The following is a 57671-nucleotide window of genomic DNA, read 5'->3' as shown; positions in this document are numbered from 1 at the left end:
TTGCCGTATTCACGAGTCTCGTAGAAGTTAGCGATGATTTCTTGTTTGGCTAAGAAACTTGTCGTCAGGCTGGTATCGGCGATTTTAGCCAGCTTGCCACCAAAACGCTTACTAATAAAGCCAGCGGTACGTGATGCTAAGTTAACCAATTTGCCCACTAAGTCTGAGTTAACACGCTGGGCGAAATCTTCAAGATTTAAGTCTAAATCATCGATTCTGCTGCTGAGCTTAGCTGCATAGTAGTAACGTAGATATTCTGGATCTAGATTATCTAAGTAAGTACGGGCTTTAATGAAAGTACCTTTAGACTTTGACATCTTAGCGCCGTTTACCGTGACATAGCCGTGTGCATAAACACTGGTTGGCTTACGTAACCCTGCACCTTCAAGCATTGCTGGCCAGAATAGGCTGTGGAAGTAAACGATATCTTTACCGATGAAGTGATACACTTCAGCCGTTGAATCTTTGCTCCAGAACTCGTCAAAGTTTAGGTCGTCACGCTTATTACATAGGTTTTTAAATGAACCCATGTAGCCGATTGGTGCGTCTAACCAGACATAGAAAAACTTACCTGGTGCATCTGGGATCTCAAAGCCAAAATAAGGCGCATCACGAGAGATATCCCACTGTTGCAGACCTTGCTCAAACCATTCGCCAAGCTTGTTCGCCATCTCTTGTTGCAGTGAACCTGAATTGATCCACTCTTTTAACATACCTTCAAATGCAGGCAGGTCGAAGAAGAAATGCTCAGAGTCTTTCATCACTGGCGTTGCACCTGAAACGGCTGATCTTGGATCAATCAAATCGGTAGTGCTGTATGTCGCACCGCAATTATCACAGTTATCGCCATACTGATCTTCAGACTTACAGCGAGGGCAGGTGCCTTTTACAAAACGGTCAGGCAGGAACATTGACTTTTCAGGGTCAAACAGCTGAGAAATCGTTTTGGTTTTGATATAACCGGCGTCGCGTAACTTGATATAAACTTGGCTCGCTAACTCTCGGTTTTCATCACTGTGAGTGCTATGGAAGTTGTCAAATTGAATATTGAAGTCAGCAAAATCCTTTTCATGCTCTTTTTGAACTTGAGCAATCATCTCTTCTGGCGCAATACCCATCTGCTGTGCTTTTAGCATGATTGGCGTGCCGTGAGCATCGTCTGCGCAGATATAGTGACATTCGTGCCCACGTAGCTTTTGGAAACGTGACCAAATATCGGTTTGAATATACTCAAGCATGTGACCCAAATGGATTGGACCGTTAGCATACGGAAGTGCACTAGTGACGAGGATTTTACGTTGTGAATTTGCCATCTTTTCTCAAAATCGCTGGGAACCTAATTAGAATGGCATAGATACTAACCGATCCAATGCATAGTTTCATCAAAAGCTCGCACAAGTGCATTAAATCTAGACTAATGTTTGCCAGAATATCTGGTACAATTGCGCAAATCATATTTAGGGGGTCTGCATTTTGTCTTCAACTCATCCAAATTATCATCTTGATGATGCTCTTCTCAGCCAGGTGTTGGCGATTCTTGATACGTTCCAAGACACGTATTTGAACAAGAGTCTGCTAAGTGCAGGTATGGTCACTAAGCTTGCAATTGAAGGTAAGCGACTACAGTTAGGCTTGTGTTACTCGTATCCTTGTCAGACGCTGTACCGTGACACTGTGATGGCTGTGACTAAAGCGTTAGCAGTATTGGATGCGATTGAAGAAGTTGAATGTGAAATAGACTTCCAGCCAGAGACCGTTTCTGCGATTAGCGCGGTTGAGCCTCTGCCAAACATTAAGCAAGTGATTGCCGTTGCATCAGGTAAAGGTGGTGTGGGTAAATCGACAACTGCCGTTAACTTAGCTTTGGCATTAGCAGCAGAAGGCGCAAGTGTTGGTATCTTAGATGCCGATATCTACGGCCCATCGATTCCAATGATGCTTGGGGTTGAAGACTTCAAGCCTGTCTCACCTGATGGCAAGATCATGACATTTGCACCTGCTCATGGCATTGCTGCACAGTCAATCGGTTTTATGCTTGATGGCGACCAAGCTGCCGTGTGGCGCGGCCCTATGGCAGCGGGTGCATTGGTACAGTTACTCACAGAAACTGAGTGGCCAGAGCTGGATTACTTAGTCATTGATATGCCACCAGGAACCGGTGATATTCAGTTAACCTTGTCACAAAAAGTACCTGTAAGTGGCGCCGTGATTGTGACGACACCACAGGATATCGCCTTGGCTGACGCTAAAAAAGGCGTGAATATGTTCCAGAAAGTGAACATTCCTGTATTAGGTATTGTTGAAAACATGAGCTTCCACCTTTGCCCTGAGTGTGGTCATAAAGATCATCCATTTGGTGCAGAAGGCGGTCAAAAAATGGCGACGCGCTACAATGTGCCGCTATTAGGTCAGTTACCATTGCAACTGAATATACGTGAGGATGTGGATAAAGGCACACCTACAGTTGTGGCTGATGAATCGAGTCAAGTTGCTGGTATTTATCGTGAAATCGCAAGAAAGGTTGGGGCTCAGCTTGCGTTATGTCAAGCACAGCCTAAAGTATCAATTAGCATGTCTGATGACGAATAAGGTCTATTTAAATGAATTCTAAAGATTGTGTTGTAATTGGTATTGCGGGTGCGTCAGCATCAGGTAAGAGTCTTATCGCTAAAACGATTTATGAAGAACTTTGCCGTGATCTAGGTACAGATCAAATTGGTGTGATAGCTGAAGATGCTTATTACCGCGACCAAGGTCATCTGTCGATGGATCAACGTGTACTGACAAATTATGACCATCCAAAAGCATTAGATCATGAGCTACTGTGTACGCACCTACGTGCACTTAAACAGGGTCATGCTGTTGATATTCCTGTTTACAGCTATAACGATCATACTCGTACAGACGAGAAAGTGACGCTTACCCCTAAGAAAGTCATTATCCTTGAAGGCATCTTGTTATTGACCGATCCCGCTCTGCGAAAAGAGATGGACGCTTCTGTATTTATGGATACGCCTCTGGACATTTGCTTTATGCGTCGTCTATCTCGTGATGTCGCCGAGCGTGGTAGAACGATGGAGTCTGTAATGCAGCAATATACAGAGACTGTACGTCCAATGTTTTTGCAGTTTATTGAACCATCAAAACAGTATGCTGATATCATCGTACCGCGCGGTGGTAAAAACCGAATCGCAACAGATATTCTAAAGGCGCGTATACAGCACCTACTGGCGAAATAAGGCAACTTAAAACATAAGGGACTCTAGCGAACATGCGTTTAACAGTTCTAGAGATTGAAGCGTGCTTTGCTAATGCCTAAGGTTTGGGTAAATGGACAGCCCGACATGAATGTTAGTCCCCTTGATAGGGGATTAGCTTATGGTGATGGTTTATTTGCGACTATGCGAGTAGACCAAGGTGAGATCCTATTTTTTACCGCACATATGGAGCGTCTTACTCAAGGCGCTTATCGTTTAGGCTTTCACTGGTCAGTTTCAGCTGCGCTTAAGCAGCAGTTAATCACGTTAGCCAAAGCACATCCGCACTCTTGTATCAAACTTTTACTCACTAGAGGCGTCGGCGGACGGGGTTATAGTGCGCCTGTAAATAGACCTAATCTAGCGGCTGAATTAACGCCGGGTTCGATGCCCGAGTTAATAACGGACAAGCAGGATAATAAAACTACAGCAGCCAGTTCTATACCAAATCAAGCTCGCTCTTGTGCTGCTGATGCACTGCAAGTGACAGAAGTCGTTTCTGTCAGTGAGTTTCCTGCTCACTATAAAACGTGGCAACAGCAGGGGGTAGGCTTATCGCTTTCACCGGTGAAGTTGGGTAAACAGCCAAAACTTGCCGGGATCAAACATTGCAATCGTCTAGAGCAAGTACTTATTAAGTCTGTAGACTTACCAGAAGGAGTACATGACTGGTTAGTTGTTGACTTTGAAGATAATATTATTGAGTCGTCGATGGCTAACATTTTCTTCGTTTTAGATGAAAAGCTTGTTACACCGCGGATGAGTTATGCGGGAGTGGCTGGTATGATGCGAGAACAAATGATGCACCAGCTTTTACAAATGGGTCATAAGATTGAGATAACAGATATCCATTACAGCATGCTTAAACAGGTAAAGCATGCGTTTATCACTAATAGCCTTTTTGGGCTTGTCGATGTTATGACAATCGACGATTTTACATTTACCCCTGCAACTTGGACTTCAAGCTTAAGAGAACAACTCAGTCTGACACTATGAAAAAAATTATAATCAGCCTCTTCGCAACCGGATTTACTCTACTTACTATCGGCGCCGTAGCGGGTTACTGGACCTATCAAACACTGCTTGCCTATGGCGAACAACCGATAAAAGCCACCTCTGTACAAGAGTTAACGATTAAACGCGGTACTACGTTCAATCAATTTATCTCTATTTTAGAATCAGAGAAGCTGATTGACGAAGGCTGGAAACTCAAATGGTTAGTACGTTTAAAGCCAGAATTAGCCAACATTCGCTCAGGTCTTTATGAGGTTACGCCAAACGAGAGCCTCAATAGCCTGCTGGCTAAGATCGTTAGTGGCAAGGAGAAGTCTTTCGCTGTGACCCTATTAGAGGGACAAACAGTGAAAGAGTGGCAACTCGTACTTGAACAGCAAGCTAGGTTACAACAAGAGCAAGATGTGTTTAATCAGGTACTTGTTGCTAATGGTGATGACTCGGGCTTGCCTGAGGGCAAGTTTTTCCCGGATACTTATCATTATCGAGCGGAAAGTACTGAGCAGGCATTATTAAATAAAAGTTATTTAAAGATGAAACTCGAGCTTGAGAAAGCGTGGCAAGGACGTCAGCAAGGCTTGCCGTTAAAATCCGCTTATGAGCTACTCATCTTAGCCTCAATTATTGAGAAAGAAACGGGTAAAGCGAGTGAGCGACCTTGGATCGCTGCGGTATTTGTCAATCGTCTGCGTAAAGGGATGCGCTTGCAAACGGATCCAACGGTTATTTACGGCATGGGTGACAGATATAACGGTAATATTACCCGTAAAGATCTACGTGAAACGACCGCATTCAATACATACAGAATTAACGGCTTACCACCAACGCCTATTGCAGCTCCAAGTTTAGCGGCAATACAAGCGGCGGCGCATCCTGCTGACGTTGATTATTTTTATTTCGTATCACGAAATGATGGTAGCCATATTTTTTCGAAAACATTGACCGAACATAATCGTGCAGTGAATAAATATCAGAGAAATCGATGAATACACAAACTGAAAATTCCGCCAAGTTTATCGTAATTGAAGGGCTTGAAGGTGCGGGTAAATCAAGTGCAATCGCATTGGTTAGAGATTTTATTGAGAAGCATACCGGGCAAGCCCCTGTTTGTACTCGAGAGCCTGGTGGAACGCCACTCGCTGAGCAGATGCGTGACTTGGTGAAAATCGCCAATGACAGCGATCCCTTGTGTGATGAAGCTGAGTGTTTACTGTTTTACGCTGCAAGAGCACAGCTGGTAGCAAATGTGATAAAACCCGCTTTAGCAAACGGAGAGTGGGTGTTAGGTGATAGACACAACTTGTCTTCGCTTGCGTATCAAGGTGGTGGTAGAGGATTAATGCCATTGGTCTCAGCTATCAGTGATGCGACGCTTAAAGGCTTTAAACCCGACCTGACCCTTTATTTAGATATCGCCCCTAAACTTGGGCTTGAACGCGCTGCACGACGTGGTGAACTCGATCGTATTGAGCAGCAAGAGATTGAGTTTTTTGACCGCGCTCGTGCAACGTTCTTGTCGTTTGCGGATAGCGACGACACGATAAAAATTGTCGACGCCAGCCAAAGTATGGCGCAGGTACATAAAGACATTATTGCCATTCTTCAAGAGCAGAGTTGGTAATATGACGCTGCTCCCTTGGCTGCAACATACAATTGAAACCTTTTCAGAGCAACTGAAAACGGGGCGAGTCGGTCATGCTTACCTAATTGCGATGGATGTGGCTTACGGTGGTGAAGCCCTCACGCTTGAGCTCGCTAAGGCGGCATTATGTAAACAAGTTGGCGTTACAGGGAGCTGTGGATTTTGTAAGCCTTGCCAACTTGTTGAGGCAAATAACCACCCTGATCTGTACCGAGTTGAAGCCGATGGCGCACAGATTAAGGTGGATCAAATTCGTGCGCTGTGCCAAAAATTAACCACAACACCACAACAGGGCGGAAGACGCGTTGCGGTGATTTTAAACAGTGAACGTTTGAATCAGGCATCAGCGAATGCATTGCTTAAAACGCTAGAGGAGCCGGGTAAAGACACCATTTTGTTTTTACAAGCCAATTCACCAACTCGCTTACTGCCAACCATTAGTAGTCGTTGTCAAAGACTTCATTTAGAAATCCCAAGCAAAGCCGTTGTTAAGCAATGGCTGCAGCAAGAGTTGGCATCGAATGAAGATTTGACTTGGTGCTTACCTGTAGTCGGTGGGCCGTTAGCTATCCTTTCTGCGGTTGAGAGTGGGCGGGATAAGGCATTGGTAGCGTATAGAAAAGGCTGGATACAAAGTTTGTCGTCAGGGCACCTGTGTGATAGTTTATTAAATGTTAATGAAAAACAAGTTTCTGATGCGCTTAAAGTTTTATACCTAGTGGTGCATCGAATATTAGTGAAAAAGCAAGAGATGGATCCTATGCTTAGGGCTAAGCTGGCTAATTTTGCCGCAAAGGTGATGCTATTAGAAACACGCTTGTCGGTGATGCCAAACGTTAATTCGTTAGCATTATTTGAAGGATTAACTATTGAGTACAATCAGCTAATGAGCTAATAAAAATCTATGATGAATCTTGTTGTTAAATTTGAGTCTTTACAGCAGCTTTACCGCGCTTATATGCCGTTTATCAAACCGATAGGTATGTTTGTTGCTAGTGCTGAAAGCTTCACTCTTGGACAAGAGATCATGGTTCGCTACCAACTCCCGAGTGGCTCACAGCATCACGAATTCAAAGGCTCGGTGATCTGGATCAACCCATTAGGAGCATCTGGTGGCCGTCCTGCTGGAGTCGGCGTAAAAATATTATCCGAGCCAGATTTTCATAAGCATCATATCGAGCAACTCCTTTCTCGCGAACTGGCATCAGGAGATTTGACCTGCACTATGTAGCTGGTTAGACTTGCTGTCCTTTTTGTTGTTTGTTGGATTTTCACCGTGCTTATCGATTCACATTGTCATTTAGACCGTCTAAAAACCGCGCCTGATCAGGCTTCATTACAAGAGATCATTACCGCTGCAAAAGCACGTGATATTGCTTATTTTCTTTGTGTGAATGTTAGGCAGCAAGGTTTTATCGAGATGAAGCAAAAAATGGCGGCCTTTGATGAGGTCTTTCTGTCTGCTGGTGTACACCCACTAGATGTACAAGACGGCTTAAATATCGAAGAAGTTGAGCTGTTTGCGCATGATGAGAAAGTGATCGCTATTGGCGAAACTGGTCTCGATTACTTTTATGCTAATGAGACAAAAGCACTGCAACAAACCTGTTTTGAGCAACAGATTGATCTCGCTGTAAAGGTTAACAAGCCCCTTATTATTCATACCCGCGATGCACGTGAAGACACCATTAATTTTTTAAAGCGGGGCAATGCCGACTCGGTTGGCGGCGTCTTGCACTGTTTTACTGAAAGCTGGGAAATGGCGAAAGAAGCTTTAGATTTAGGCTTTTACATCTCTGTGTCCGGCATTGTTACTTTTAAAAATGCCGGTGAGCTTCGTAATGTGATCCGCAAGGTACCAAAAGATAGATTATTGGTAGAGACGGACTCTCCTTATTTAGCACCCGTTCCTCACCGTGGTAAAGAAAATCAACCTGCATTTGTACGTGATGTGGCGGAATTTGTCGCCGAGCTAAGAGGTGAGAAATATCCTGAATTGGCTCAGTATACAACGGACAATTTTTTTACTTTGTTTAAAGATGCAGCAAGGCTCGCTGGGCGCTAACTGTAATGCGGCGTAATTAACTGCTCAGGCAGAAGCTAAATTACAGGCAAAAAAAGACCCAAAACTATTCCAATTGTTCTGGGTCTAGGGGAATGGCTCACTAGGAGCCGTGCGCTACTGTTGATTACCAATATGGTTGTTCACCACAGTGGTAAAATCTGCTGAAAAGCATCTTTGCAATCGATGCTTTCCACTAAAAGCTAATGATATAGAGTGTAGACCAGCTTTGAGCATTGTGGGTGGTTATTTTTTGATGATAACCACCTAAATGTAACTATTTATGTATAGATAAGATTGGTATTACTGATATAACGCGATCTTATCTTTTACTAAGTCTCTGGGAAGATTATTTTTTAGTTTATTACCTAGGTGCTTTGCTACACCCAGTGGATTGCTGGCATAACTGACAATGACCTCACCTTGAGGTTTAACTTTTTCCACTAAACTGATATCACGCCCCATTAAGAACTCTTTCGCTTGTTCGTCGCTGAGTTCAAATCGTGTGGGTGACGATAGTGCCAAGATAGCTTCGTGGCGTACCTTATAGCCTTTCTTTAATGCATCCGCGAGCTTAATTCCTATTCGCTGAAAGCGCATTTTGCCTATAAGTGGCATAACCGCTTTTGGAAATAACCAAAACTCTAAATCGCGTACCATGATCTCGGCATCCGTAGGCAATGTAATGGCAAACGAATCTTCAAAATAAGCGGTTAACTCTTCGATTTGCTTTGTCTTTGCAGCAGTGAATGGAAAGTTCTTTTGCATTTTAGGTTCAGGTAAGGTGCGCTCGACAGCGGAGACTTTGCGGATCTTGGCGACAAAGAAGCCTTCACTATCATAAATTTGCGGCCATACGTGTAAAAATCCTTCTTCGGTACATGCTTTATCTGCATCCGGGAATAGCTCAGTTAGTGCGGCAAACTCAACAGCCTCGCCAAAGGCCGTTTTTAAATGATGGCAGACGTCTTGGTTTTCTTGACGACTCAATGCACAGGTCGAATAAACTAAGCAACCGCCCACCTTTAATGCGAGAAAGGCTGATTCAATTAAGGCTTTTTGAGTATCAACAATGCCCTTATTGTCATTGTTATCCCAGTTTTTTAACGCATCAGGATCTTTACGAATGGTGCCTTCGCCACTACAGGGGGCATCGAGTAATACTGAGTCGAATGTTTCAAATAGGTACTCACCAAATACTCTAGCGTCAAAGTGGGTGAGGGCACAGTTTGATACGCCCATTCTTGCAACGTTAGCATGCAACACTTTTACTCGGCTGGCAGAATACTCGTTAGCGACTAATAGGCCTTGATTGTTCATCAGTGCCGCTATTTGCGTTGTTTTTGAGCCTGGCGCTGAAGCCATGTCCAGTACTCGGGTTTGGGCAAACTGGCTAAGATCATTTTCATTGTCAGCATGTGAGTCAAACAGTGCGGTAGGAGGTAGCATTGAGCTGGCTTCTTGAATATAAAATAAGCCTTGTAAGTGCTCGATAGTATTACCTAACTGTAGATCACTGCTTATCGTTACCCAGAAACCTTGGTTACACCAGGGAATAGGGTCAAAGCTCCAGCCTTTTGCTGACATCAAGTCAATAAAGTTTTCGGTACTAATTTTGAGTGTATTGACCCGAATAGAAAGACGTAATGGTTTATTGCTGTAAGCAATAAAGTCTTCCATTGAAAGGTGAGAAGGGAGATCACGTTCAATACTGTCGAGAAAATTCTGATTAAAATGAGCCATATGTCGAAGATAATGCGGTAAAGTAGCGGGATTATAACAGATATACCAAATGATAAGAGGGAACTTGAGTGTTAAATAAGATCTGGTTTGGCTTTTTTGCAACCGCATTATTCGCTATTTTGGCGCAGGTGCTAACGGGCCATACTCAAGTGCTTTCAGAAAGTGTCAGCGCTATTTTTTCGAGTTCAAAACTGGCTGCTGAAATTGCGCTGGGCTTAATCGGTGTATTATCGCTGTGGATGGGCCTGATGCGTGTTGGCGAAAAAGCTGGAGTCGTTGGACTATTCTCAAAACTGTTCGAGCCGCTGCTTTCGAAACTCATGCCTGAAGTCCCTCGAGGACATCCTGCTTACGGTAGTGTCACCATGAATCTAACGGCGAATATGCTAGGTTTAGATAATGCAGCGACACCACTAGGCTTGAAAGCGATGCAGGACTTGCAAACCTTAAACCCGAATAAGAGTGTTGCGACTAACGCCCAGATCCTGTTTTTAGTATTAAATACCTCTTCAATTACCTTAGTGCCAGTTACCGTATTTTTGTATCGTGCTCAGCAGGGAGCTGCTGCCCCAGCCGATATTTTTCTGCCGATTTTATTGGCGACAACGGCATCGACACTGGCAGGTCTTACGGTCGTGGCGATAGTACAGAAGCTTTCTTTACTCAATGCGGTTGTACTGGGTTATGCAGGTATTATTTTGTCCTCCATCATAGGTTTAGTGTTTTATTTGAGCACTCTGTCGATGTCGGCTATCGGTGAGGTGAGTACCGGCCTTGGCAATGGTATTTTATTGCTGCTGATCTTTAGTTTCGTCTTGGTTGCGGGCATGCGAAAAGTCGCTGTCTATGATGAGTTTATTGAGGGAGCAAAAGAGGGCTTCGCCCAATCAATTAAGCTTATTCCCTATCTACTGGCTATGTTACTTGCCATCGCTCTCTTGAGGGCATCAGGGGCGTTAGATTATCTATTACAACTTATAGCGGGCTTAGTGGCATTCGCAGGCGGGGACGTACGCTTTGTTGATGCAATGCCGACGGCAATCATGAAACCTTTCAGTGGCTCTGGAGCTAGGGCGATGATGCTTGAGACCATGCAGCATTATGGAGTCGACTCGTTTGCCGGCCGCTTAGCTGCCATTTTACAGGGCAGTACCGAGACAACATTTTATGTATTAGCCGTTTATTTCGGCGCAGTCGGGATCCGTAATGGAAGACATGCCTTAGCCTGTGGCCTATTTGCAGATTTAGCCGGGATCATCGCGGCTATACTGGTCTGCTATCAGTTTTACGGCTAATTTCGTTTTGGCGAAAAGTGCACTGTGGCTTAAATAAAAGGCTTAAATAAAAAAACGAGGCTTAATGCCTCGTTTTTAAATTGCTTTAGTTTTTGGTCAATCAGCTCTTGGTGTTTGAACTGGCGACCAACTCAGCCATTTGCTATCGACGTCGGACTTGAGCGTAAATGTTTGATGTTTACGTATTACATTTGCTGCAGTGGTCGTCTCTTGAGTTGCAACCCCAATTCCACCGGCCAATATCGTTTCTAACGACCCCGTTTCTATTTGCGCGCCTGAAAATAGTCCCACATCCACCTTCACTCCGGATAGATCCCAAAAGACACTCGTTTGGTTCACTAGATGCTGATACTGATTCTTAATATGAACCTGCATAACGACGCCAGTTCCCTGCGCTGAAAGTGAATAGCTATCGACTTGCCCAATTTTAACCCCTCTAAAGAAAATAGCCGTTCCATGTTTTACAGAGCCTAAGTTGCTATCGCTTAAGCTAAAGGTAAGCGCGCCGTTCAGGTTATGAAATGGCGTATCGATTTGACCAGTGAAGGCGGTTGCCTTGATGCTGCTTTGGCCTGGGAATACTTCAATATAAGGGCCTGTTATCATGGTTTCAGGTGCTTTAATCCCTGCTAAAGAGATATCGGCATCGACAACTGAATAGGAGGCATCTTTTTGATTAAAGTTAGTGGCATATTCACCATATAAATAGGCTGTCACATCTAACTGCTTCAAATTATCGGCTAAGGTGACGGACTCTACCTCACCGACTTTGTGTCCTAAATACCGAATAGCGGCTTTGCTTGCCAACTTTACGGTCGCAGGAAAGGTGAGCGTGATTGATTGAGCCTGACTGAGTGCAAGAAACCTGCTCTCATAAAGCGATGTTCCATTCGCAATTTGATTTCCGTCGAGCAGGCCAAGGCTTATACCGCCTTTTAACGCACCCATTAATGGGGCGACTTCGACTTCAATGCCACTTAAACTGGCATTGATTGACAATGCACTGTTACGCCAAAAGACCGTTTGTTCTGTGAGTAAGCTCTTAAAGCCTCGCTCGATAGCAATATCGATAGCAAAGTTATTATTTTTGGCTTGCCACTCAACCGCCGTTACTTGGCCTATCTGCATTTTTTTATAATAGATAGGGGAGCCTGCGGATAGATCTGCTGCATCCTGATTGTAGAGACGTTTTTTTACAAGGTTTTGATTATTGAAAAAAGACGTCGCGTCCTTGGCACTGGCGAATACATAAAGTGAGTCACCGCTCTTTGCTAATGCTTTGTTGGTTCCTCTTACTAGGCTTAAAGCGCCGCTAGTCAAGGTCGTTAAATCGCGGGTACTGACTTTAACTCCATCGAGGTTAGCATCTATAGTTAGCGCCGATTCCGCGAGGAAATGGCTATTTCCGCTGACAAGACTCGCAAAGTCGGCATCGATTTCTGCCTGATATTCGACTTGAGTAAACGTGCTGTTTAGCTTGCTTGATAGCACATGACCTATCTTTATTTGCTTATAGCGAATTTCGGCTCCGGCGCTGACACCTGGGTTTGTATCAGAGTGCAGAGTAATTAGCAGTTTGCTGCTGTTCTTTGGATCTGGAGCCTCAGTTAATAAGGTATATTGCTGTTTTGCCGGGCCAGTGCCAGGAATGAAGTTAATGACACTACCTGTGATTAAACGTTCAGGGTGTTTTATACCTGATAGAGAAATATCGGCGCCCTCTAACCAAAAATCAGCGCTCTCAGTGAGTAATTCTTTATAGGTGTTATCGATTATTGCAGATAAAGTCACCCCATCATCGCTCAATGATTTATGCGTTATCTGACCTATCTGGATCCCTCGATAAACGATTGCGGTATTTTGAGATACGGCTTCGACGCCACTTGCAACTAGTTTGAATTTTAATCCACCTAACGCATCGTCTTGGCTGTCATATAAAGTGAACTCGTGCTTGTTTTCGGCGGGATCAGATAAGGTGTTAGAGCTAAAGCTAATTCCACCTGCAAGTATCGATGCCAAACTCTCACTGCTGACCTTAACGCCTGATAGTGATGCATCGATGCTGATCCCCGATACATTCCAAAATTGAGAATCAACTTTAACCAGTTCAGCATATTGCTCTTGAATAAAAGCCGTTACGAGGATCTGTTCAGCATTTGCAAGATGGTAGCCTATGACTTGGCCGACAGGAATTTGTCTATAAAACACGGGAGAGCCAACATCGAGTGACCCTAATTTGTCTGATGTGATATGAACAGTAAGGCCTTTAACACCGGGTGTAATGACGGGGGCGGTTGTTTCGGCTTCAAAAAAGGACCTTGAACCACCCTTGCCGGGTAAAATACTAATATAATTACCCGAGAAAAGTGTATCTAGGCCTTCAATACCCGTGATAGTCGCTTTCGGTTTTACCAGCCAAAACTTTGTGCCTTCATTAACAAAGGGGGCGGCACGATAATCCATGATAACGTCAACATTTACCCCTTGAAGGTCATCGTCGATACTCATATCGACAACTTTACCAACAGTCAGTCCCTGATACTTAACCAGAGTTTTACCTATGTCCATGCCTGTTGCGCTAGGAAAGTGAATCGTCACCTCAATGCCTGATTCGCGTATGCTCTTCACTCCGAGCCACGCTCCTAGTGCGAGGGCGATAATGGGTAATAACCAAATCGGTGAAAATAGTTTTTTCTTTACGATTTTAGGCGTTTGTACTTGAGTCATCTTTTGCTTCCAATCTATCCCAGAGTAAACGGGTATCTATGACTTTTGCAGCTAACTGCGTGAGTAAAATTACTAAGGCGAACGCTGTGGCGGCGGGAGCCGGCTTAGCGTCTAATAGCTGTCCCATATTGACGACAGCAACGGTAAGAGAGATAACGAAAAGGTCTAACATAGACCAGCGGCCTATCCATTCGATTATGTGAAACCCCGTCATTAATCTTTTTTTAGAGATAGGCAATTTAAAACTGATTGCCGACAGGTAAATCGTTAAGCCAACAATTTTGAGGATGGGCACCAAGATACTGGCGACAAATAGTATGATCGCGATTGGGATCATATCGGTTTTGACTAAGTGGGCAATGCCAGAAAAGATAGTATCCTGAGTAACCCGTCCTTGATTGGTTAAGGTGGAAATCGGGTAAACGTTGGCTGGGATCAACAAAATCGTAGCGGTTATGAGCAGTGCCCAGCTTTTTTGTACACTAGAATAGTCTCTGACAGTCAGCGGAGCATCACAGCGACTGCAATGGGTCGATTTAGCGCAGGTCACTTTATGGCATGTTGGGCATGAGGTGAGGCCGATATCTTTGCCTAGCACCGTTGACTGTTTATCGCTCATCAAGGTAACTCCACATATGTTCTAAGTCATACTCCCGCATCAGAAATAACGTCATAATAAATAGCATAGTAAAGCAGAACGTGCCGAAACCAAAAGAAACTGTGGCAAAGTCGGCTAAGTTAAAAGCGGCCACTAAGAAGCTAATCACGAAAATTTCCAACATGGTGAGCTGAGTGAGTACCCCTTGTATTTTTAACGCATGCTTGAATGCCGTCCTTAGGGAAGGGGAGTTTAGCCCATACTTTATGATTAATATTTGCATTAGTATTGAGAGTAGTAACAGGCCTGGCGCAATCACAGCAGAGGTTAAAACGGCGATACCCACTAACCAATACCCTTGATGATAGACAGATAGCGCTCCCTCTATAACAGTCGTAGTTCTCATACTGCCTAAGAACTCTAATTCCAATACTGGGAATAAATTGGCTGGTGCGAAAAAGAAAATCGCAGTTAAACACAGAGCTAACATACCGTTTATTGAACAGTATGGCGTATCGTAAAGAGGGGTGTGACACCGAGGACATATAGCACGTACGCCTGTTGGCAGTGCTCGCTTCCTAATGACTAAGTCGCAGGACTGACACAAAGTAATACTATTATCTACTGCTTCCATTGCCATCTGTTTTCAATATCCAAGTTTGCAATATAAACGGTTAATCAAGTACGCAAGGTGAGTCATTTCACGTATGCGATTGAAAATACAGTGCCATTAACCGAATAAGTTTATCAGATATTCAAGAAAACTTGCATAAGAAGTTCAATCTATGAGACTCTTTACTGTATATAAAAACAGTGTGAGGTTGGATATGGCCGTTGTAACTCAATTTGTAGTCGTTAGAGAAGGGGTTGAAAAGATGACTTTTACATCTAAAAAGGAGGCTGATGCCTACGATAAGATGCTAGATATCGCAGACAACCTGATCCCGTTTTTAAGTAAGAGTGATCTAGGCTTGGAGGAGGTTAATATCGAAAAGTTAGCCTTCTTCTTGGCCGAGAATAAAGAGGATCTACAGGTGTTGCTTAAAGGTGGTTCACTAGAGAAAAAAGTAGCGGTTAAGAAAACAGCTAAAAAGAGCGAGGAAAAAGCAGAAAAATAAAACTCCTTGTTCATGTACATCGATTTGTTGTTAGAATGCTGTGATTGTATTTTTGTTTTTAGATAAAACTGTTATGAACTATTAATGGTGGACGCTTTTTACGACACGTTGAATCGTCAGGTGCAGGCATTGTTTGCAGATGAAGATGACACTATTGCAGCACTGGCCAATTTTTCAGCACTGATAAATGACAGCCTCGATGATCTCAATTGGGTTGGATTCTATTTATTGAAAAATGATCAGTTAGTATTAGGGCCATTTCAAGGTAAGTTAGCTTGCTCTCGAATTCCTGTAGGCAAAGGTGTTTGTGGCACCGCTGTGGCATTAAATTCAACACAACGAATTGGCGATGTTCACCAGTTTGCGGGTCACATCGCATGTGATAGTGCTAGCAACTCAGAATTAGTTGTGCCTTTACGGAAAAATGGATCTGTTATAGGTGTACTCGATATTGATAGCCCGTCGTTATCAAGATTCAGTGAAATTGATCAACAAGGCGTCGAAACTTTGGTAAAAAGTCTCGAATTTTGCCTATTTGGTTAATCTACGACCAATTATCGCTAATTGGAGGTCGCAATCATTTGAAGCCTCTCTATAATAAGCGGTTTGGGTAATGAAAAAAATAAACACATTTACATTCAAGAAATGAATGCTTAGAGTTTGTCTTTTATTATTGCTAAGGTAGGTTTGATTTTAGGTATAAAAACAAATGTTAACGATTTTTCATTTGTTCTTTATGCACAGATCAGACAAATATAAACGACACTTAACTGATGCGAGTGATAAAGCTTGTCGGTGGTGTCCCTTTTTTAAACTGTGGAAGTAAAGATGGAATCAACAGAAAAGTTGACCGATACCAACGCTATTCTTGCGTATTTGTACGAAACATTTCCTTTATGCTTTATAGCTGAAGGTGAAACTAAGCCATTAAAAATTGGGTTGTTTCAAGATTTAGCGGAAAGGTTAGCTGATGATTCTAAAGTCAGTAAAACTCAGCTCAGAATCGCGTTAAGAAGATACACTAGTAGCTGGCGCTACCTAAAGTGCGTTAAAGCAGGCGCACAGCGTATTGATTTAGACGGTAACGCTTGTGGTGAACTAGAGCAAGAGCACATTGATCACGCGGCAGCTACACTTAAAGAGAGCCAGGACAAGGCTAAGGCAAAGCGAGTTGCACAGGCCAAGAGTGCTAACCCTGCTGCTAAGACGGCTAAGAAGCCTGTGAAAAAGCCAGTCGCTAAGCGTCCTAAGCAAACTCAAAGCAGCAAACCTGCAAAAGAGCCTGTTGTGGCAGAAAATTTAACACCAGCAGTTTTAGCTGAATTGAAACCAAAGCAGCGTGTTAATGTCAAATTAGGTAAATCACCAGTCGCTGGTGTGATTTTGGACATCAAAAAAGAAGATGTTCAAGTTCAGTTAGACTCTGGTTTAACCATCAAAGTTAGAGCTGAACATATACTGCTGTAATGGCTTAATAGCACCTAAAGGAGTAACTTGTTGATGCGAAAACTTTCTCTGGCTGTATCCATTGCCGGTATTTTTGTCGGATTCTCGGCGTGGGCTGTAAGCCCTACTATTCAATTCAGCGAGTTGCCCGCTCTTAAGCAGGAGCCTCAACATAAAGTCGCCAGCAAACGTGTGACAGGTTTGTTCACTCGCTCTCACTATCATCGTTTTGATATGGATGACGCTTTCTCTGAGCAGGTATTTAACCGGTATCTGAAGCAATTAGACTATCGTAAGAATGTCTTACTGCAGGCAGATGTTGACAGTTTCAAAGCATATTCATCTGATTTTGATGATATGTTGAAAACTGGCGATTTGAATCAAGCTTATAAGATGTTCGAACTGGTTCAGAAGCGTCGCTATGAACGATTTGCCTATGCATTGTCTTTGCTCGATGAGGAGATGGCATTTGATGTTCCTGGTGACGTATATGAATACGATCGCGAAGATGCAAATTGGCCAAAAACTGAAGCTGAGCTAAATGAACTTTGGCGTCAACGTGTTAAATACGATGCCTTGAATCTCTCTCTTACGGGTAAAAACTGGGATGAGATCGTTGAAGTCCTAGAGAAACGTTATAACAATGCCATTAAGCGTTTAAGCCAAACTCATAGCGAAGATGTCTTCCAAGGCGTCATGAATGCATTTGCCCGTACGGTAGAGCCTCACACCAGTTACCTTTCCCCTCGAAATGCTGAGCGTTTCCAGATGGAAATGAACTTGAGCTTAGAAGGCATTGGTGCGGTGCTTCAAGTCGATGATGACTATACCGTGATCAAGAGTCTGGTTGCAGGCGGCCCCGCAGCATCAAGTGAAAAGTTATCACCTGAAGATAGAATTATTGGTGTCGGTCAAGAAGGCAAAGAAATCGTCGATGTTATCGGTTGGCGACTTGATGATGTCGTCGAACTGATTAAAGGTCCAAAGGGCAGTAAGGTTGTTCTTGAGATTTTACCTAAGAAAGGCGGCAGCAGCGCGAAAACGTTTGAATTGACAATTGTTCGCGATAAAATTCGACTAGAAGATAGAGCCGCAACCTCTAAAGTGATTGAGCCGACAGACGGTCCTTATGCAAATCGTAAAGTGGGTGTGATTCAAATACCTGGCTTCTATATGGATCTGTCGAAAGACGTTTCTAAAGAACTTGCCGAATTAAAAGAAGCTAAAGTCGAAGGCATTATTATCGACCTTCGTGGTAATGGCGGCGGTGCGTTAACAGAAGCGACCTTGCTAACAGGCTTATTTATCGAGCAAGGCCCCGTGGTTCAGATTCGAGATGCGAACGGCCGAGTATCACAAAATCGCGATAATGATGGACGTGTGACTTATGATGGTCCGTTAACTGTCATGGTTGATAGATACAGTGCATCTGCTTCTGAAATTTTTGCGGCAGCACTTCAAGATTATGATCGTGCACTGATTGTTGGTGAGTCGACCTTTGGTAAAGGTACGGTACAGCAGCATAAGAGTCTGGGTCGTATCTATGATATGTACGAAAAGCCTATCGGTCACGTGCAGTACACGATTGCCAAGTTCTACCGTATTAATGGTGGAAGCACCCAGCTTAAAGGGGTTACCCCTGATATTCCGTTCCCAAGTGCCCTAGAGCCGGGAGAGTACGGTGAAGCTGAAGAAGAAAATGCGTTGCCGTGGGACAAAGTGCCTGTAGCACAATACGGTACGCTTGATGAAATTTATCCGCAGCTTATTCAGAGCTTAGACGGTAAGCATAAAGAGCGTATCAAGTCTGACGTTGAATTTGGTTACATTTTCCAAGATATCGCTGAGTTTAAAGAAAATCATGATGATAAAACGGTTTCTTTAGTTAAGACTGAACGTTTAGCTGAGCGGGATACAAACGATAAGAAACAACTGGATCGTGCTAACGACAGGCTTGTAAGAGAAGGCCAAGAAAAAGTTAAGTCATTAGACGATATTTCTGACGACGTCGAAGTTGCCGATGCTTTCTTAGATGAAACTGCCTATATCACGCTAGATTTGGCGGATATTGAGAAACTCGCTAAGAATCAAAAAAAGTAAAACAGACTCAATAAAAAAACGCGCTTTATGCGCGTTTTTTTTAATTCAAAATTAATAAATTAGAGGTTTATTCATGTCACAGCCCCAAGCTAAATTCCTCAAAGATTATCAACAACCAAAATTTAAGATCAGCCATATCGATTTAGCATTTTCACTCGCAGGAAAAGAGACGAAAATCATTGCGACTAGTCAGGTTGTTCGCCAAGAACAACATGATGAGGCTTTAGTGCTTGTCGGGGATGAGATTGAGTTACTCAGCGTTACTGTGGATGGTAAAGCCGCGGCTTTCCAACAGAAGTCAGGTGAGCTGGTTATCGATACCAGCCTTAATGAGTTTGAATTACAAATAACGACCAAGTTAGATCCAGAGGCAAATACGAGTCTGGAAGGTTTATATATGTCCGATGGTGCATATTGCACTCAGTGTGAAGCCGAGGGCTTTAGGCGTATAACCTACTTTTTGGACCGCCCAGATGTACTGGCTATCTATAGCGTGCGTATTGAAGCGGACAAACAGGCGTTCCCTTATTTATTGAGTAACGGAAACTTGGTTGAAGCCGGTGACACACAAGATGGTCGTCACTTTGCCAAGTGGCATGATCCCTTTCCAAAACCTGCTTACCTTTTTGCGTTAGTTGCAGGCGACTTCGACCTATTGGAAGACCGCTTTACCACCTGCAGTAATCGTGATGTTAAGTTGCAAGTTTTTGTTGATAAAGGCAACTTAAATAAAGCTCATCATGCAATGGCGTCACTTAAAAAGTCGATGGCTTGGGACGAAACCCGTTTTAATTTAGAGTATGATCTAGATATTTACATGATCGTGGCTGTCGACTTTTTTAATATGGGGGCCATGGAAAATAAAGGTCTCAATGTTTTTAATACCAAGTTTGTATTGGCGGATAAAGCTTGCGCAACTGACGATGATTATCACGGAATAGAATCTGTCGTTGGACATGAATATTTTCACAACTGGACTGGTAACCGTGTAACTTGCAGAGACTGGTTCCAGTTAAGTTTGAAAGAAGGTTTAACCGTCTTTAGAGATCAAGAGTTTAGCTCTGATCTTGGTTCTCGCGCTGTAAACCGTATACATGCTATTAAAGTCATGAAAAACCAACAGTTTGCAGAAGATTCTGGGCCAATGGCGCACGCGATTAGACCCGAGTCAGTTATCGAGATGAATAATTTTTATACCGTTACCGTTTACAACAAAGGTGCTGAAGTCATCAGGATGATGCATACCTTATTAGGAGAAAGCGCCTTCCAAAGAGGCATGGCGCTATACTTTGAACGTCATGATGGACAGGCTGTGACTTGTGATGACTTTGTGGCGGCCATGCAAGATGCGAGTCAGGTCGACTTAACTCAATTTAAGCGTTGGTATAGCCAAGCGGGAACGCCGCAAGTTGAAGTCGAAGAGAGCTACGATGCTGTTAACAAAAGCTATAATCTCACTTTGTCTCAGTCGACCCCCGATACTCCAGGTCAAACAGATAAGCTGCCTCTGCATATACCGTTTGATGTTGAACTGATCAGCGTCGATGGTGAGTCGGTTATGAGTGAAGTTCTAAGTTTTACCGAAAAACAGCAGACCTTTAGTTTTACAGGCATGCCGTCAAAGCCTGCACCATCGTTACTGCAAAACTTCTCTGCGCCAGTAAAACTCGCTTTTGATTATTCGATTGAACAACTGGTGCATATTATGCGCTTCGCCACCAGCGAAGTGGCTAAATGGGAGGCGTCGGTTTCATTGTTTAGTCAGTCTGTTTGGCAAAATGTTGAACGCTTACAAAGTAAGCAAGCGATGTTTATTGATCCAAGGATCCTCGATGCATTTAAGGGCGTGGTTCTGGCACAAGAGCTTGATAAGGCTCTGATGGCTGAGATCCTGACGCTAGCCAGTGCAGGATCCTTGATTGAACAGAAAGAGACCGTTGATTTAGATAATCTCGCATTAGCAAGAGAGTTCGTTGTTCTACAGATAGCCTCAGACTGCGAAGATGAGCTATTGGCTAAAGTTCGTGAGTTAAACAGTGTTGATGACGCTTCTGCGCGTGCGCTTAAAAATATCTGCCTCAGCTTACTGTTAAAAATTGAGCAGAGTTATGGCGAAGTGGCAAAGTCACAGTTTGATTTAGCTGACAACATGACTGACAGTTTAGGTGCACTGTCTGCACTTAATTGTGGAACGTCAGCCATTCGTAATGATTTGATGGGGCAATTTGAGCTGCAGTGGATTGATACGCCACTGGTAATGGATAAATGGTTTGCATTACATGCGACATTAAATAGTCATGATTGCATCGAAAAGTTAACGTCGTTATTTGAGCATGCTGCATTTAGTTTTAATAACCCTAATAGAGTTCGCTCTCTCATCGGTGCATTTGCTGCTGGTAATACGTTTGAGTTTCATAGAAGAGACGGACAGGGTTATCAATTTTTGACTGATGCCATCATCAAGTTGAACAAACTTAACCCACAGGTCGCAGCAAGAATTATTACCCCGTTAATTCAATTCAAAAAATTTGATAGTCAAAGGCAATTATTGATGAGGAATGAACTGCAGCGCATTCTAGCAACCGAAGAGCTTTCAAAAGATCTATACGAGAAAGTCACTAAAGCATTAGCTTAAAGCGGCAGCAGTGATATATTGGATCTCAATCTCAGTCATCGTATGATACGGCTACTGAATTGAGGTCCTACTATTTTACGAGAATTAGGTTTTGGCATCATCCCATCAAGTCTTTAAATTTCCTATGAATATCAGTTATCAAGCATTCTTGCCTTATTATCGAGGTGAGATAAATAAAGTTGAAGTTGTTGATGTCGATGGCCGAACATTATGGATTAGTGCAAGGCATTTTCGACCCTTCTTAACTATCAATGGCATCAAGGCTTATTTTAATATGACCGTTGATAGTCAAGGAAATCTAATTAGCCTCGATAAGATTTAGAGTAATTACTTCAAACGGTCGATTGCTTTAAACATCTCTTCTTTATCCACTTTAGAACTCATAAGCTATTGTAATTACGGTATATATGAGTTCGAAAGTAGACGTATATCACTTAACCAATTGCTGATTTAAATATAGCCTGCATTTCTGACTTCAAAATCCCTCTTAAGTGACGAAATCTTTTAAATATTTTCCATGTTTCAAACTTGCTCACTCCGTGTAAATGCTGTAACAATGGTGTCACCTGTAAGTTAACAGTTTGTTGGCTATCAATTCCTATAACAAAAGAATCCAGCAGGTTACGGAGAGAAGCTAAAATGAAAAAGGTTAAAAACGGCTTAAATAAGTCGACGCTCGCTTTGGGGATAGTCGCGGCGCTCGGTTTTGGCATGACAAACCATGCTAATGCAATCTCATTCAATTGGGGTGAGGTGGAAGGAACATTCGATTCTACTTGGACTGCTGGTGCAAGTTGGCGCGTTGAAGGCAGAGATTGGGATAATCAGATCGGTAAGGTGAATCATCCTCGTTTTGATTGGTCAGGTTACTCTGCTTTTAGCGATACTAAATACAGTTCAGCCGAGATTTGGGCACAACCTGGGTCTTATTCGAGTAATGGCGATTTAGCCGATCTGCTATATACCCAAGGCGATACCACTGCAGAAATTTTTAAAGGCTTACATGAACTTTCTCTAAAGTATAAGAATTTTGGTGTTTTTGCTCGCGGAATGTATTTCTATGACCGTAAAGCTAATGATGGCGATTATGGTTATAGCAATCCATTAACAGGCAAAGAGTACGATCCTTGTGAAGATAAGAAAGCTTCTGAAGTTCAATGTAAAGATATTCGCCTACTAGATGCTTTTGTTTATGCCGATTTTGATTTTAACGGTGGTGCAAACCCTCTTTCAATACGAGTGGGTGATCAGGTTGTCTCGTGGGGAGAAAGCACACTGATTGCACACGGTATTGGTGTCATCAATCCAGTCGATCTGAATATTCTTAATGCGCCTGGTGCTGAATTAAAAGAAGCATTTAGGCCTCAAGGAATGGTTTGGGCGTCTTTTGGTATTACAGATAATTTGTCTGTTGAAGGTTTTTATCAATATGATTGGGAGCCTGTTTGGGTTCCAACACCAGGATCATTTCTTTCTACAAATGATTTTGCAGGTTACGGCGGTTATTACCAAAATGCACAGTTAGGCTTTAATGCCAACCCTGACATGGATCTTAATTTCCTCCTATCTGAATATAATGCCCTTGTTGGCATGGTCGGGTCGGGTCAGGTTAACTCGAGCGACTTAGCAAGCCTTGCACTCGCTTATCCAACTAAAGCAACATTAGTAGAAGATCCTGCATCGGCGAGTGATGACGGCCAATGGGGTGTGAAGCTTGGGTATTATGCACCACAACTTGGCGAGACCGAGTTTGGCTTGTACTACATGAACTATCATAGTCGTCGTCCGCTAATCAGCGGTACCACGGCGAACTTTACCGAAGAAGCTATTGGCCGAGACCTGCAGCGACTCGGCGGTAAAGCACAGTCTGGCGAAGCCATGACTCGTGAAGATCTGCTAGCGTTAGAGACGTTCTCAAAAGCACAGATAGTATATCCAGAAGATATTCAACTGATGGGCGTTAGCTTTAATACGCTTGTTGGTGATACTTCCGTTGCCGGTGAAATAGCTCACCGCCTTGATGAGCCATTGCAGATTGATGATGTTGAATTGTTGTTTGCCGCAATGCCACAGCAGCTGGCTAATGCAGGTATTCGTCCTGATTTCGATGGTATTTCACAAGTTGAAAACTATGGGCCGGGGGAATACGCCGAAGGCTTTATTCGTCTTGATACCACTCAAGCACAAACTACCTTTACCCATCTATTCGGCCCGACTCTTGGTACCGACAACTTAACTATGTTGGCTGAGGTTGGTGGTGTGTGGATCCACGATATGCCGAGTCATGATGAGCTTAGACTTAACGGTCCTGGAACATCGCGCTCTGGTGGAAATCCCGACATGCCAGGCATTATTGAAGCCTTACATAATGGCCCTGAGGTTAATCCTTTCCCGACTGATTTTGCTTGGGGTTATCGTTTAGTGGCTAAAGCTGATTACAACAACGTTTGGGGGGGAGTGAATATTGCGCCACGAGTGATCTTCTCTCACGACGTTGATGGTATTACGCCTGACCCGATGTTCTTGTTTACTGAGGGTAAAAAATCAGTGGCATTAGGCATTAACTTTGACTATCAAAGTCGCTGGGGCGCCGATATTTCTTATAACACCTTCTTTGGTGGAGTAGGGACGACCAACTCTTTGGCTGACCGAGATTATGTTTCGTTCAACATTAAGTATTCAATCTAAATCACAAGGACAATAACAATGAATAAACTTGCGATATTGCCTGTAGCAGTGATGTTTGCCCTAAGTGCTCAAGCGGCATTGGCTAAAGTCTCTGAAGCAGATGCTGCTAAATTAGGCACAGAGTTGACACCTTTGGGGGGAGAGAAAGCCGCCAATGCCGATGGTTCTATTCCTGCTTGGGATGGGGGGATAACTCAACCCGTAGCAGGCTATAGCAAAGGAATGCATCATATCGATCCATTTCCAAGCGATAAAATCGAATTCACCATCACCAATGCCAATAAAGATAAGTACAAACAGTACCTATCTGATGGTCAAATTAAGTTGTTTGAGTTGTACCCTGAAACATTCAAGATGAATGTTTATCAGACTCGACGTTCAGCTTCTGTACCGCAATTTGTCTATGACGCGACCAAAGCCAATGCCACTCGTGCAGAGTTAATTGATGGGGGTAATGGTATTAAAGGTGCTTCTGTTGGCATTCCATTCCCTATGCCTGAAAATGGCTTAGAAGTTATTTGGAACCATGTGCTTCGCTTCCGTGGCGTCGATATTAAGACATCGCGCAGCCAAGCTGCACCGACTGCCGGCGGTAGCTACACTTTGGTTGAAACAGCCGAAGAGATCCGATTCCAGTATTCTCGCCCTGAGATGACTCTCGATAAGCTTTCTAAAGAGAATACCTTGTTCTTCTTTAAGCAAGTTGTGACCCAGCCTGCACGTTTGGCGGGTACTGCTCTGTTAGTTAAAGAGACTATGGACCAAGAGAAGCTACCGCGTCAGGCATGGACCTATAACACGGGGCAGCGCCGCGTTCGTAAAGCGCCAAATGTTGCATTTGATACCCCTGGTACCGTTTCTGATGGTCTAAGAACAACCGATGATTTTGACATGTTTAACGGCTCACCCGTTCGCTATAACTGGGAGTTAGTCGGTAAGCAGGAGCTTTACATCCCGTACAACGACTACAAGCTGCACTCAGATAAGCTTGAGTATGATCAGATCATCACTCCAGGTCACATTAACCCTGAGTATGTCCGTTATGAGAAGCACCGTGTTTGGGTGGTTAAAGCAACGTTGAAAGAGGGCATGCGCCACATCTATAAGGCACGTACTTTCTATATCGATGAAGACTCATGGCAGGTATCTGTTGCCGATCTATACGATAACCGCGATGAACTGTATCGCGTGGCGATAGCTCATGGTTTGAACTACTACGAAGTGCCTACACAGTGGAGCACCTTAGAAGTATTCCATGATCTTCAGTCTCGTCGTTATATCGCGATGGGTCTAGATAATGAAGGCCGTATGTACGACTTCGATGCCAAGTTAAGTGAAGCAAACTTCACTCCGGCTGCATTACGCCGTGCAGGTATTCGTTAACCCAGCTTGTAGAGGGGCTCATGCCCCTCTCTATTTTAAAGGAAGTTTGTATGTCGTTTAGCATGCTTCGATTTATCTCTATATTGAGTTTTATTTATCTTTTTTCCTCTTCTTTAGCAGTGGCTCAAGAGAATAAATATCAACAACAAATTCAGCCTCTTGCTGCAAACTCTCTAGTATTAGATATTGCAAAGAATCAACAAACCTTGGTTGCAGTAGGCGACCGTGGTCATGCCTTCGTTTATCAAGACCTGTGGAAACAGGTTAATACACCAACACAGGCTCTATTAACGAAAGTATTTTTTATCACGCCAGAAAAAGGCTGGGCAGTAGGGCATGACGCTACCATCTTACATACTACAGATGGTGGTCAGTCTTGGACGCTGCAGATGCAGTCAGAAGAAATTGAAAAACCTCTGTTAGATATTCTGTTCTTTAATGAACACGATGGCGTTGCGGTTGGCGCTTATGGCTTATTCTTTCGCACTCAAGATGGCGGTAAGACTTGGAAAAGTGAGTACCATCAAGAGTTACTTTTTGAAGAGGATGTGGCCTATTTAGCGGAGTTAAAAGCAGAGGATGAAGCGCTTTACCTCTCTGAACGTAGCATGCTGCTGCCTCACTTTAATCGAATTATTCAAGCAACAGATAGCACACTCATTATGGTTGGTGAGCTGGGGTTAGTAGCAACTTCGACCGATCTGGGACAAAATTGGCTAAAACAAGATTTTATTTATGAGGGCTCCCTATTTAATGCCATCATTGCAGGTGACACAGCTTTTATCATGGGCCTTCGTGGCAATGTGTTTAAATCGGATTTGAGCCTAGTTAATTGGCAAAGTGTCGGTTTGCCTGTTGACTCCACTATCAACGCAGGGATCCTTCTTGAAGAAGGAGTATTACGGCTTGTGGGGAATGCTGGCGTAATTATTGATATATCCGTTATAGGTGAAAGTCACCTTATAGAGCAACGACAAGGTGAAAACCTAGTCGCTATTGCCGAGGACTCAAAAGGAAACTTATGGGTTGCTGGTAATAAAGGTCTCATCAAATTAGAACAAAAATAATAGGACCTTACTATGTTAGATAAATTAGTTAATGGATTTGAATCTTATCTATTCCGTCATAGGGCATTTGTTATATTCTTTTTTGCGCTTGCGACAATCTTCCTTGGCATGCAGGCGAGCAATCTTAAAATGGATGCCGCTTTTGTAAAGAATATTCCGCTTAACCACAGCTATATGCAAACCTATCTTAAGCATCAGAAACAATTCGGTGGGGCTAATAGCATTATGGTGGCTGTTGAAGACACCAGCGGTAATATTTTTAATGCTAATTTTTTTGATTCTCTTAAGAATGTCCATGATCAACTGTTTTTTATTCCGGGTGTAGACCGAGCACAGGTTAAATCTCTATTTTCCCCCTCAACGCGTTTTACCGAAGTCGTTGAAGATGGTTTTGCTGGCGGCCCTGTCATACCCGCTGATTTTTCTACCACAGAGCAAGGCTTGAAAATTGTTCGCGGTAATATTGAAAAGGCTGGTATTGTCGGCCGGCTAATTGCAGAAGATTACTCGGCAGCAATGGTTAGCGCCCAGTTGATGGACTTCGATCCACAAACAGGTGAAGCCTTAGATACCTTGGCCTTTGCCGCTCAGTTAGAAAAACAGCTGCGGGAGCAGTATGAAACAGATACGATAAAGATCCACATCATAGGCTTTGCCAAGATGGCGGGTGATGTTGCCGACGGTGCAAAAGGAGTTTTGCTGTTTTTCTTGATAGCGATCCTCGTTACTGCTGTGATGGTTTACTTTTTCTCTAAATCGGTTGCGCTGACTATTCTGCCGCTAGTGTGTAGTTTGACTGCCGTGGTTTGGCAGTTAGGTTTGCTCACTGTTGTCGGATTTGGGTTAGATCCCATGTCAATACTGATCCCGTTTTTGGTGTTTGCAATCGGAGTCAGTCATAGCGTACAGATGATCAACGCGGTCAGGCGGCGTGTAACGGACGGCCAGACCACAAAGGCGGCAGCGGCATTAGCCTTTAGAAGTTTACTTATTCCTGGCGGTGTGGCCTTGCTGTCTGACACCATTGGCTTTATGACGCTTTTAGCCATTGATATTGGGATTATTCGAGAGCTTGCGATATCGGCATCATTAGGTGTCGCCGTTATTATCTTAACTAACCTAATCTTATTGCCACTGCTTATTTCATTTACTACGGTTACGCCGAGTAAAGAGAAGCAACCAAATTCAGCCAACAATATTTGGTTAAGCTTATCCAAATTTGCCACCCCAAAATACGCGGTTTGGGTTTTGTTAGCCACAGGGCTGCTATACGCAGTTGGTTTGCACCAAGCTAATAAAATGAAGATTGGCGATCTACAAGGTGGCGCGCCAGCGCTACATCTTGACTCTCGCTATAATCAAGATACGTTTTTCATAACCGATAAATTTTCTATCACGACCGATGTCATGACGGTGATTGTTGAGGCATTCCCTGAAGCTTGTACTTATCACTCTGTACTGACGCAAATTGATGATTTTGAGTGGCAGTTGAGCAACACGCCAGGCGTTGAAGCGACAGCCAGTCTTGCATCCGTAGCTAAGAGGGTGAACGCTGGCTTTAATGAGGGAAACCCAAAGTGGAGTGTTTTGCCAAGAACAACCGCAAGTTTAGTGCAAGCGGTAGGGCGGGTTCCAACAACATCAGGGCTTCTCAACAGTGATTGTTCGGTTATGCCTGTTTACCTGTTCCTAAAAGATCATAAGGCCGAGACCATTGAAGTGGTTATCGATAAAGTTAATCAGCTGCAACAGCAGATGGATAACGATAAGATCCAATTTAAATTAGCCTCTGGTCCAGTTGGTGTAATGGCTGCAACCAATGAAGCGGTGGCCGAAGCACAGCTACCTATGATGCTTTATGTCTATGGTGCAGTGTTTTTCCTCTGTCTAATTAGCTTCCGCTCTTTAAGGGCGACCATTGCGGTTATTTTACCCCTGTATGTGGTATCGACACTGGCACAGGCATTAATGACCCAGCTCGATATTGGACTTGCGGTAAGCACCTTGCCAGTTATTGCACTTGGTGTCGGTATCGGTGTCGACTACGGTATTTATATCCTATCGACCATGGCGGTTCGTTTAAGAGATGGCATGCCAGTACAACAAGCTTATTATGAAGCCTTGGTTGAGCGTGGCAGTGCAGTGATCTTTACCGGCCTGACTTTGGCAATTGGTGTCAGTACTTGGTTCTTCTCGGCGCTTAAGTTCCAAATGGATATGGGAATATTGCTAACATTTATGTTTTTGGTAAATATGTTAGGGGCAATAATTATCTTGCCAGCGATTGCCGCCATGTTTTGGCGGCAGCCCAAGTAGAGTCGACTAAAGGGGAGCATTAGCTCCTCTTTTTTTATGCATAAAAACACGTTATATACGATTGTTATGTCATTAGTGTGAATTAAATCGGTTTGAGGTTAATATCAATGAGGATGTACCACTAAAATAGTTCTCGAAATATGGTGTGTTTAGTAATAAACTTCGCGCTATGACCTAGGTCACAGAAATAGGCTCAGGTCGGTTTAAGAAGCATCCATAAAAATTAAAAAGCGCTGCCATAGCCCCTAAGGAAATAGCAACATGGCCTTGAAAGATGCAATGCCTTCAGTACTGCTCGAAAACGTAGTCAACCTAATTCACTCTAAAGTACCCAATTCACAAGCAAAACAAGTTGAACAGTTCGCCACCTGCCTCTATGCGCATATGTCGAAAGACGATCTTAACGCGCGTAATGACAGTGACTTATATGGCGCTGTTTTGAGTCAATGGAATGCTCTGAATAAGACCTCCGTCGGGGAAGGTCATATCCGGGTTTTCAACCCAAGTCAGTCAAAGCATGGCTGGCAGTCAAGCCACTCGATTATTGAGATTATTCAACCTGATATGCCTTTCTTAGTTGATTCGGTTGGTATGGCGATTAACCGTTTAGGCATTACAGCACATATGATGCTGCACACGCCGATGGCAATTGAGAGAAAAGGCGGTGCGGTAACTTGTGTCCGCTACAGCTCTGATAAGCAGGAAAATGTTGATAAAGTAGCTGTTTTTCTAATTGAGATTGACCGTCAAAGTAGCGATGACGACATTAAGGCGCTCACCATAGAGATTGAGTCGGTCATTGCCGATGTTGGCGCCGCGGTTAACGATTGGGAAGCGATGTCAGCTAAGCTTGGCGAGACAATCGCCGAGTTAGAAAACCGTCCTTATCCTGGCACAAAGGAAGAGCTTAACGAAGCGAGAAACTTCCTCTCCTACCTTAACGACCATCACCTCACATTACTTGGCTATCGCCGATACGACCTGCATAAAGTGGAAGGTGATTTAGAACTCGTTGCCGATAAGTCAACCAGCTTAGGCTTGATGAGTAAATCGACAAAATCAAAGACTGAAACCGGTTTGCTGTTGTCTAACTTCTCAGCAAGTGCACGCAAAGAAGCGTTAGATAAGAGCCTCTTAGTGCTAACTAAGAGCAGCGAAAAGAGCCGTGTTCACCGCCCTGCATATGTTGATTACATCGGCGTCAAACGCTTTGATGAACAAGGCAATGTTATTGGTGAAGATAGGTTTATAGGCCTTTATGCATCAAACCTTTATAATCGTAGCCCTCGTGAAATTCCTCTTTTAGCTCAAAAAGTTCAGCGCGTATTGGACCGTTCAGGCTTAGCGCCACGTTCGCACGACTATAAAGCCTTAACGCATATTCTAGAGACGCTGCCTCGTGATGAGTTGATCCAAGCCAGTGTTGAACAGCTTGCCTCAATCGCTCATGGCGTTCTTGAGATGCAAGATCGCGACAAACTTAAGTTGTTTGTGAGAAAAGATGGCTTTGGGCGCTTCTTCTCATGCTTAGTTTATGTATCAAAAGATAGATACAACACTAAGTTACGTGAAGATACTCAACGGCTCCTTGCGCAACACTTTAATAGTGCAGAGGACGTAGAGTTTACCACTTATTTCTCCGAGTCTACTTTGGCTCGAACACATTACATCATCAAAGTTGACAATAATAATATGGACGTCGATGTGGCAGCGATAGAGAATAATTTGACTGAAGCGGCTCGCTCTTGGGAAGACAAGCTAGCAAGCGCAGTGTTCAGTGCTCAAGGTGAAGAGTTAGGTAACAGCTTAATTAAGCGTTATGTCGATGCGTTTCCACGCAGCTATAAAGAAGATGTGTTACCTAGTTCGTCAGTGGTTGATATTCAACACTTAGAAGAACTGGATGACGATCATAAGTTGGGAATGCTGTTTTATCAGCCTCAGGAAACGGCATTAAACGACAATAAAGTACGTCTAAAGCTATTCCATAAAGATGAGCCAATTCATCTTTCAGATGTTCTGCCTATGCTGGAAAACTTCGGTCTACGGGTGATTAATGAAAGGCCGTACGAAGTTAAAACGGCAGATGGAGCGACTTACTGGATCTTAGACTTCCTGATGACAACCCAGAGCGTTGCAACAGATGACTTAGCTGACAGCCAAGAGAGATTCCAAACTGCGTTGTCTCAAGTATGGAAGAAAGAGCTTGAAGACGATGGCTTTAACCGTTTGGTTCTTTCTACAGGGCTAACAGGTCGCGAAGTTTCAGTGCTGCGTGCTTATGCTAAATATATGCGTCAAATCGACTCTACATTCAGCCAAGCCTATATTGAAGAAACGTTCGCTAGCTACCCTCAGATAGCCGATCTGCTTGTTAAAATGTATATCCGTAAGTTCAACCCTAAGTTGAAAACACGAACACTTAATAAGTTTATAGAGCAGATAGATCTTCGTCTTGATGATGTATCAAGCCTAGATGATGACCGTATTATTCGTCGTTACCTTGATTTAATTAATGCGACAAATCGTACTAACTTCTACCAGTTGGCTGAAACAGGGTTACCTAAAGCATATATCTCGTTCAAGTTTGAACCCGAATTGATCCCTGAGATGCCAAAGCCTCTGCCTAAGTATGAAATCTTTGTCTATTCAACACGCGTTGAAGGTGTGCACCTTCGCGGAGGTAAAGTTGCTCGTGGTGGTTTACGTTGGTCTGATAGACGCGAAGATTTCCGTACCGAAGTACTTGGCCTTGTTAAAGCACAGCAGGTAAAGAACACGGTTATTGTACCTGTTGGTGCAAAAGGTGGTTTTGTTTGTAAACAATTGCCGACAGATGGTGGCCGTGAAGCCTTCTTCGCTGAAGGACAAGAGTGTTACCGTCTATTTATTCGTGGCTTACTCGATATCAGCGATAACATCATCAATGGTGAAGTGGTTGCCCCCGATAACGTTGTTAGGCACGATGAAGACGATCCGTATTTAGTTGTTGCTGCCGATAAGGGCACGGCGACCTTCTCTGATATCGCAAACGAAATTGCCATCGAATATAACTTTTGGTTAGGTGATGCCTTTGCCTCGGGTGGTAGTAACGGTTACGACCATAAGAAGATGGGCATTACTGCTCGTGGGGCGTGGGAGTCGGTTAAGCGCCATTTCCGCGAGATGGGGGTTAATTGCCAAACCACAGATTTCACCTGTCTTGCGATAGGCGATATGGCTGGTGACGTATTTGGTAATGGTATGTTGTTATCTGAGCACACTCGCTTAGTTGCAGCTTTTAACCACATGCATATCTTTATCGATCCAAATCCTGATGCTGCAACAAGTTATGTTGAGCGTGAGCGTTTATTTGCACTGCCGCGCTCTAGCTGGGAAGACTACAACAAAGACCTAATCTCTAAAGGTGGAGGAATATTCTTACGTTCAGCGAAGTCAATTCCATTATCTAGCGAAATGAAGAAGATGCTCGGTAGTCAAAAAGCATCGATGGCTCCACTTGAGCTACTTAAAGAACTGCTTAAGATGCAAGTGGATCTTATTTGGAACGGTGGTATTGGTACTTACGTCAAGGCCACAAGGGAATCTCATACTGAGGTGGGTGACCGTGCAAATGACGCGATTCGCGTTAATGGTAACGAAGTTCAGGCTAAGATTATTGGTGAAGGCGGTAACTTAGGTTGTACTCAGTTAGGTCGAATCGAATACTGTTCTAATGGCGGGCGTATGAATACCGACTTTGTGGATAACGTCGGTGGTGTGGATTGCTCTGATAACGAAGTTAATATTAAGATTTTACTGAATGCGTTAGTTGCCGATGGTGAGATGACGCTTAAACAGCGTAATCGCTTACTCGAAGAGATGACTGACGAAGTCGGCCGTATTGTTCTACAAGATTGTAAGGATCAAACCCGTACCATCTCTGTGACTCAGGTTCGTGGCGCCGAGCAGCTGAAAGAGCAAATCCGCTTCATTCACTATCTAGAGAAAGAAGGCAAGTTAGATAGAGCACTTGAGTTCTTACCAAATGAAGATGAGCTTGCTGATCGTCTAGTCAATGGCAAGTCACTAACTCGCCCCGAGTTATCAGTGTTAGTTGCTTACGCTAAGATGATTTTGAAAGAGCAGTTATTAACCTCAGAAATTACCGAAGATAGTTTCTTGAGTCAGCTATTGATTGAATACTTCCCTAAGCAGTTACAAGAGAAATACATCGACAATATGGCATCGCATCCACTTCGTGGAGAAATTATTGCGACTTCATTGGCGAATGAGCTCGTCAACGATATGGGACTTAATTTCGTTCAACGTATGCAAGATGAGACAGGTGCCTCAGTAGCTGAAGCTGCGATTTGTTATAGTATGGCTCGCGAAGTGTTTGGTTTAGCAGATTTAACTAAGTCCATTACTGATTTGAATGGTGTGATCCCGGCTGTGGTACAGTGTGAAATGCTGCATCAGTTGCGACGTAATATTCGTCGCGCAAGCCGCTGGTTCTTACGTCACCGTAACCGTAACTTGAATATTGAACAAACAATCGAATTCTTTAAACCTGTATTTGATGAGTTGAAGGTAAGTGTTCATCAGTACATGGTGAATGAAGAGGTTGAAGGTATTCGTGCAGAATCGAATGCATTGATTAAAGAAGGTGTACCAGAAGATGTAGCCATGGTTGTGGCAAACGTTAGTACCCTATTTTCTGCATTAGATATTGCCCAAATCAGTGATGTCGAAGGTAAGCCTATTCCGTTAGTGGCTGAAACGTACTTTAAGCTGGGTGCGAGTGTTGATTTACATTGGTTCCTTGAGCAAATTAGTGCACAACCTGTTTCAAATCACTGGCAAGCGTTGGCGCGAGCTGCCTTTAGAGAAGAGCTTGATTGGCAACAGCGCTCTCTCAGTTCGGTTGTATTAAGAACCTGCACTGAAAGTTGTGATGCGAATAAAATTATCTCAGAATGGATTGAGTCTAATCAAAGCCTATTGGAACGTTGGTTCCATATGCTAGCTGATTTCAAGACTTCGCAAAGCCATGAGTTTGCAAAGTTCTCTGTAGCCTTACGTGAACTTAATCTTTTGATCCTTCATTGTGAAGGCCAAAAGTAATCTGATTTAAATCAGAAGCCCTGGCAAGTGCCGGGGCTTTTTTCGGTCTAGGAGAAAACATGTTTTATAAAATCGCACAAAAGTTCATGTTTCAGATGGATCCAGAGCTGGCACATAATTTAGCTATCGGCAGTTTAAAGTCTACTGGTAATTCACCTTTAAACTGCTTTTATGCGCAAAATATTAAGCCAGCCCCTGTTACTATGATGGGCCTGACTTTTCCAAATCCTGTAGGTCTTGCTGCCGGTATGGATAAAGACGGTGAGTGTATCGATGCATTTCATGCTATGGGGTTTGGTCATATTGAAGTGGGAACAGTCACCCCGCGTCCACAACCAGGTAATGATAAGCCACGCTGTTTTAGACTTAAGCCTGCTAAAGCAATTATTAATCGCATGGGATTCAACAATAAAGGTGTAGACAACCTAGTTGAAAACCTCAAAGCTGTTAAGACAAATGCGATGGTTGGTGTCAATATCGGTAAGAATAAAGATACGCCAGTAGAGCAGGGCAAAGATGATTATTTAATCTGCATGGATAAGGTATATCCTTACGCCGCCTATATTGCAGTAAATATTTCTTCGCCAAACACGCCTGGATTGCGATCGCTTCAGTATGGCGATCTGCTCGATGATCTTCTTGGATCATTAAAACAAAAGCAAAAAGAACTCGCTGAAAAACATGGTAAGTACGTGCCAATTGCATTAAAAATTGCACCTGACTTATCAAGTGAAGAGATTGAAAAGATAGCTGAGGCACTAATAAAGAGTGAATTTGACGCTGCTATTGCGACAAATACTACACTAACTCGTGATGGTGTTAGCGGTTTATTGAATGCTAATGAAGCTGGTGGGTTAAGTGGTAAGCCGTTGAATTCATTGTCAACTATAGTGATTAAGCAGTTAGCTGATTGCTTGAAAGGTAAGTTACCAATCATTGGTGTCGGTGGTATTAACGCCGCTGAAGATGCGTTAGATAAATTAGATGCGGGTGCTGAGATGGTTCAGATTTTTTCTGGGTTTATTTATCAAGGACCTAAATTAATTAAAGATATCGTCGAAGCATATCGAATTAAATAATCTAGTTTAGATCTAATATTTTTATTAGATCATAAAACGATCATTCAGATCTCAAAAGGATCTTGGTGATCGTTTTTTATTTAGATATTAGATTTGATTTCGAACCAAATTTATTTTGATATTGATGAAATAATCATCTATTATTCAATTGTATCTAAATAAAGGTAAACGTTATGTTATTAATGCCAAAAAGGGATTGGCAGTGGGGGTATAATGAAACGCACGGAGTATTAAGTGTTTCGTTAGGAGACGACATGGAGTTTTTGTCGGCTTATAAATTAAAAACCCTGATACCAGATGCCAAAGAGCCAATGGAGTTTAGCGTTGAACATGCTAAGTTCTATATTGATTTGGTTGATCGTTTATCAAAGTCACTTGCATTAAATGATGCGCTAATAGTTCAAATAGCGCTAAATGCCACAGCGGCTCATTTCTTACTAAAACCCCAGATGCCTAAATCTTGGTTTTTTAATGTGTCACATCAATGTGTTTATAGCGAAGTCGGCAAGCTCTTTCAATTAACGACCAGTGAGCATACGGTACTTGCTATGGTGATAGAGTCCGGTCTGCAAGCATCTTTGGTCATGATCATGTCTGTAGAATGTCGTTTAACTGACACTAAGAAACTTAAACAGTTTGAAACGATTAAAGTTATGCACGATAGGCTTGCACCTTTGCCTATTCAGAAACAAGTTAACGCTGCTTAAAAGTTTACCCTTAGATTGAGTTTGCTTTTTCAGCAGGCCACATTCAGATCCGTGCTGGTTGTTTTCTATACATAGGCTGGTCTGGATAATCCCATTTACAAGATAATAACTCTTGGCTGGACCGCTATTCATTTTTGACTTTTCATCAAATAATCGATCATCGATAAATATCTTATCAACTATTCTTTCATCAACAATTCTCTCATCAATAAACTGCGTGTGAATAAATCAATCTCTGAAGATAATTAATTAGATTAACCTGGTTGGTATTAGTTATTACTAATGAGGCGCTAACGGTACTGAGCGCTATTAGATCACCTCATTACAGGGCGGTGGATATTTAATTACTTGAGCAACTTGTTTCAATAACTGAGTTAATCAAGATTTCAGATAATGGAACGTCGTTGACGCCAGTTTTAACAATACTTATTTGGTCGACAACATCCATTCCATCGATTACTTTTCCAAATACTGCATAACCATAGTTAGAACTGGAAGCATCCAGTTGTGGGTTATCGAGTACGTTAACAAAGAACTGAGTGGTTGCAGAGTCCGGGGCATTGGTACGTGCCATTGCGATAGTGCCACGTTTATTGCTGATCCCAACGTTAGCTTCATTAATGATAGGGTCGTTGCTAGGCTTTGCTACTAATCCGCTAGTAAAGCCGCCTCCTTGTATTACAAAATTATTGATGGTGCGATGAAATAGTGTGTCGGTATAGAAGCCATCGTCGGCATAGTTTTTAAAGTTATTTCCGGTAATTGGCATATTTGTTAGGTCGATAGCTAGGGTCATATCGCCCATAGTCGTAGACATTAGATAGCAGATATCAGCTTGGAGTTCGGGTGCTTGAATTGGCGGCGGAGCAGTTTCATTACTGTCGCTGCCACCACAAGCCGTCAAGCTAAAGCAAAGTAGGAGGGGTAGTGTTTTATTCATTTTGTTCTCACTATTTAATACGTAAATTTAGATATTAAAAAATCTTGTTAAATTAATGCGCTTAATGTTGCAGATATGTCTTATTGGTGATTTTAACGATTTTAAATGCTAGATCAATAAGATAGTAACAATGGTTACAAACTGTCGCAGATTACGAGCGCATAGCTGCTGTGTTTGTGTTTTTGCTATCGGATGAGGTTGGTGTGAACTTAGTGAAGAGGTATAAATATGACTGGCAACGAATTTTGTGTGAATTTTTATTAAAAACCCCAGCTTTTTCTGACTGACATAACACAGACTTAAATTGATTAGTGAATGATGGTTGAGGAAGCTGGATGAGTTTTAACAAGGCCAGGCCTGCGATCTTCACACTATATCTTTGAACGTAAGTTTTATAAAGAGTTGCCCCCTACGAGCTGGCTATCAACGCCACCCCGCGTCCGAATTATCACTTCAAAGTACTAGGCACTTACGTTATCAAGTGGCTGTCCTGAAGAGGCGGCTAACTAATCACGGTGGTTAGATGCTTTGCAGGGGACTTTTTACTTTGTTGTTTATACGCTTATTAATTAATCGATTATGGTGGGATCTCGGAGGGATTGACTGTTACGGTTATTAAATCGGGCTTTAGCCAATAACTTTTATCATTTAGTAGCACGAACAGGTATAATGCCTAACTAATTTTTACTGTGTGTCGACTAATCAATGTTAAATTTTTTTGCTGCAGCTCCACGGGGCTATGAATACGCGTTATCACTTGAGCTCGCAGAGCTTGGCGCTTCTGAAATAAAAGAAAGTGTTGCGGGAGTTTATTTTTCTGCTCCGTTAGAGCTGGGATATCGTATTACCCTATGGTCGCGTTTGGCGAGCAGAATCATTTTTGTCATTTATAAAGGTCCATGTGAGTCACCTGAGCAGCTGTATAACGCGGCTTACGGTATTGACTGGCAGATGCAGTTTTCAAATCGCAGTACTTTTAGCATCGACTTCCATGGTTTGGGTGGTTTTATTAAGAACACCCAGTTTGGTGCACTAAAAATCAAAGATGCGATTGTAGATCGTTTTCGTGATGATGATTTTTCTCGTCCAAATGTTGAAAGAGTCGATGCCGATTTTAGAATTGATGCCCACTTTAGACGTGGTGAGATCACTATCGGTTTCAATTTCTCAGGCCCAGCGCTGCACAAGCGTGGCTATCGCTCGACAACGGGTGAGGCACCACTAAAAGAAAACCTAGCTGCTAATATGCTAGTTCGTAGTGGTTGGCAAGCTGCACAAGTAGACTTATTGGATCCATTCTGTGGTAGTGGAACCATTTTGATTGAAGCGGCGATGATGGCGTGTGATATTGCACCAGGTATTCATCGTGAGCGTTTTGGTTTTGACCATTGGTTGCCTCATAACAAGAAAGTTTGGGAAGAGTTATTAAACGAAGCCCGTGCGCGTGCGTCTATCGGTAAGACTCGTTGTGAGATTAAATTCTATGGCTCAGATATTGACTCTAGACTGGTAGCATTAGCGAAACGCAATGCCGAGAATGCTGGTGTGCTAGAACTTATCGATTTTAACGTCTGCAATGCGTTAGACGTTAAAGCGCCAGCAGGATCAGGATATTTAATATCTAATCCGCCGTACGGTGAGCGTTTAGGTAACGTCACCTCATTATTGCAGCTTTATTACCAACTAGGTGATAAGTTCAAGGCCGATTTCGGCGGCTGGAGCATCGCTATCTTAAACAGTGATGTTGAGCTGTTATCTGCATTAAAGCTCAAAGCTGACAAGCAGATGAAGATGAATAACGGCGCTTTAGAGTGTGCGTTTAACCTTTATACAGTTCATGCGCTGAATACGCGCCGTGTCGATCCTGCTAACATCAAAATTGAAGGTGATGTCAGTGATATCGCCGTACCTTTTGCTAATCGTATTAAAAAGAACTTTAAGCAGCTAGAGAAATGGGCTAAGAAAGAGGGCATCGATAGTTACCGTTTATATGATGCAGATATACCTGAATATAACGTAGCGATTGATAAGTACCTCGATTATGTCGTGATCCAAGAGTATTCAGCACCATCAGAAATCCCTGAAGCGGTAACTAAACGCAGATTAACCGACGTATTGATCTCACTACCTAGTGCGATTGGCATCGACCCTAATCACATCATTTTGAAAACCCGTGAGCGTAAGAAGGGTACTAATCAATATGAAAAGTTAGCCGCGAGTAAGCTTGAGCTGATCACAACAGAATATGGCGCTAAATTTAAGTTAAACCTTAAAGAGTACCTAGATACTGGCCTATTTTTAGATCATCGATTAACTCGTAAGTTAGTGGGTGAAAAATCTAAAGGTCGCAGTGTATGCAACCTGTTTTCATATACCGGGTCGGCATCTGTACATGCAGCTTTAGGTGGGGCGACTTCGGTCACTACCGTAGACATGTCTAATACTTATATCGATTGGGCAAAAGAAAACTTTGCATTAAATGGCTTAAATAGCGATAAATATCAGTTTGTTCAGGCTAACTGCCTGCAATGGATGAAGCGCACACACGATAGGTTTGACCTGATTTTTATCGATCCTCCGACCTTCTCAAACTCGAAGCGGATGGAAGACTCATTTGACGTGCAGCGTGATCACCTTGCCATGTTAACTGACGTGTTCAAACTGCTAAATCCTGGTGGGGAAATTATTTTCTCCAACAATAAGCGCAAATTTAAGATGGAAATCGCTGAGCTTGAAGCACTAGGCATGTCAGTTAAAAACATCGATAACCAAACATTACCTTTGGATTACAAGCGCAACCCGCATATCCACAATACATGGTTAATCACCCATGCAGGCTAACGCCTCGGTTATTTTATATCACACAGATGCGTGCCATCTGTGTGAATTAGCAGCTGATTTACTCATGCAGGCAGGCATTACCTTTAATGCCTTGGATATCTGTGATGATGAACATTTGGCTGAGCAATATGGTATTCGAATCCCGGTCGTCAAAATTGTCGATTCTCAAAGTGAACTAAATTGGCCGTTTGATCTCGAAGCATTAGAAGAATTTTTAGGAGCGTAAGTTGAGTCTCGTACGTATTAATAATGGCTCTTTAGCCTACGGTTACACCCCATTGCTGCAAAAAGCTGATTTTACCATTGAACCAGGCGAACGGGTTTGTATCGTGGGCCGTAATGGCGCTGGTAAGTCAAGTTTAATGAAAGTCTTAAGTGGCGATGTGTTGCTTGATGAAGGTGAGTTTAACATTGCCACTGACGTAAAAGTCAGTCGTTTACAGCAAGACCCACCTAAAGCTGAGCAGGGCACAGTATATGCGTATATTGCCGCAGGCTTAAAAGACGTGGGTGAAAAGCTAGAACGCTACCATCAGCTCTCTCATGATGTCGGTACCGCTTCTCCAGATGAAATGGAGCGTATGCTTAAGCAGATGGAGCGATTGCAAGATGATATTGACCACCTTAATGGTTGGCAGCTCGATAATCGTATCAATCAAAACTGTGAGTTATTAGGGTTAGACCCAGACGCAGCGCTATCTGAGTTATCAGGTGGTTGGCAGCGTAAAGTCGCTTTAGCACGCTCTTTGGTTAGCGATCCCGATCTATTGCTCCTTGATGAGCCTACCAACCATTTAGATATCGATACCATCGAATGGTTAGAGCAGTTCCTGTTAAGTTACCGCGGCGCGATTGTATTTGTCAGTCACGACCGTGGCTTTATTCAGCGTATGGCGACGCGTATTGTCGACTTAGATCGTGGTGTGGTCACCTCTTGGCCGGGTAATTATCAAGCCTACCTCGATGGTAAAGCTGAATGGTTACGTGTTGAAGCTGAGCAAAATGCACTTTTTGATAAAAAATTAGCAGAAGAAGAAGTTTGGATCCGTCAAGGGGTTAAAGCTCGTCGTACTCGTAACGAAGGTCGTGTTCGTGCCCTTAAAGATCTGCGTGTCGAACGTATGGCTCGTCTTAATCGCCAAGGTGGCGCGAAGATGGCCGTTGCCGATACAGAACGCTCGGGTAAATTGGTATTCGATATCGAAAATCTCGAGTACAACCTACCAGAGAAGAACCTGGTTAAGAACTTTAGTTCAACGGTTATGCGTGGCGACAGAATTGCACTGATTGGCCCTAATGGTTGTGGTAAATCGACGTTAGTGAAGCTGCTTATCGGCCAGTTAGAGGCTCAATCTGGCAGTGTTAAAGTCGGTACAAAGTTAGAAATCGCTTATTTTGACCAATATCGTGAAGCGCTCGATCCAGAGAAGACGGTTGAAGATAACGTCGGCGAAGGTAAAAAGACGGTCACAATCAATGGTCAAGATCGCCATATCTTAAGCTATTTACAAGACTTTTTGTTTTCACCAATGCGCGCTAGAACGCCTGTTAAGGCCTTATCTGGCGGTGAGAAGAACCGTCTGTTATTAGCACGCTTATTGCTCAGACCTGCAAACCTCATTATTCTTGATGAACCAACAAACGATCTTGATATTGAGACCTTAGAGTTGTTAGAGTCACTGCTTGCCGATTATAAAGGTACATTGTTGCTAGTGAGTCACGATCGTGCCTTTATCGATAATACTGTTACCAGCAGTTGGTGGTTTACCGGTAATGGTGGCTGGAGTGAGTATGTTGGTGGTTATGAAGATGCTGTGTCACAAGGCGCAAGATTTTATTCTGGGGAACCTCAAGCCACAAATACAGTCCAAGCTCCTGTTGCCGAAGTAAAAGCTGTAGCTCAAGCCTCTACTGTGAAAACAGTAGAGAAAAAGGCTGAGAAAAAACTGTCGTACAAATTACAGCGCGAATTAGAGTCTCTACCCGCTTTGATGGAGCAGTTAGAGCAGGACCTTGAAAAGTTACAAGAAATTGTCAGTTCACCTGAGTTTTACGCTCAGGAGCAAAAAATAGTGAATGAAAGCTTGAAAGCATTGTCCGATAAGGAGAGTCAGCTTGAAAGTTGCTTTGAGCGATGGGAAGAGCTCGAGTCATTGAAGTAAGCTAAAAATAATAAATAGGAAGCGAGTTAATGAAGTTTAAGTTGGATAAAACCCTATCGTTAGTAGCCGTAGGTGTATTAAGCGTACTTCAAGGTGTGCAAGCGGCACCTGTTTATGAAATTGTTAACATCGATGGCTACCCAAATGTACAAAACGGCACCTACGATCTTAACGGCACGATAGCTAATACTCGTAACGGTTATGGCATGGCTGTGAATGCTAACAATCAGGCGGTCGGTGCCGCCAAAGGTAAGAAAAAGCTAACGGTTTCAGAAGACGACGATGGTGTTATTGATATTGAAGATGGCGTTGCTGACTCTGAAACGATTACCTATTCAGTTAACCTGCCGATTGTTGCCAACAACTTTACTTTTACTTCAACTGGTAATGCTTGGATCCCAACATTTGAGAGCGTCAATGGCACAACTGCGCCGACCTTTCCTGAAGACGACACAACGGTTAACTCGGTCGATACCTTCTTCTACGACATTAATGACAGCGATCTAAAAGTCGGTGCAATGACTGCACCAGAGAAAACAGTCAAGTATGACGGTAGTAGTGAAACGCAGGAGTTTTGGTATTACCGTGATTACGAACAGCGCGGTTTTGTCAAATCTGGCACTGATGCTGAAATACCGTTAATCCCTCCTTATACTGATTATATCTATAAGGAAGGGGAGTCCGGTGAGCAAACTATCAATGTTGGTGGATTCTCTAGTGCTGCAGCGGTTAACGCTAGCGGTTTAGTCGCGGGTTACGCCAGTACCGATATCAGCGATAATAGTGCAGGCATTATTAAGTCTTGTATCGACAACAATAGTGACACCGCGCCGCAGGAAATTTGTATTCAATCAAAACAGTTTCCAAACCAATACGGCTACAGCGATGTTCAATATCAGATCCGTGGTTATGTTTGGCAGTATGAGTCGGGTAGCGTAACGGCGACTGAGCTTCCGTTAGGCCTCGAAGTGACTAACGACAGTGTTTATAGTGCACAAGGTCTAGGCGTCAACAGCGAAGGGGTGGTTGCAGGCCGCTCTTATGTCTATCGTAAAAACGATAAAGACAGATTGTATTATGATGCGGCCTACTGGACTAAAGATTCTGCCACTGGTGAATATAAATATAACTGGGTCGATGTCGATAAAGCGCATGATGTATATTCATCCATCGCCTATGACATTAACGACAATGGCATCGTAGTCGGTAGCTACAATAAGTACATCAATGGATACAGAAGAGATAAGTTCTTCTATTTCGATACAAAGAGCCCAGAAACCGCGCTGGTTACGCCTAATGATTTCTATAACAACCTATCGGACTTAAGTAGTCGTGGTCGTGATATTAATAATCAAGGTCAAGTCGTTGGTTATATTGAGACAACGCACGATAAAGAGAAGCCTCGTCCTAAAGCTGCCTTCCTCTACGATCTACCGACGGATGAGTTTAGCAATGTAAATGACCTACTGACCTGTGAGTCTAAGGGCTATAAGCAAGATGCTGAAGGAAATTGGCAGCGTCACTTAGTAGAAGTACAAGATGGTTCGGGCAAGACATTAACCTATAAGAGCGAGATCCTCGTCGTTGAGGGCAATAGTATCAACGAAGATGGCACCATAGTGGGAACGGCATTTATTCGTAAGCCTTCTTATAAGTTTGATGATGACGGTAACTTGGTGATTGGTGATAATGGTTTGCCATTCTTTGAGCTTAACGGCTACGGCGACCCTGTAACGTCATTTCTGCCACGCATGGTGGTGCTACAACCGAGTACATCGGGTGCTGAAGCTTGTACGGTTAAAGATGATGATGGTGGCAATGATAACTATGAGCGTAAAGGTGCGGCAAGTTTCGCATGGCTTCTAGCATTACCGCTGCTATGGTTTAGACGCCGAGCTAAGTAAAGCAACTTTGATGATCTTTGAAGTAGAAATCGAGGCCAAGTGCCTCGATTTTTTTTGTCTAAATTTATAAGACTTCTCAATAGCTTAAAAAATAACCTGCTAGTGGGTGTTTTTTAGGCATTGATCTCTGCGTTAAAAAGCATTATTTATGGTGCTGAAGCGTTAGCTTCTTTTGTTATCTCAGAGAGGATGCTTGCATGAAAAGACAAAAAAGAGATCGATTAGATAGAGCTTTTTCAAAAGGCTTTCAAGCAGGAATTGGTGGCCGGTCGAAAGAGATATGTCCGTATTCGACACTTGATTCAAAATCACAATGGCTTGGAGGATGGCGTGAAGGCATTGATGGCAGGCTGAGCGGCTTATTTAATAAGTAAGACTCAGTAACCTATTCTAAGAAAGAGTTTTTGAAGTAAAGAATCATTGAGAAACTTTTTTGCCCTCTAGGATAAAGAGGGCATTTTTATGCAGTGGCTAGTGCAAATACTAGCCACTTTATTCGTGATTAAAAGCTTGTGGTGTCTGTAAAAATACCCACTTTAAGGTCTTTTGCACTGTAGATCTCGCGGCCATCGACTTCCATTGTAGCATCAGCAATGCCCATCACGAGTTTACGATAAACTTTGCGCTTAATGGTGAGCTTATAGGTGACTTTTTTGGCTTCTGGTAGCACCTGACCTGTAAATTTAACTTCACCTACGCCCAGAGCGCGTCCTTTGCCCTCAGCGCCTTCCCAGCCTAAGAAGAAGCCGACAAGTTGCCACATCGCATCAAGACCCAAACAGCCCGGCATAACCGGATCGCCTGCGAAGTGACAGTCAAAGAACCAAAGTTCAGGATTAATATCGAGTTCTGCAACAATCTCACCTTTACCATACTCACCGCCGTCTCCATTGATCTTTAGAACACGGTCGATCATTAGCATATTGTCTTTAGGTAATCTCGGAGAATTAGGTCCGAATAGTTTGCCAAGTCCACAGGCAATAAGATCTTCTTTGGTAAAACTGTTTGCGTTACTCATTATTTTTGATACTCCAGCAATTTGAGCGGTCAAGGTTAGCGAACACGTGTACGCTAAACAACTCCGATCAGCTAGAAAATCCTAATTTCTCGATCAATCTTGCAAAAAGCGTCTTTTCTTCTTCTTCTTGATAACCGGCCAAACTCTCTAAGCGAGATTGCACCAAGCCATAGAGTGTTTCGTCAGGGAACTGATTATCCTCATCGGCGGTGCCAGCCTGAGTCTGCATCAATATTTCAACGGCCTCATCAATATGCTTAACTTGATATAAGGTGAACTTACCTGCTGTGATAGCTTCGACAACATCGTGATGTAAATTTAGTTGTTGCATGTTAGAGCAAGGAATAATAACGCCTTGTTGACCTGTGAGCCCTCGACGTTTGCACAGTTTAAAGAAGCCCTCAATTTTCTCGTTTACGCCACCAATTGCCTGCACATTACCAAACTGGTCGATGGCGCCAGTCGCAGCCAAACTTTGTTTAATGGGTTTCTCTGAAATAGCAGAAATTAAACAGCAATACTCAGCGAGAGAGGCGCTGTCGCCATCAATCTCCTGGTAGGATTGTTCAAATACTATATTGGCGTTGAGGTGCAGTGGCGCATCTTTACCGAAGATCCGATAGAGGCATGCTGAGAGGATCATCATTCCTTTTGCGTGGATATTACCGCCCAATTCAGATTTACGCTCAATATCGGCAACCTCACCATCACCATAATGAACAGATGCGGTGATTCGAGCCGGTTCTCCGTAGCTAAACTCTGCATTTTCAATTACGGTTAAGCCGTTAATTTGACCGATGATTTCATCTTGGGTAGGCAGATTGATAAAGAGATCATCAAAATTCTGCTCAGAGAGTCTCTCCGAGGCATTATGACGCTGGTTAATCATATTAATACTGTGCAGTAACACTTGCTCAGAGATCTCCAGATTCTGAGCATAGGCTTTAGCTTGAGCCAACAGCTGTTCTATATTAGTCGACATTAGGCTAAGGCGCTGTTGATGATCCGCAAGTTTAGCGCTGTATTGCAGCAGCAACAGCAGTGCCGAACGGGTCAGGCTGATATTAAGATCATTAAATATATGAGCTAGCCATTGGCAGTAATCTAATGCTGAATGCTCAGACAGATCCATCTCATTGATCAGCTCGCCAAGCAGAGGGAAGTGGCGCGAAAAACTCGGTTCACCTAACCAGCAACTACCATATTGATGGCTAGATCCAATAAGGATAACTTTGCACTTTAAGGCTACAGCGGGGAGTTGTGAGTGGACATGATAGGTTTGCTTATCGAGAATTTCGAGTAACAGATCCCACAGGTTTTCTTTTTTCCATAATGAGTCGGCGCAGATAAACAGATAGTGGCAACTGGCAAGCATGCCAGCTTCATAGCTTTGTGTGTCGCTGTTGTAACGACCAATTAGATCGGTTTTGCGTATAGAACCCGATAGATATTGATACTGATGAGTCTTGGTTGCAAGCACTTTGGTTTGCTGCTCTTCATGTTCAACCCAGCTTGTGACGTTATCTTCATCAAGGATTAAGCTAGATGTTGGAAACTGGCCTTGCTCTTTAACTAAGGCGTTGATTATCCGTTTTCGATTACAGCCAAAATAATCGGCCAGATACATGTGCTGATTATCGGTCTCGGTAAGTAAGCGAAATGCATCTAGGCTTCGCTCTTGACCAAGAAGATCGGCCTTTGGGCTCGAGATGAATGCCTGTTCAGCCGGAAGGTTGAAACTTGGAATAAGAGCAGAAGCAGGAATAACGTTTGAGTTCATAAAAGTGTATGTCTAGTTTTAGTAGGGAGATACTAGCACATTTTTAAGCAGGCTTTGACAGTTAACGTTTGAAGTCGCTAGTTTGATGCTAGAGGTGGTTAATGAGTCTGTGCAGTCTAATCGCTGTTCTTTTCGTCCAATAGTTAAGCTGTAGAACTCGTTAGGGTGTTTTTTTGCTGAAAATGGGTTTACATCATTACAGGAAACGCATAATATCTACGGCGTTCGGAGAGATGGCAGAGTGGTCGAATGCACCGGTCTTGAAAACCGGCATGGGTTTATAGCCCATCTAGGGTTCAAATCCCTATCTCTCCGCCATATTAAGAAAAGGCAGCCTATTGGCTGCCTTTTTGCTTTCTTCGTTAAGCAGTTGTTTTCCCATAGTATTTTCCATAACCAACGCCATTGCTTTTAGAGCGATTTTACTTTCTATATCTAGTTAGATGCGATAAGTTAACCTTTATAACATTATTGATTTGAATCTGTTTGAAATGGATTTCAAATTAAGCATCAAAAGGTAAGACGGCTTTGATCTCTGTATATTTAGTTGATGACCATGAGTTAGTAAGAACCGGTATTAGACGGATCCTCGAAGATGAACGTGGCATTAAAGTCGTGGGTGAGGCTGGTGATGGTGAAACGGCAGTGCAGTGGTGTCGTAAGAACGAAGCTGACGTGATTTTGATGGACATGAATATGCCCGGCATCGGCGGTTTAGAAGCAACACGTAAGATCTTACGCTTTCAGGCTCATGCTAAGATCATTGTGTTAACCATCCATACCGAAGATCCTTTTCCCACGAAAGTGATGCAAGCCGGAGCGTCTGGTTATCTGACTAAGGGGGCGACCTCTCCTGAAGTGCTGCAGGCGATTAGACAGGTCGCTCACGGACAAAGATATTTATCGCCTGAAATTGCCCAGCAGATGGCGTTGAGTCAATTTAATCAATCTGAAGAAAATCCATTTAAGTCGCTGTCGGAAAGAGAGCTGCAGATCATGCTGATGATCACCAATGGTGAAAAAGTAAGTGAAATCTCCGAGCAGCTAAATTTAAGCCCCAAGACGGTCAACAGTTATCGATATCGCTTGTTTGCAAAGTTAGGCATAGGCGGAGACGTTGAGCTGACTCGCTTAGCAATTCGATACAAAATGCTGGATACTGGACAATTCTAAACAATTAGCCAAAATTTATGTCTGACGTGTTTAATGCCAATCAGTTTTTAAAGACAGTGACATCGTCACCCGGTGTTTATCGGATGTATGATGCAAAGGCTGTAGTGATTTATGTGGGGAAGGCTAAAGATCTAAAAAAGCGGCTTTCCTCCTATTTCCGCAAAAATCTTACCAACGTTAAAACTCAAGCCTTGGTGTCACATATTGCTAATATTGATGTGACTGTGACACACAGCGAAACCGATGCGTTAATTTTAGAAAATGATTATATCAAGCAGTACATGCCTAAATACAATGTATTGCTACGTGATGACAAGTCTTATCCCTACATTTTACTCAGTAACCATAAGCATCCTCGCTTAGCCTATCACCGTGGTCCGAAACGCGATAAAGGCTTGTACTTTGGACCTTATCCCAACGGTGGAGCGGTGCGAGAAAGTCTACATTTGCTGCAGAAAATCTTCCCGATAAGACAGTGTGACGATCTATACTATAAATCTCGTTCACGTCCCTGTTTGCAATATCAAATAGGTCGTTGTAGCGCACCTTGTGTAGGTAAGGTGTCTTTAGAGGATTATCAAGAGCAGGTTAGGCTCGCGACCTTGTTTTTAAAAGGTAAAGATCATCAAGTCATGTCAGTCTTGGTTGGCAAAATGGAACAAGCCGCCAGTGATATGCGCTATGAACAGGCAGCACTCTATCGAGATCAAATAACCGCATTAAGACGAGTATCAGAGCAGCAGGAGGTATCTAATGCATCGGGCGATATGGATGTGATAGGTGCTTACTATGCATCTGGCGTTGCTTGTTTTCACCTGCTATTTATCCGAGAGGGTAAGATTTTTGGTAGCCGCAGTTATTACCCTAAGGTTCCGGTTAATACCGAAGTGTCAGAAGTTTTACGCTCGTTTATGCTGCAGTTTTATCTTAATTCGGATAGCCAGCGATTAACGCCGAAAGAGATTTTAATCAGTGAGCCATTCGAGGAGCAGGATGAACTCGCTAAAGCTATTCAGGCGGCACAGAATAAGAAAGTAGAGATAAAGACTCAGGTTCGTGGCGAAAGAGCGAGTTTTTTACGCCTAGCACTCACTAATGCTACCAATGCGGTCAATACTCGTTTGTCTCACAAGAACACCATAGAGCAACGTTTCTTACTCTTAGAAGAGGCTATCGAGTCGACCAACAAAATCCAGCGCATGGAATGTTTCGATATTAGCCACACTATGGGCGAGAGCACAGTTGCATCTTGTGTAGTGTTTAATCGAGAGGGGCCAAGTAAGGCTGACTATCGGCGCTATAATATTACAGGGATCACTCCAGGCGATGATTATGCAGCAATGAAGCAAGCTATCACTCGTCGCTTTGATAAAATCAGTAGTAGCGGGAAAATTCCCGATATCCTGTTTATTGACGGGGGTATTGGCCAGTTGCGTATTGCTCAAAAAGTGGTAGATGAGAAATTTGTTGCGCTAGATAATGCTCCGACATTAATTGGTGTTGCGAAAGGAGAGGGGCGAAAACCTGGCTTAGAAACGTTAATCTACGGTGAGAATGAAGAATCATTCACCTTACCTGCAGATTCGGGCGCACTGCATCTAATCCAACATATTCGTGATGAGTCTCATCGTTTTGCGATTACCGGCCATAGAAATAAACGCCAGAAAACCCGCAACACCTCAACCTTAGAGTCAATTGCTGGAGTTGGGCCTAAGCGACGTAAAGCATTACTGCAATACTTAGGTGGTTTGCAAGAAGTGAAGGGCGCAAGTGTATCTGAATTGGTAAAAGTACCCGGTATTAGCCTAGAAATGGCACAAACGATACATGATGCATTGCGAGGGTAGCAAAATTAAGGCAAGATTGGCGCTGCTTTTGAATATTAGGTTCTAAAATGCCGTTTAACATTCCTATTGCGTTAACACTTTTCAGGTTAGCTCTGTTACCTGTTTTTGTTGTACTTTTTTATATACCAGAACCCTGGTCTCCTTTTGCCGCTGCATTTGTCTTTTGGCTCGCAGCTGTTACTGATGCACTCGATGGTTATGCCGCGCGAAAGTTAAAGCAGTCGACTCGTTTTGGTGCGTTTCTCGATCCCGTTGCCGATAAGATAATGGTAACAACGGCTTTGGTCTTACTTATCTCCGAATATAGTAATATTTGGTTAACACTGCCTGCACTATTTATGATTGGCCGCGAAATCGTCATCTCAGCATTACGCGAATGGATGGCTGAAATAGGTAAAAGAGGTGCGGTTGCAGTTTCTTGGATTGGCAAATATAAAACTGCTGCACAGATGGTGGCTATCACAGGATTAATTTGGCAACCAAATGAACTGTTAACTTATGCCGCCTTTGGGTTGTTTTACGTTGCAGCAGTACTGACATTTTGGTCTATGATGAGCTATATTTTAGCTGCTTGGAAGGATTTAACAGCAGAATAGCTCGTTAAAGAATCAATGAGATCAATAAGTGGGCAGACAACCATTTATCGATAAATATAGCGTTGACTCTTGGCGTTTAATCGGTAGAATGCCATTCCGTAGTCAAGGGGAAGCGAACTAAGCAAGAACTTGAATACAGTTTAAATTGAAATGCGACATTAGCTCAGTTGGTAGAGCGATACCTTGCCAAGGTATAGGTCATCGGTTCGAACCCGATATGTCGCTCCAATTTAAACCATGTGGCGCGATGGCAGAATGGCTATGCTGCGGATTGCAAATCCGTCGATCTCGGTTCGACTCCGGGTCGCGCCTCCACATTAAGAGTTTGGCGAGTTTACTCTACTAAGAGCAAACAGTATTGATACCGACAATGCGTATCGCCAGAATCAAAGAGTTTGCCCGTGTGGTGGAATCGGTAGACACAAGGGATTTAAAATCCCTCGCTGAATAAGCGTGCCAGTTCAAGTCTGGCCACGGGTACCATCATTAAAGCCTCCGCATTAACGTGCGGAGGTTTTTTTGTATCTTGCGTTTACGACAAAAGCACAAGGAATTTGCTTTTTATAACAGACGCCTCGCAGTATAAGTGTACCCGCTCAAGCCTGGCCACGGGTACCATCATTAAAGCCTCCGCATTAACGTGCGGAGGTTTTTTGTATCATGCGTTTACGACAGAAGCACAAGGGATTTACTTTTTATAACAGACGCCTCGCACTCTCAATAAAGAAAGGCGTGCCACTCTTTTTGACAAAGCGAGCCTGGCCACGGGTACCAAATAATTCTTTTCGGAGAATTGCAGAGAAGCCTCGACAATGTCGGGGCTTTTTTGTATCCGTCGTTTGGCGTAAAAAGCATAGAGGGTCTCTTTTTATAACAGACGCCTCGCGGAATAAGTGTGCCAACGTTCTGATGATTAACCTTGCGCCTGCATAAAAAGCTTCACCTAAGCCCCAGACCGTTAATGACAGTCGTAAATGGATCCAACCCACCTATGCTCTTTAGCAGTAAGCTCGTTGTTCCGTTTCATCGAAACAGAGCCAAACAGGTCTTTTATTGATTAGATATTGCGTGATTAGCGCGGCTTTTAACCATTTGAATGGAATCGACTAATAACTTGTTGACTCATTTCCACAATCAAGTAAAGTACGCCTCGTTCCCACTAGAAGGGTAACGAAATGGCGCGATGGCAGAATGGCTATGCTGCGGATTGCAAATCCGTCGATCTCGGTTCGACTCCGGGTCGCGCCTCCATAACCTTTTAAAGTTATAAAGAATAAGAGTTTGATGAGTTTGACACTTAATCTTTAAGAAGTCAGGCAGTATTGATATCGACAATACGTATCGTCAGAGTCAAAGAGTTTGCCCGTGTGGTGGAATCGGTAGACACAAGGGATTTAAAATCCCTCGCTGAATAAGCGTGCCAGTTCAAGTCTGGCCACGGGTACCATCTTCTTATGAAGAGTGACTAAACCAGCCATTGAGCTGGTTTTTTTACATTTAAATTTTGTAGGGTTTGGAAAAGTACAAGGGATTTACTTTTTATAACAGACGCCTCGCAGTATAAGTGTGTCCGCTCAAGTCTGGCCACGGGTACCATCTTCTTATGAAGAGTGACTAAACCAGCCATCGAGCTGGTTTTTTTACGCCTGAAATTTGAGATTTCATATCCCAAGGGATTTGCTTTTTATAACAGACGCCTCGCACTCTCAATAAGGTAAGGCGTGCCACTCTTTTTGACAAAGCGAGTCTGGTCATGGGGACCATCTTCTTATGAAGAGTAATTAAACCTGTCTAGTGCAGTAGGGTACGTACCGATCTTATTCGAAGTATTATTTTGCTAAAATGATAAGGAGTGACTTAATCGTCAATTGACGAGATAGGTTTTGCGTGTTCTATTATCGCTATCTCATTGTTGTGGAGTTTGTTATGAAAATAGTGGCTAAAGGTTTTACGCTAATAGAACTCGTGGTGGTAATTATTGTATTGGGAATTCTTGCCGTTATTGCAGCCCCGAGATTCATTAGCCTCAGTCAAGATGCCCATGACGCTTCCATTAAGAGCGCTTTTGGTAGTTTTACTTCGGCTGTAAAGCTCTACCATAGCTGCTGGCTTACTTCAGGGAAAAGCGGTTATCAAGTGGATTTAGCTTGCTATGGTGATGGAACGCTTGACTCTTCTGTTACGGGGTACCCACTTGGTACCGATACCTCTGCCAGTAAAGGTGGTACAGTGCTACAAGGTGAGTATTGCAAAGAGATTTGGCAAGGCTTACTTGATAACGATGAATACACTTTAGTAAGCCATTTCGGTGACCCTTTTGTGAAGGGAAATGATATCGTTTATTGGTTTGCTGGTAGTCAGTTGAGCTCAAGCAGTACTTATTGTTATTACAACTATATTGCTGATAATCTTGTCGAAGGCAGTGAAAACTGGCAATTAAAATATTATCCAGGCACAGGTAAAACAGAAGTCGGAAAAGGGGTTCTGACTATCACGCCCTAATGTAGCTTTAATGTTGTAGATAAAGCCAAGCTCCTTTGCTGAAGGAGCTTTTAATTTTCTATCATCAAAAATTTGCTTACCTAATACTCCATCGCGTCATATACAAAACATAATTGTTTGCCATACTTGAAATAGAGATATTGAAAGGGGCTATGATGCGTTTTTGTAGGTTTATATGCTGGTTTGGTTTGGTTTGCTTGAGTCTTGCTAGCTTGGCGGATGAGCGACAAACACGTGCGCAAGACATGTTATACCAGCAAGTGTCTTTAATGGCATTAGTCAACAGTGAAAGTAAGTTCGAGCAATACAGGAGCCTGCTATCACAACACTCGCTTTCACCATCAGAGTTGAAACCCATCGAGCACGAAATCGCGCAATTCTGGTTATCGCGGCAGATCCCAATTCGTAATTCATCGACAAATCATCTAGGCGACCCGTTCATTCGAGCGATGGCATTAGAGCCTGAGCTTAATGGTTACCTTCAAATTCAAAATAGAATTCGTCACTTACACTGGTTAGCTCAGCAGGGGTGGTGGCAACCTATTATTATCGATGAGTTGATCCGCCCTAGCAAAAAACACCCTAGTATTCCAACTATCGCTAAACGTCTGTGGTTACTTGGAGACGCTGAACGTTCTGCAACTACATCAACTCTACTTGATGAGAAGCTATCTTCTGCTTTGAAGCGATTCCAACGAAGACATGGTTTACAACCAGATGCAATAATTGGCCCTGAAACCATGAAATGGCTAAATGTGCAACCTATCGAGCGCGCAAGGATGTTAGCAAATAATTTTGTGTTGAAAGCGGAGTTTATGGCTCAGCGTGGTGATCAGTTCTTAGTGATTAATATCCCTGCATTTGAAATGGCACTATTCAGTAAAGGGAGGGTTGAATTGGAGTCCAGAGTGATCGTCGGTAAGCCCTATAGGCCAACGCCGTTACTTAGCGGTGCAATATCAAATGTAGTGATCAATCCAAGTTGGCGGGTACCGAAAAAAATCCTTTATAACGACTTACTACCCCACGTTAGAAAAGATGGTAATTATATCGCGGAAGGAAATTTTGATGTATTTGATCGTAGCAACAATTTGGTTGTGAGGACGGCTCAGCAATGGAGCGATCTTGCAAGAGGTCCGTTCCCGTATCGATTTGTACAGCGCCCTGGCTACAACAACACGTTAGGGCGTTATAAATTCTACTTTCCCAATGACTTTAGTATCTTCCTTCATGATACATCTAATCCCAAGCTATTCGAGCGCAGCAACCGTGCTCTATCGTCAGGTTGTATCCGTGTGGAAAATGTCGAGGGACTCGCTAATTGGATGGCGGCCAATTTAGTCAAGGACAAACAGACTTGGGTGGATAGGCATGCAGAGAGAACGCGAACGCAGTGGTTTGCTTTAAATTCAACACTAAATGTCCATTTAGTGTATTGGACCGCTTGGATCGACGAACACAACCAAGCGCAATTTAGAAATGATATTTACCAATTACAAACATTAAATACTCTTGAAGACCGCGCCGGTGCTCAAATCAACGACTTATAAAACAGTTGTCACTAATTTAGCTCGATTGCTTGCTTTCTTTAATTCTTCGGGGTAATTTGCGTGCCAGTTGTTGTAAAAGTAGTCAGTGGTGAAAGTGTGTCAGTAGTATGTAGCTCTCGTAGACAGTTATTATTAGGTTTAGGTGGTGTCGCAATGTTTTCAATGTTGCCATCTAAAGCTCAGGCAAGTCGTTCAACTAAAGGCGTTAGGAGCCTAGGTTTTTATAACCGCCATACAGGTGAACGCGGGCAGGGAAGCTACTGGATAGATGGTGATTATCAAAGCGAAATCTTGACCGACTTCAGTCAAGTTCTTCGTGACCATCGTCAAAATGAAGCGGCACCAATGGATAAACGCTTATTTGATTTTGCTTATCAATTAAGACAGTCGCTGAGTTTTGAAGACGAATTACACATCATCTCAGGCTATCGTTCGCCAAAAACGAATGCAATGCTAGCTAAGAGAAGTAATGGTGTAGCAAAGAAGAGCTACCATATGAAAGGTATGGCATTAGATCTTGCTTTGCCCGGTGTAAAGTTGGCTGATATACGCGAAGCTGCTATTGAGCTTAAGCTAGGCGGTGTTGGTTATTATCCAAGTTCAGGCTTTGTCCATATCGACACTGGGCCTGTAAGACACTGGTAAGTACTGCTATAGTGCGGTAATTGAAAGCTAGCATTATAATCTTTGTTAAGCGGGATATTCTATGGTAGAATCCGCCCCGCTTTTAGCAGGTCGTGGTTGGTCGAAAATCATGGCCTTAAATTTTATGTTATTTCTTATTAAGTGAGTTAAATATGTCTTACACTATCGCTGCACAAGTTCGTACTGAAATCGGGAAAGGTTCGAGCCGCCGCCTACGTCACGCGAACAAAGTACCTGCTGTTATCTACGGTCCAGGTAAAGAAGCTATCTCTATTGTTTTTGATCACAAAGATATCATCAACATTCAAGAGAACCAAGATTTCTACACTTCTGAGCTAACAATTGCTCTAGAAGGTAAAGATGTTAAAGTTCGCGTTCAAGACATGCAACGCCACGCGTTCAAGCCAATGATTGAACACGTTGACTTCAAATTCGCTTAAATTTTAAGTTGATTTGATAAAAGCGCCTAATTAGGCGCTTTTTTTATATCTGTAATTCGGCTTAGTTTTTTTGCTCTGCCGTGACCTCTGGACAAGCTGCGATGATAGTGGTTTTACTGTCATCATATTGTTCAAGTTTCACATCAAAGCCCCAAAGTCGGTGAAGGTGTTTGACAACTTCATGGCTAGTGTCAGCGAGTGGGATCCTAGAACTTGGGATATACCTTAATGTTAATGATCTATCTCCAGTTACTTCAACTTTCTGTACTTGAATATTAGGCTCCAGATTCGACAAATTATATTGTTGAGATAATTTTTGTCTGATCTCCATATAACCTTCATCATCGTGAATGGCTGAAACACTGATATGGTTTTTTCTATCATCGTCTAATATAGAGAATAGCTTAAATTGTCTAATGATTTTTGGTGATAAATATTGGCTGATAAAACTCTCATCTTTGAAGTTCTCCATGGCAAAGTGAAGCGTTGTCAACCAATCACTTCCTGCTATTTCTGGGAACCATTGCCTATCTTCATCTGTTGGGTTTTCACAAATTCGTCTGATATCAACAAACATATTAAAGCCTAAGGCATAGGGGTTAATTCCACTGTAATGAGGGCTGTTATAGCTAGGCTGTGCTATGACGTTGGTGTGGCTTTGTAAAAACTCTAGCATGAAGCGGTCTGTTACTAGACCCTCATCATAAAGATGATTGAGAATGGTATAGTGCCAAAATGTTGCCCAACCTTCATTCATCACCTGGGTCTGCTTTTGTGGGTAAAAGTACTGTCCCATCTTTCGCACGATACGCACAATCTCTCGTTGCCAAGGTTCAAGCAAAGGCGCATTTTTCTCAATAAAATAGAGTATATTTTCTTGTGGCTCAGCAGGAAAGCAGGCTTGCTTTTCTTTTGCTTCTTCTTGCGGAAGATCGGGGATGGTACGCCACAGTTCATTGACTTGGCTTTGAAGGTAAGCTTCTCTGTCTTTTTGACGAATTTGTTCTTCTCTGAATGAGATTTCACTAGGGCGCTTGTACCTGTCGACACCATAACTCATGAGTGCATGGCAAGAGTCAATGATACTTTCTACCTTTTCAATGCCATAGAGTTCTTCACATTCGCTAATATAGTTTCGAGCGAACACTAAATAATCGATAATAGAACTCGCATCGGTCCAAGTCTTAAAAAGATAATTACCCTTAAAAAAACTATTATGGCCGAAGCTTGCATGAGCCATTACCAGCGCTTGCATAGTGATGGTATTTTCTTCCATGAGATAGGCGATACACGGATCTGAATTGATGACAATTTCGTAAGCCAGACCCATTTGGCCTCGTTTATAACCTTGCTCAGTCTCAATAAAGCGTTTACCAAATGACCAATGTGTGTAACCAATGGGCATACCAATACCAGCATAGGCATCCATCATCTGCTCGGCAGTGATGACTTCTATCTGATTTGGGTAAGCATCTAAACGATAAATGCCCGCTACACGCTCGATTTCAGTAAGGTAAGTTTGTAATAGATCAAAGTTCCAATCTGGCCCATCGTCCATGGGTGTTCTTTTAATTGTACTATCCATAAGCGCCCCCTAAACAGCCTGTTTTTTAAATAGCTCTCTAAACACGGGATAAATGTCTTCTGCCTGTTTTATGTGTTGTACTGCAATATTGGCATTAGACTTTTGCAGATCTTCATATTCGCGCCAGAGTGTTTGATGCGCGCGGTTAGTGATCTCTATATAGCTGAAGTATCTAACAACGGGTAGTAATTTTTTTTCTAAGAGCTCGTGGCATGCAGGGGAGTCATCAGCCCAATTGTCTCCATCAGATGCTTGGGCTGCGTATATATTCCATTCATTTTCTGGATAGCGCTTCTGTTGAATTTCATGCATAAGTTTAAGTGCACTCGATACAATCGTTCCGCCCGTCTCTTGAGAGTAGAAAAACTCGTGTTCATCAACTTCTTTTGCTTGGGTATGGTGACGGATGTATACCACTTCCAAGTTTTTATAGGTTCGGGTGAGAAAAAGGTAAAGTAGAATATAAAAGCGCTTTGCCATGTCTTTTGTTGCTTGATCCATTGACCCTGATACGTCCATTAAGCAAAACATGACAGCTTGGCTTGAAGGCACTTCACGTTTGGCAAAGTTGTTGTAACGTAAATCAAAAGTATCAATAAAAGGTACTTTTTTGATACGATCTTTTAAGTCTTTGATCTCAGCTTTTAGGGACAAAATACGCTCAGCTTCAGATCCTGGAGTATTTTCCAGTTGATTAAGCTCTTG

General features: G+C 43.0%; 44 protein-coding genes and 6 tRNA genes (2 of these 50 only partly in view). 40 read left to right on the top strand and 10 right to left on the bottom strand.

Features of this window, described 5'->3' with window-relative positions; translation table 11 throughout:
• Nucleotides 1-1313: the 5' portion of a methionine--tRNA ligase gene (gene metG, locus SHAL_RS12430; RefSeq protein WP_012277468.1), read on the bottom strand. 727 nt of this gene lie to the left of the window's left edge; 1313 of the gene's 2040 nt are visible here — the first part of the coding sequence; its start codon is at nucleotides 1311-1313; the stop codon falls past the left edge of the window.
• A 160-nt stretch (nucleotides 1314-1473) separates the two neighbouring features.
• Between metG and apbC the strand changes: the two genes are divergently transcribed.
• From apbC to SHAL_RS12390, 8 genes are all read left to right on the top strand, one after another.
• The gene (apbC, locus tag SHAL_RS12425) at nucleotides 1474-2589 is read left to right on the top strand and encodes an iron-sulfur cluster carrier protein ApbC (RefSeq protein WP_012277467.1); all 1116 of its coding nucleotides are present in this window, start codon (nucleotides 1474-1476) and stop codon (nucleotides 2587-2589) included.
• A gap of 11 nt (nucleotides 2590-2600) precedes the next feature.
• On the top strand, nucleotides 2601-3239 hold the full coding sequence (gene udk / locus SHAL_RS12420) for a uridine kinase (RefSeq protein ID WP_012277466.1): 639 nt from the start codon (nucleotides 2601-2603) through the stop codon (nucleotides 3237-3239).
• A 72-nt stretch (nucleotides 3240-3311) separates the two neighbouring features.
• Nucleotides 3312-4253 (top strand): aminodeoxychorismate lyase, encoded by a 942-nt coding sequence (pabC, locus tag SHAL_RS12415; protein ID WP_012277465.1) that lies wholly within the window; start codon nucleotides 3312-3314, stop codon nucleotides 4251-4253.
• The gene (gene mltG / locus SHAL_RS12410) at nucleotides 4250-5257 is read left to right on the top strand and encodes an endolytic transglycosylase MltG (RefSeq protein WP_012277464.1); all 1008 of its coding nucleotides are present in this window, start codon (nucleotides 4250-4252) and stop codon (nucleotides 5255-5257) included. Before pabC ends, mltG begins: the two co-directional genes overlap by 4 nt.
• Entirely contained in the window at nucleotides 5254-5892 is a 639-nt protein-coding gene (gene tmk / locus SHAL_RS12405) for a dTMP kinase (RefSeq protein ID WP_012277463.1), read from the top strand. Before mltG ends, tmk begins: the two co-directional genes overlap by 4 nt.
• A 1-nt stretch (nucleotide 5893) precedes the next feature.
• The gene (holB, locus tag SHAL_RS12400) at nucleotides 5894-6808 is read left to right on the top strand and encodes a DNA polymerase III subunit delta' (protein WP_012277462.1); all 915 of its coding nucleotides are present in this window, start codon (nucleotides 5894-5896) and stop codon (nucleotides 6806-6808) included.
• Between the two features lie 9 nt (nucleotides 6809-6817).
• Nucleotides 6818-7144, top strand: coding sequence for a PilZ domain-containing protein (locus SHAL_RS12395; protein WP_012277461.1), 327 nt, complete (start codon nucleotides 6818-6820; stop codon nucleotides 7142-7144).
• Between the two features lie 45 nt (nucleotides 7145-7189).
• Nucleotides 7190-7978: a TatD family hydrolase gene (locus SHAL_RS12390; protein WP_012277460.1), complete on the top strand. Its 789-nt coding sequence runs from the start codon at nucleotides 7190-7192 to the stop codon at nucleotides 7976-7978.
• A 300-nt stretch (nucleotides 7979-8278) separates the two neighbouring features.
• Here the strand turns inward: SHAL_RS12390 and rsmF are convergent, their stop codons facing one another.
• Nucleotides 8279-9718: a 16S rRNA (cytosine(1407)-C(5))-methyltransferase RsmF gene (gene rsmF / locus SHAL_RS12385; RefSeq protein ID WP_012277459.1), complete on the bottom strand. Its 1440-nt coding sequence runs from the start codon at nucleotides 9716-9718 to the stop codon at nucleotides 8279-8281.
• Between the two features lie 68 nt (nucleotides 9719-9786).
• Between rsmF and SHAL_RS12380 the strand changes: the two genes are divergently transcribed.
• The gene (locus SHAL_RS12380; protein WP_012277458.1) at nucleotides 9787-11013 is read left to right on the top strand and encodes a spore maturation protein; all 1227 of its coding nucleotides are present in this window, start codon (nucleotides 9787-9789) and stop codon (nucleotides 11011-11013) included.
• A 96-nt stretch (nucleotides 11014-11109) separates the two neighbouring features.
• Here the strand turns inward: SHAL_RS12380 and SHAL_RS12375 are convergent, their stop codons facing one another.
• The 3 genes from SHAL_RS12375 to SHAL_RS12365 are packed head-to-tail and all read right to left on the bottom strand — an operon-like array spanning nucleotide 11110 to nucleotide 14978.
• Entirely contained in the window at nucleotides 11110-13740 is a 2631-nt protein-coding gene (locus SHAL_RS12375) for an MlaD family protein (protein ID WP_012277457.1), read from the bottom strand.
• A complete protein-coding gene (locus tag SHAL_RS12370; protein ID WP_012277456.1) occupies nucleotides 13718-14359 on the bottom strand; it encodes a paraquat-inducible protein A in 642 nt (213 codons plus the stop codon). Before SHAL_RS12370 ends, SHAL_RS12375 begins: the two co-directional genes overlap by 23 nt.
• Nucleotides 14349-14978, bottom strand: coding sequence for a paraquat-inducible protein A (locus SHAL_RS12365; protein WP_012277455.1), 630 nt, complete (start codon nucleotides 14976-14978; stop codon nucleotides 14349-14351). The genes SHAL_RS12370 and SHAL_RS12365 overlap by 11 nt, the downstream gene beginning before the upstream one ends.
• A gap of 187 nt (nucleotides 14979-15165) precedes the next feature.
• Between SHAL_RS12365 and SHAL_RS12360 the strand changes: the two genes are divergently transcribed.
• The 13 genes from SHAL_RS12360 (at nucleotide 15166) to SHAL_RS12300 (ending at nucleotide 35983) form a co-directional block, all read left to right on the top strand.
• Entirely contained in the window at nucleotides 15166-15456 is a 291-nt protein-coding gene (locus SHAL_RS12360; RefSeq protein WP_012277454.1) for a YebG family protein, read from the top strand.
• Nucleotides 15457-15540: 84 nt separating this feature from the next.
• Nucleotides 15541-15999: a free L-methionine (R)-S-oxide reductase MsrC gene (msrC, locus tag SHAL_RS12355; RefSeq protein ID WP_012277453.1), complete on the top strand. Its 459-nt coding sequence runs from the start codon at nucleotides 15541-15543 to the stop codon at nucleotides 15997-15999.
• Nucleotides 16000-16284: 285 nt separating this feature from the next.
• Entirely contained in the window at nucleotides 16285-16923 is a 639-nt protein-coding gene (gene proQ / locus SHAL_RS12350; protein WP_012277452.1) for an RNA chaperone ProQ, read from the top strand.
• A gap of 33 nt (nucleotides 16924-16956) precedes the next feature.
• Nucleotides 16957-19002, top strand: a complete 2046-nt coding sequence (gene prc / locus SHAL_RS12345; protein ID WP_012277451.1) for a carboxy terminal-processing peptidase — start codon at nucleotides 16957-16959, stop codon at nucleotides 19000-19002.
• Between the two features lie 73 nt (nucleotides 19003-19075).
• Complete coding sequence (gene pepN / locus SHAL_RS12340) at nucleotides 19076-21637, top strand: aminopeptidase N (protein ID WP_012277450.1); 2562 nt, start codon at nucleotides 19076-19078, stop codon at nucleotides 21635-21637.
• 124 nt (nucleotides 21638-21761) lie between these two features.
• Nucleotides 21762-21959: a DUF2835 domain-containing protein gene (locus tag SHAL_RS12335; RefSeq protein WP_012277449.1), complete on the top strand. Its 198-nt coding sequence runs from the start codon at nucleotides 21762-21764 to the stop codon at nucleotides 21957-21959.
• A 317-nt stretch (nucleotides 21960-22276) separates the two neighbouring features.
• Nucleotides 22277-24325, top strand: coding sequence for a DUF1302 domain-containing protein (locus tag SHAL_RS12330; protein WP_012277448.1), 2049 nt, complete (start codon nucleotides 22277-22279; stop codon nucleotides 24323-24325).
• An 18-nt stretch (nucleotides 24326-24343) separates the two neighbouring features.
• Nucleotides 24344-25708 (top strand): DUF1329 domain-containing protein, encoded by a 1365-nt coding sequence (locus SHAL_RS12325; protein WP_012277447.1) that lies wholly within the window; start codon nucleotides 24344-24346, stop codon nucleotides 25706-25708.
• A gap of 50 nt (nucleotides 25709-25758) precedes the next feature.
• Nucleotides 25759-26775 (top strand): WD40/YVTN/BNR-like repeat-containing protein, encoded by a 1017-nt coding sequence (locus SHAL_RS12320; RefSeq protein WP_012277446.1) that lies wholly within the window; start codon nucleotides 25759-25761, stop codon nucleotides 26773-26775.
• Between the two features lie 12 nt (nucleotides 26776-26787).
• Complete coding sequence (locus SHAL_RS12315) at nucleotides 26788-29091, top strand: efflux RND transporter permease subunit (protein WP_012277445.1); 2304 nt, start codon at nucleotides 26788-26790, stop codon at nucleotides 29089-29091.
• 261 nt (nucleotides 29092-29352) lie between these two features.
• A complete protein-coding gene (locus tag SHAL_RS12310; RefSeq protein ID WP_012277444.1) occupies nucleotides 29353-34197 on the top strand; it encodes an NAD-glutamate dehydrogenase in 4845 nt (1614 codons plus the stop codon).
• 59 nt (nucleotides 34198-34256) lie between these two features.
• Nucleotides 34257-35276 (top strand): quinone-dependent dihydroorotate dehydrogenase, encoded by a 1020-nt coding sequence (gene pyrD / locus SHAL_RS12305; RefSeq protein WP_012277443.1) that lies wholly within the window; start codon nucleotides 34257-34259, stop codon nucleotides 35274-35276.
• A 173-nt stretch (nucleotides 35277-35449) separates the two neighbouring features.
• Entirely contained in the window at nucleotides 35450-35983 is a 534-nt protein-coding gene (locus SHAL_RS12300; RefSeq protein WP_012277442.1) for a cell division protein ZapC, read from the top strand.
• Between the two features lie 340 nt (nucleotides 35984-36323).
• Here SHAL_RS12300 and SHAL_RS12295 read toward each other — a convergent pair whose 3' ends face one another.
• Nucleotides 36324-36923 carry a peptidylprolyl isomerase gene (locus tag SHAL_RS12295; RefSeq protein ID WP_012277441.1) on the bottom strand — a complete coding sequence of 200 codons (600 nt, stop codon included), beginning with the start codon at nucleotides 36921-36923 and terminating at the stop codon, nucleotides 36324-36326.
• A gap of 705 nt (nucleotides 36924-37628) precedes the next feature.
• Between SHAL_RS12295 and rlmKL the strand changes: the two genes are divergently transcribed.
• The 5 genes from rlmKL (at nucleotide 37629) to rmf (ending at nucleotide 44204) form a co-directional block, all read left to right on the top strand.
• Nucleotides 37629-39764: a bifunctional 23S rRNA (guanine(2069)-N(7))-methyltransferase RlmK/23S rRNA (guanine(2445)-N(2))-methyltransferase RlmL gene (gene rlmKL / locus SHAL_RS12285; RefSeq protein WP_012277440.1), complete on the top strand. Its 2136-nt coding sequence runs from the start codon at nucleotides 37629-37631 to the stop codon at nucleotides 39762-39764.
• Nucleotides 39754-39990, top strand: a complete 237-nt coding sequence (locus SHAL_RS12280) for a glutaredoxin family protein (RefSeq protein WP_041415991.1) — start codon at nucleotides 39754-39756, stop codon at nucleotides 39988-39990. Before rlmKL ends, SHAL_RS12280 begins: the two co-directional genes overlap by 11 nt.
• Nucleotide 39991: 1 nt before the next feature.
• Entirely contained in the window at nucleotides 39992-41926 is a 1935-nt protein-coding gene (locus tag SHAL_RS12275; RefSeq protein ID WP_012277438.1) for an ABC transporter ATP-binding protein, read from the top strand.
• A gap of 29 nt (nucleotides 41927-41955) precedes the next feature.
• Complete coding sequence (locus tag SHAL_RS12270) at nucleotides 41956-43830, top strand: DUF3466 family protein (RefSeq protein WP_012277437.1); 1875 nt, start codon at nucleotides 41956-41958, stop codon at nucleotides 43828-43830.
• A gap of 197 nt (nucleotides 43831-44027) precedes the next feature.
• The gene (gene rmf, locus SHAL_RS22625) at nucleotides 44028-44204 is read left to right on the top strand and encodes a ribosome modulation factor (protein WP_012155190.1); all 177 of its coding nucleotides are present in this window, start codon (nucleotides 44028-44030) and stop codon (nucleotides 44202-44204) included.
• A gap of 128 nt (nucleotides 44205-44332) precedes the next feature.
• Here rmf and fabA read toward each other — a convergent pair whose 3' ends face one another.
• Together fabA and SHAL_RS12260 are read right to left on the bottom strand one after the other, a co-directional pair.
• Complete coding sequence (fabA, locus tag SHAL_RS12265; RefSeq protein ID WP_012277436.1) at nucleotides 44333-44848, bottom strand: bifunctional 3-hydroxydecanoyl-ACP dehydratase/trans-2-decenoyl-ACP isomerase; 516 nt, start codon at nucleotides 44846-44848, stop codon at nucleotides 44333-44335.
• Between the two features lie 67 nt (nucleotides 44849-44915).
• Nucleotides 44916-46628: a S16 family serine protease gene (locus SHAL_RS12260; RefSeq protein WP_012277435.1), complete on the bottom strand. Its 1713-nt coding sequence runs from the start codon at nucleotides 46626-46628 to the stop codon at nucleotides 44916-44918.
• A gap of 227 nt (nucleotides 46629-46855) precedes the next feature.
• On the opposite strand from SHAL_RS12260, the gene SHAL_RS12255 reads away from it, so the two are divergent.
• From SHAL_RS12255 to rplY, 13 genes are all read left to right on the top strand, one after another.
• Nucleotides 46856-46946 (top strand) — tRNA-Ser (locus SHAL_RS12255).
• Nucleotides 46947-47156: 210 nt separating this feature from the next.
• Complete coding sequence (gene uvrY, locus SHAL_RS12250; RefSeq protein WP_012277434.1) at nucleotides 47157-47801, top strand: UvrY/SirA/GacA family response regulator transcription factor; 645 nt, start codon at nucleotides 47157-47159, stop codon at nucleotides 47799-47801.
• Nucleotides 47802-47818: 17 nt separating this feature from the next.
• Complete coding sequence (uvrC, locus tag SHAL_RS12245) at nucleotides 47819-49648, top strand: excinuclease ABC subunit UvrC (RefSeq protein WP_012277433.1); 1830 nt, start codon at nucleotides 47819-47821, stop codon at nucleotides 49646-49648.
• A gap of 47 nt (nucleotides 49649-49695) precedes the next feature.
• The gene (gene pgsA / locus SHAL_RS12240) at nucleotides 49696-50244 is read left to right on the top strand and encodes a CDP-diacylglycerol--glycerol-3-phosphate 3-phosphatidyltransferase (RefSeq protein WP_012277432.1); all 549 of its coding nucleotides are present in this window, start codon (nucleotides 49696-49698) and stop codon (nucleotides 50242-50244) included.
• 152 nt (nucleotides 50245-50396) lie between these two features.
• Nucleotides 50397-50472 (top strand) — tRNA-Gly (locus SHAL_RS12235).
• A 13-nt stretch (nucleotides 50473-50485) separates the two neighbouring features.
• A tRNA-Cys gene (locus tag SHAL_RS12230) sits at nucleotides 50486-50559 on the top strand.
• A gap of 82 nt (nucleotides 50560-50641) precedes the next feature.
• Nucleotides 50642-50727 (top strand) — tRNA-Leu (locus SHAL_RS12225).
• Between the two features lie 694 nt (nucleotides 50728-51421).
• Nucleotides 51422-51495: transfer RNA gene (locus tag SHAL_RS12220), tRNA-Cys, on the top strand.
• Nucleotides 51496-51605: 110 nt separating this feature from the next.
• Nucleotides 51606-51691 (top strand) — tRNA-Leu (locus SHAL_RS12215).
• 479 nt (nucleotides 51692-52170) lie between these two features.
• The gene (locus SHAL_RS12210; RefSeq protein WP_012277431.1) at nucleotides 52171-52746 is read left to right on the top strand and encodes a prepilin-type N-terminal cleavage/methylation domain-containing protein; all 576 of its coding nucleotides are present in this window, start codon (nucleotides 52171-52173) and stop codon (nucleotides 52744-52746) included.
• Nucleotides 52747-52943: 197 nt separating this feature from the next.
• Nucleotides 52944-54296: a L,D-transpeptidase family protein gene (locus SHAL_RS12205; RefSeq protein ID WP_223296189.1), complete on the top strand. Its 1353-nt coding sequence runs from the start codon at nucleotides 52944-52946 to the stop codon at nucleotides 54294-54296.
• A 96-nt stretch (nucleotides 54297-54392) separates the two neighbouring features.
• Nucleotides 54393-54941 (top strand): peptidoglycan L,D-endopeptidase MepK, encoded by a 549-nt coding sequence (mepK, locus tag SHAL_RS12200; protein WP_012277429.1) that lies wholly within the window; start codon nucleotides 54393-54395, stop codon nucleotides 54939-54941.
• 152 nt (nucleotides 54942-55093) lie between these two features.
• A complete protein-coding gene (rplY, locus tag SHAL_RS12195) occupies nucleotides 55094-55381 on the top strand; it encodes a 50S ribosomal protein L25 (protein ID WP_012277428.1) in 288 nt (95 codons plus the stop codon).
• A gap of 61 nt (nucleotides 55382-55442) precedes the next feature.
• Here rplY and SHAL_RS12190 read toward each other — a convergent pair whose 3' ends face one another.
• Complete coding sequence (locus SHAL_RS12190) at nucleotides 55443-56966, bottom strand: SpoVR family protein (protein ID WP_012277427.1); 1524 nt, start codon at nucleotides 56964-56966, stop codon at nucleotides 55443-55445.
• Nucleotides 56967-56975: 9 nt separating this feature from the next.
• On the bottom strand, nucleotides 56976-57671 hold the 3' portion of the coding sequence (locus SHAL_RS12185; RefSeq protein WP_012277426.1) for a YeaH/YhbH family protein. Its footprint extends 573 nt past the window's final position; 696 of the gene's 1269 nt are visible here — the last part of the coding sequence; its start codon lies beyond the right edge, outside the window; the stop codon is at nucleotides 56976-56978.

Source organism: Shewanella halifaxensis HAW-EB4 (genome assembly GCF_000019185.1).
Taxonomy (GTDB): Bacteria; Pseudomonadota; Gammaproteobacteria; order Enterobacterales; family Shewanellaceae; genus Shewanella; species Shewanella halifaxensis.
The sequence above is the reverse complement of the archived record's forward strand: the minus strand, read 5'-3'. Positions and strand labels throughout refer to the sequence as shown.

Coding starts and splice junctions, on each gene's coding strand:
- udk (WP_012277466.1), top strand. CDS start 2,601: ATGAATTCTAAAGATTGTGTTGTAATTGGTATTGCGGGTGCGTCAGCA.
- pabC (WP_012277465.1), top strand. CDS start 3,312: ATGCCTAAGGTTTGGGTAAATGGACAGCCCGACATGAATGTTAGTCCC.
- mltG (WP_012277464.1), top strand. CDS start 4,250: ATGAAAAAAATTATAATCAGCCTCTTCGCAACCGGATTTACTCTACTT.
- tmk (WP_012277463.1), top strand. CDS start 5,254: ATGAATACACAAACTGAAAATTCCGCCAAGTTTATCGTAATTGAAGGG.
- holB (WP_012277462.1), top strand. CDS start 5,894: ATGACGCTGCTCCCTTGGCTGCAACATACAATTGAAACCTTTTCAGAG.
- SHAL_RS12395 (WP_012277461.1), top strand. CDS start 6,818: ATGATGAATCTTGTTGTTAAATTTGAGTCTTTACAGCAGCTTTACCGC.
- rsmF (WP_012277459.1), bottom strand. CDS start 9,718: ATGGCTCATTTTAATCAGAATTTTCTCGACAGTATTGAACGTGATCTC.
- SHAL_RS12375 (WP_012277457.1), bottom strand. CDS start 13,740: ATGACTCAAGTACAAACGCCTAAAATCGTAAAGAAAAAACTATTTTCA.
- SHAL_RS12370 (WP_012277456.1), bottom strand. CDS start 14,359: ATGAGCGATAAACAGTCAACGGTGCTAGGCAAAGATATCGGCCTCACC.
- SHAL_RS12365 (WP_012277455.1), bottom strand. CDS start 14,978: ATGGCAATGGAAGCAGTAGATAATAGTATTACTTTGTGTCAGTCCTGC.
- SHAL_RS12360 (WP_012277454.1), top strand. CDS start 15,166: ATGGCCGTTGTAACTCAATTTGTAGTCGTTAGAGAAGGGGTTGAAAAG.
- msrC (WP_012277453.1), top strand. CDS start 15,541: ATGGTGGACGCTTTTTACGACACGTTGAATCGTCAGGTGCAGGCATTG.
- proQ (WP_012277452.1), top strand. CDS start 16,285: ATGGAATCAACAGAAAAGTTGACCGATACCAACGCTATTCTTGCGTAT.
- prc (WP_012277451.1), top strand. CDS start 16,957: ATGCGAAAACTTTCTCTGGCTGTATCCATTGCCGGTATTTTTGTCGGA.
- pepN (WP_012277450.1), top strand. CDS start 19,076: ATGTCACAGCCCCAAGCTAAATTCCTCAAAGATTATCAACAACCAAAA.
- SHAL_RS12335 (WP_012277449.1), top strand. CDS start 21,762: ATGAATATCAGTTATCAAGCATTCTTGCCTTATTATCGAGGTGAGATA.
- SHAL_RS12330 (WP_012277448.1), top strand. CDS start 22,277: ATGAAAAAGGTTAAAAACGGCTTAAATAAGTCGACGCTCGCTTTGGGG.
- SHAL_RS12325 (WP_012277447.1), top strand. CDS start 24,344: ATGAATAAACTTGCGATATTGCCTGTAGCAGTGATGTTTGCCCTAAGT.
- SHAL_RS12320 (WP_012277446.1), top strand. CDS start 25,759: ATGTCGTTTAGCATGCTTCGATTTATCTCTATATTGAGTTTTATTTAT.
- SHAL_RS12315 (WP_012277445.1), top strand. CDS start 26,788: ATGTTAGATAAATTAGTTAATGGATTTGAATCTTATCTATTCCGTCAT.
- SHAL_RS12310 (WP_012277444.1), top strand. CDS start 29,353: ATGGCCTTGAAAGATGCAATGCCTTCAGTACTGCTCGAAAACGTAGTC.
- pyrD (WP_012277443.1), top strand. CDS start 34,257: ATGTTTTATAAAATCGCACAAAAGTTCATGTTTCAGATGGATCCAGAG.
- SHAL_RS12300 (WP_012277442.1), top strand. CDS start 35,450: ATGTTATTAATGCCAAAAAGGGATTGGCAGTGGGGGTATAATGAAACG.
- SHAL_RS12295 (WP_012277441.1), bottom strand. CDS start 36,923: ATGAATAAAACACTACCCCTCCTACTTTGCTTTAGCTTGACGGCTTGT.
- rlmKL (WP_012277440.1), top strand. CDS start 37,629: ATGTTAAATTTTTTTGCTGCAGCTCCACGGGGCTATGAATACGCGTTA.
- SHAL_RS12280 (WP_041415991.1), top strand. CDS start 39,754: ATGCAGGCTAACGCCTCGGTTATTTTATATCACACAGATGCGTGCCAT.
- SHAL_RS12270 (WP_012277437.1), top strand. CDS start 41,956: ATGAAGTTTAAGTTGGATAAAACCCTATCGTTAGTAGCCGTAGGTGTA.
- rmf (WP_012155190.1), top strand. CDS start 44,028: ATGAAAAGACAAAAAAGAGATCGATTAGATAGAGCTTTTTCAAAAGGC.
- fabA (WP_012277436.1), bottom strand. CDS start 44,848: ATGAGTAACGCAAACAGTTTTACCAAAGAAGATCTTATTGCCTGTGGA.
- SHAL_RS12260 (WP_012277435.1), bottom strand. CDS start 46,628: ATGAACTCAAACGTTATTCCTGCTTCTGCTCTTATTCCAAGTTTCAAC.
- uvrC (WP_012277433.1), top strand. CDS start 47,819: ATGTCTGACGTGTTTAATGCCAATCAGTTTTTAAAGACAGTGACATCG.
- pgsA (WP_012277432.1), top strand. CDS start 49,696: ATGCCGTTTAACATTCCTATTGCGTTAACACTTTTCAGGTTAGCTCTG.
- SHAL_RS12210 (WP_012277431.1), top strand. CDS start 52,171: ATGAAAATAGTGGCTAAAGGTTTTACGCTAATAGAACTCGTGGTGGTA.
- rplY (WP_012277428.1), top strand. CDS start 55,094: ATGTCTTACACTATCGCTGCACAAGTTCGTACTGAAATCGGGAAAGGT.
- SHAL_RS12190 (WP_012277427.1), bottom strand. CDS start 56,966: ATGGATAGTACAATTAAAAGAACACCCATGGACGATGGGCCAGATTGG.